The organism is Gemmatimonadaceae bacterium (genome assembly GCA_030647905.1).
Lineage (GTDB): Bacteria > Gemmatimonadota > Gemmatimonadetes > Gemmatimonadales > Gemmatimonadaceae > UBA4720.
The window spans coordinates 1-57,671 of record JAUSJA010000014.1 but is presented as its reverse complement, the minus strand read 5'-3'; the positions used below and the strand labels follow the sequence as shown (position 1 = coordinate 57,671).

Genomic DNA, 57,671 nt, shown 5'->3' with positions numbered 1-57,671 from the left:
ACCCTTCGGCGCTCTCCGAATGGATCCCACCGTAGTTCTCGGGAAGCGTATAGGAGAGAACCCATTTCTGTTCAGGGCTAAGTTTGGCTAGCTCCGCTGCAAGGGCGAGCGTGTGAATCTTCGTCAAGCATGTTATGTCGATTACCGTGAGATCCGCATGCTCTTGTGACAGCACATCACGCAAGAACGCCGCAAACTCCGCGAACGAATAGGCGTCAACCGGATGTTCGAAAGGTTCTACCGGGAACACGGCGCTCGCGTCACGGCGCAATCGGTCAAGGTTCTGTTGGCGATTCCGATCTCCGTCGGGGTCAAGGCCAAGATTCGTCTGGTAATCGAGAATGACTCCGCAAGATAGTCTGACTCGCTCGCGTATCATCGTTGCCATTGCGCCACAGCATCGCTCTTCGAAACTTGCTGCCCCGATCCAGAATGTCTTGCGAGCATCGGCCGCCAGCTTTCTCACGTCCGCGAGTGAAAAGCCGCGGACTCCTGAATCGAGCGACGTGATCATTCCTCGTTTCCCTTCGACGTTGACCACTTGCGATATCGCTGGCCAAACTGCCGAATAGCTGCTGGGACATCTTCAAGCCCCATTAGCGTGGCGATGTCCGTGCACCTCCGCAAGCTGTCGGCAACCCATGTTCCTGGTTGCGCGCCATGCTCTTCAATCAGGATAAGTTGCCGTTGGAGCTGCATCGCTCTGGGCATCGCTACGACTGCGCCGCAGACAAAATGTGCGATGCTGTCGTTAAGCGTTCCATCAAAACTGGCAACAACCAGCGTTGCTTGAGCGGCGCGCTCGATTAGGCGTTCTTCGCTTGTGCTGGTGTCGAAGCATTCTATGGAAAGACCTTCCCGGCCCGCCGCCGTTATCGACTGCTCAAGCGCGTGCTTGTTCCAATCCAATGATCGTAGCCACACTGCCAGTCCCGGGACGGGCTGCTTTGGCTTGTGTTGCCTGGGATCCGCAAGCTGGACCTGGATGCTATTCAGCAACGCCTGCATTTCATCGGCGCTGCCGAACGTCGCCGTTTGGGTCGCTGTGAGCCAGCGGGGCATCGTCTTCAACGCAGCATGATCGGCAACTACGGGAATGCGACTCTTCCCCAAGCCGTAGGCAAATCCTAACTCGAACATGACCTCGCAGGTTACGCCCGTAACATCACCCACTACCAGCTTTGAGCGGCGGATGCGATCGCGGACCGACTGTGCCCAGGGATCGCCGTGCGGTACTCTGCCGTCTTCGAGTACAACTCGGGAGAGTGTTCGATGATGTTCCATCGCGCTCGCCAATTCTCGGCGGAACTGCACGCTCTCGTTGATGCGAAAGCGATAGGCCACGAAGATGTGAGGCGGCTTCACTGCTCCGCCACCTGCACTTAGCGCCCGAGCCTCGGTATGGACTAGAACGATCGGCGCGGGCTGAAGCGAACTCCAAGGTGGATCGCCCTTTTCCCAAGTGAGTATCGGTGGTATTTCAATTAGTGAAGGGGTGACACCGGGCATCCATCTGGCCCCTTCAGGCATGGCAATGGCTCCAGTCCTAAGCGCCATCTCTACAAAACTGTTGAAGGCGCTGGGCGTTCCGAAGAGATCGCCCGGTGCCTGACTGTTTACTCTAAGGTAAACCGGGCCGTCGATTCGGCCGGGTCGTACCAGTGCTTCCTCACGCAACTGCCGAATCATTCCGCGAAAACTTGGATGAAACCGCTGAAGTGTGCTTTGTGCAGCATGCAGCGTATTCTCACGGTAGTCGTCCAGCGCGGCAACAAGCTGTTCTTTCGCCTCATCATGCGAAACACTGAGGTACCGGACAAAGATCTCAAGTGCGTTGCGAACAGAGTCTCTCGAGAGGGTGATGACTTCATCACGCACTTCGGACGGGATCGAGTGATACGCGGCGCCGAGTTGGGCTTCTACAGCTGAAGCCACAAACGCGCGCCACTCAGTTGACCGCGGATTAGTGCCAAGGTGCGCGATCGCGTAATGGTCACCGCCGGTCACGTCGTCCTGTCGGCTCATCGTGTAGCCGCCATGGCCCGGGCGGAGGGCGACGAGGACAACGTACTCGTTGGACTGATCTAGCAGTTCAAGGACCGGAATCAGTGCGGGCGTGGGCACCATGTCCGCCTTATCCAGCAACAGAAGCAGCGGTCCGTGCGACGTCTGTCCCAAGCTCGCTAACGCACTGACACTCTCTGGTAGTGCGCGCCTCAGATCGATGCCAATGAAATCTTGTACTGGGGCCTCGGCGAGTTTTTCTCTGAGATCACTTAGGGCCTGCGGTTCGATGAGACCAGCGGTGATCCGAAGGCTTCGGGGCAGGCAAGGATTGATGATTTCGGCGGCCACGCCTATTCCCTTGCGGGTCACCCGCTCAGCGATGCTCACGGCGAGTAACGAGGTAGCCTTGCTACTGATGAGTCCCTCCATCGCAGCCGAATAGTCGGAGGACAGCGGTCCATGGCCTGTCTGCTTTGTGATGCTCGCGAGTTCAGCTGCCAACGCCACACTCACGGCGATCCCGCGATGGGTTTGTTTGTGGTGACGAAGCAACACAGTCTTTCCGACCCCACGAGATCCGACTATCAACGAGCTTCGAACGAAGCTAGGTGGTGCTCCCGGTGGCGCCCGGAAGATGTTCTCCAGGCGGCCGTCAGGGATCTTTTCACCTTCAACCCAGACCTCGGGTGGGGAAGGAACGTTCTTGGGCATTGGCTAGGTCAGGACTGAATCGAAATTTGACGAGAGACTACAGAATCTATCTCCGTCTCCTCATAGACGGAGAGTCTTCACGACCATATTCAGCCACCACCCTTCCGCCACCCGCCTCATCGCGCTCTCTTCCTAGGTTCGTTCCCCCTGACAGGAGGCAGGATGGCACAGTCGGTGGAGGTCATCTCGCACTGGCACCAGTCCGTCGAGGGCTTGAGCACCTCGACCCTTGATTACTACGCGGCCGTCGAGAAGGCGCTTCGGGACAAGGAAGTGCCTGAGTTGCAAATCGAGCGGATCACTGCGAGCGAGTCCGGTATCCTGTCCGCCAAGCGCGAGTATCTGCGTGCCCGGTATGGACGTCTCAGCTTCGACATCTGCGGCGCCCCGTTCGGCAAGGACTTCTTCTTCTCGTGGTGGCTCGTCAAGCGAATACCTGGCTTCGCGGCCCTTTGGGGCTGCGCGAGTCTCGTCGGCCTCTCGTTCCTCACTCTCGTCTTCATTGGGGCGATGGGGTTTTTCAAGGGCATCCTCTTCGCTCTGGTCGCGGTCGGCGTCGGGACAGCCATTCTACGAGGCGCCTTCGCGGACGGGTGGAGTGCAATCGAAGACACAATCTTGGTCATGCCGATCATCGGGCTTCTCTACAAGAAGTTCGTGAATCCCGTCACGTACTACTCCGAAGACACTCGATTGATGTTTGAGGATACCGTTCATCGCGTGGTGGTCCAGGTGGTGGAGGGAATCCTCACCATCAACAAGCTCCCCGAGATACCGGCTGAGAAACTGAAGCCACAGTCTCGAAGCGCTCTCTCCTAGCATGCATCCGACCGACATCCTCCGCCTCTTTGATCAGTGGGAGGGGCGGACCCGTGGCGTGACCACGTCGTCACAACGTGTTCCGATCGAACCGGCGTACTCGCCACTCTTTCCAAAGGAGCGGACGCCGAAGCCCATTCTTGACGACGCGCGCAGGCCCGGACTGTTTGATCGCCCGCGCCCGACAATCCATGAGCCGGCGCCGAGCGGAGTAGCGGAATCCACGGAGACGCCCCGGTCCGCGATTCAGAGGGAGATTGTCGAGTTCGAGCTTCTTCTTTCGGCGGACTTCGCCGTGAAGCCGGGCGCGGCGAGAAGCTGGCTGGCATCTCTGCGGAGCCTCACCGAGCCCTTGAGTTTTGAAGTGCTTGGGCTGCCGGATAGAGTAGTGGTGCAGCTCGCCTGCGGCGTACTGGATTCCGCATCCATAATTGGCTCGATGCGCTCCTATTTCCCCGAAGCGAAAGCCCGAGAGAGAAGAGACTTCCTGCGGCAAGAATGGGAGCGAGATGAAGGATACGGCGTCATTCTCGGTTTCGGTCTCGAGGAACGCGTCTTCAGGGAGCTTCGGACCGAGGACAAGTTCGACGTCGATCCTCTCATCGGAATCATTGGAGAGTTGAACCGACTCTCGGAGGGAGAGCTTGGCCTTGTTCAGCTGATTGTAGAACCGGCGAAGGAACCGTGGGGAGAGGAGTTCGAGAACTTCGCATTAAGCATCGAAGATGCGGACAGCGTTCTTCCGCTTATTCGTTCCAAGTTCTCGGAGCCGCTTTTCGCCGCGGTTCTTCGGGTGGCAGCAATTGCACCCGAGAAAGATCGCGCCGTTGAAAGGGCGCGGAACTTGGCGTACGCGGTGTCCGGGGCTATGCGCTCTGAGGCAAACGAACTGGTTCTCGCTGACTCGGGCGAACACTCCTTTGAGACTGAGGTTGAAGACCTCCTGGACCGCGCCGCCCATCGGAGCGGCATGCTGCTCTCACTATCCGAAATCCTGACGCTGCTTCACCCGCCATCCACTTCCGTGCGTTCTGAGCGTCTGGTACGACAGGGCGCGCGCACGAAATCAGCTCCGGCATCCGCTGTCGGGCGCGGTCTTCTTCTCGGTGCGAATGAGCACGATGGAGAGACGCTCCAGGTGTCCCTCTCCACGGAAGAACGCCTGCGGCACACCTACGTCATCGGAGCGAGTGGCACGGGGAAAAGCACACTCCTTCTCTCGATGGCGATGCAAGACATCGCAGCCGGTAATGGCTTCGCTGTTCTTGACCCGCACGGCGACCTCATCGAGGACATCCTGGCACGTATTCCGGAGGAACGTGCGGGCGACGTTGTCGTCTTCGATCCTGCAGACGAAGCCTACCCCGTCGGTTTCAACATTCTTTCGGCGCATTCGGAACTCGAACGGACGCTTCTATCGTCCGACTTGGTAGCGGTCTTCAAACGTCTCTCTACGAGTTTCGGGGATCAGATGGTGGCGGTGCTCGGGAATGCGATCCTCGCATTCCTTGAAAGTACCGACGGCGGGACTCTTCTCGATCTCCGCCGATTTCTTATCGACAAGAGTTTCCGAGCGCGGTTCCTTGAAACCGTGCAGGACGAACACGTCGTCTCGTACTGGCAGGAAGAGTTCACGCTTCTGAAGGGGTTACCGCACGCTCCCATCCTGACCCGCCTCAATACTTTCCTCCGACCGAAGCTCATTCGGCACATGGTGGCGCAGAAGGAAGATCGCCTCGACATGCGAGCCATCATGGATGGGAAGAAGATTCTCGTCGCGAAGCTTTCCCAAGGTGGGATCGGCGAGGAGAACTCGCATCTCCTCGGGTCGCTCATCGTGGCGAAGATTGCCCAGGCGGCGATGAGTCGGCAGGACGAAGCGGCGGCGGCGCGAGTTCCATTCTTCCTTTATATCGACGAGTTCCAGAACTTCATTACGCCGTCGCTGGCGGCTATTCTCTCTGGCGCTCGCAAGTACGGACTCGGTCTCACTCTTGCGCATCAAGAGATGCGACAGCTCAAGAGTCGGAGCGAAGAGGTCGCGAGCGCAGCGCTCGGGAACGCATTTACCCGCATCGTCTTTCGCGTGGGAGATCAGGACGCGAAAACGCTCGCGGACGGATTCTCGTTCTTCGAAGCCAACGACTTGCAGAACCTTGGCATCGGCGAAGCAATCGCTCGAATCGAGCGTCCGGATTTCGACTTCAACCTTCGGACCTCTCCGCTCGCGCCAGTACCAGAAGACGTTGGCCGAAGTCGCCGGAATGCAGTTCTTTACGCGTCACGCACGAACTTCGCAACGCCGAAAGAGGAGGTTGAATCGGATCTCCGCGCACGGGGTGCAGCAGAACGAAGCGGAGAAGTCGAGGAGGTCCGAACTGCGAAAAGGCGTACATCACGACCAGAGACAACCTCGCCGACACCCGTCTCGACTCCACCCGCCGATCATCTTCCCGGCCGTGGCGGACCTCAGCACAAATATCTTCAGTCGCTAATACGCAAATTGGCCGAAGATCGCGGGTTCAAGGTGACCGTAGAAACGCGCGTGCTCGATGGTCACGGTCACATTGACGTCTATCTCGAACGGGAAGAACTCTCTATTGGCTGCGAAATTTCGGTGAGCACGCGCGCTGAGCACGAGACTCAGAATCTCTCGAAGTGCTTGTCCGCCGGATTCGGCTACGCGGTTCTCGTGAGTCCGGATGAGCGGACCCTCTCGGAAGCGCGAACGCTTTTCGGCGAAGTTGACGAGAAGCGTGTTCGATTCCTCTCGCCGGACGACTTCATCGGGTTCCTGGATGAATTCGAAAGTCCGAAGTTGCCGGTGGACGAGATGCACCCGATCAAGTCTCGGGGGGGCGGCCAAGGGCATAGCAAGGAGGCTCCCGAGACGCAGCGTATGCTCATTGCCGAAGATGCTGCCGCCTACCTCGGCCTCGCGACACAGACCCTCGCCAAGCTGCGATGGAGTGGCGACTCGCCGCCGTACTTCAAGGTGGGGCGGAGAGTCCTCTATGAGCGGGACGAGCTCGACGCCTGGCTCGCGACACGGAAGCGGCGTTCCACCTCGGACGTAGGCTCAGAATAGATCTCGGGCCGGCACGCCTGATAAGCGTGAGGTCGCTGGTTCAAATCCAGTCGCCCCGACTGAGCTCAACTTCCACCTCTGCAACGGCTTCCGCTGCAGACCTTTGCAGCCTACGGCGGGAACGGCGGCCCAGCAGTCTGCTGGGTACTGTGATGCGTCAGCAGTTGCCAGCGACCATTACGAAATGCGTACACCCGCGCGTAGCGAATGGTGTACTCGACTGTCGTGCCATCAGGCCCGAGCCGACGCACATGGATGCGGCCCGTCGTTAGCGGCACGTCCTCGTGGACTTCGACATCCAGCGAAAACCCATCGACGGCGAAGCACACCAAAACGGCGAGGGGAAGCAAAGATCCTTAAGCTTTCAGAGACGGCAAGTATCGAACGAGATCGGCAGTGAAAGGAGCGAATTAGGCTCAGCCCTGGATCCCGATAGTCTTCTGAATCATCTTTTCGTACTGCCTTCTGGACCTTCATCGGCGGCATCGGTAGAATTGCTGACCGAATCAAAACTAGGACGATGACGAGGCTTGCTTGGCCGAGCTCAAAATATTTCGCGCCTTCGATAGGGTCAGTGCACGTGGCCGACTGTACCATGGGGACGCGCTTGACCTCCTAGAGTCGCTGGATGACGGGTCGGCATCGATTGTCTTTCTTGATCCCCCTTTTAACCTGGGGAAAAAATACAACTCAAGGAAACGCACACAGGATAACCAGCCCGAGGCCGTTTATCAGGCCTGGATGGAAACCATCCTGAAACAGGCGATCCGGGTGTTGGCTCCGGGTGGAGCGCTCTACCTCTACCACATCCCGATTTGGGCCATGCGGCTTGGCGGCATCGTCGAACGGGATCTTGTTCTGCGCCACTGGATCGCCATCTCGATGAAGAACGGATTCGTTCGAGGCAAACGCCTATATCCAGCGCACTACTCGCTCCTGTACTTCACGAAAGGACCCCCGAAGAACTTCCGACGGCCGAAGGTCAAGCCCGTTGTTTGCCGCTACTGCAAGAAGACCGTCAAAGACTACGGGGGCTATCGAACGATCATCGAGAAGAAGGGCATCAACCTCAGCGATTTTTGGGACGACGTTAGCCCGGTTCGCCATGCGAGCACCAAGTTGCGAAAGCAGAATCAGCTTCCGCTGAGTGTCACTGATCGCGTGTTCCACATCAGCGGCACGAAGGGTGGCCTTGCAGTCGATCCGTTCGCAGGAAGTGGAAGTGCTCTTGTTTCGGCCGTGACACACGGGATGCGATTTGCGGCCTGCGACGCTGTGAAGGACAATTGTCGCGTCATCGAAAGGCGCCTAGACAGCCTCAAGGCCTCTACCCGGGAAAAGAAATGACTCTTCAAGCCGATGCGACACCGACGAAGCGCTTCTTCATCGATAACCTGACTCGGGATCTGACCCTCGAAGACGCGATTCTCGACCTCGTGGATAACTCGATCGATGCGTTCATCAGAACTCGGAATATCGACGTGTCACCTGCCTTGCTCCGAGGTGCCATTGACGGCGGCGGACTTCCCGCGAGTGCTCCGGCGGCGCCCCCGATCAAGATAACTGTCAACGCGAACGAAATTGTCATCGCAGACCGATGCGGTGGCATCGCCGTTGACAGGGCGGAAACTGAAGTGTTTAGGATTGGCAGGGTCGACTCAGAGATTGAGAGCGCCCTTGGCGTCTACGGCATCGGGCTGAAACGCGCAATCTTCAAGATCGGGCGAGACATCACGATCCAATCCCACACCGAAAATGATGGATTCCTGATGAGACTCGACGTGAATAAGTGGGCTGGGGAAGACAGCTGGATGATTCCCTTCGAAGTCGCTCCGAAGGCGAAATCAAAGGCGCAGGCGGGAACGACCATAACCATCCGTAAGCTCACGCCCGAGGTGCTACTGCGCATCAAGGATCCCGTCCTGATGAGGCGCCTCTTCGAGGGGCTTTCCAGCACCTACACGCTGTTCCTGGGACGATTCCTACACATCACCCTTAACGACAAGCCGGTGGCCGCGAAGCCCCTTCCGCTTGGCAGCTCCGCAGATCTGGAACCGGCTTTTCGCGAACTCACCTTCGGTGACGTGAAGGTTGAACTCTTTGCGGGGTTGGCCGGAAGAAAGGCCGGGGAGTGGAATATCGATCGCGCTGGTTGGTACGTCCTCTGTAATGGCCGAGTTGTTGTTCATGCCGACAAGACGGAGACAACCGGGTGGGGCCTCAACGGCCCGCAGTTCGTTAGCAAGTACCGCGGATTCGTCGGGATCGCGTTTTTCTTCTCGGAGAACCCAGCCTCTCTGCCCTGGACGACGACGAAGCGGGGTCTGAACCAAGAATCGGAAGCCTATCTCCGCACCCGCCTTGAGATGATGGCTACCGCGCGGCCCGTGCTGACCTTCCTGAACAATATGTATCCGAGCGAACCGGCTCCGGATGTCGCGGAGCGGACCATGGTGGACAAGCTGACGGTTGTCGATCTGCGCTCGATAACCGCGAAGCCGAACGCAGCCTTTACAGCGAAGGTCATTCGCCAGGCGAAGAAGAATGTGTCCGTTCAGTACAGCGCGCCCTTGGCGGATGTCGAGCAAATCAAGAAGAAGATCAACAAACCCTCAATGGGCGCCGGTGCGGTCGGTCTCCACACCTTCAAGTATTTCCTTCGCATGGAGTGCGCGGAGTGACAACAGCAACCGAGAGCTACAAGAAAGTTCCCTACGATCTGCGAACGGCGAAGCAGATCGAGCGACGCATGATCATTGATACCCTGATGATTCTCGCCGCAGCGGGCTTCCCGATCCGAGATTCCCAGTACACCGGATTTGGCTCGATCTTTTTTGTCGATTTCATTTTGGTCCACAAGCTCCTCGGCGTCCGCCGGATGCTCACGGTTGAGAAAGACAAAACGATCCGTAAGCGGATCAAGTTCAACAAGCCATTTTCGGCGGTCGGCATCGAGATGTCGAAAGCGGAGGATGTGATTCCAAAGCTGGACCGCGACCAGAAACACATTCTCTGGCTCGACTACGATTTTCGCATGAACAAGATCGCGGTGGACGACGCCGCGATGGCCTCGTTTGTCCTTTCGCCCGGTTCAATTCTATTGGTCACAGTCGATGTGAAACGGCCCGACGAAGGTGGGCCGACCGACTGGTTCGATTTCTACGAAGACGAGGTTGGCAAGTTTTTCGGGCCGGGATGGACCGCCGAAAACGAGTTCGCGCAAGAGTCGCTTCCGAATACAAACGCCCAAGTCTTGTTCAACGCCATCAACTCGGGGCTTTCGAGTCGCCCCAACGTGCATTTCATCCCCTTGTTCAATTTTCTCTACGAGGACGGGCATCCGATGCTCACGGTCGGTGGCATGATTGGCACGGACGCCGATGCGCGGGTCGTAGGCGGCTGCGATTTTTCGAGAGCTCCCTTCATCCGACAGAACGTCACACTCTCTCCGTACCACATTCGGGTGCCGATATTAACGCGGAAGGAGAGGACCGCGCTCGACCATCACATGCCGTGTGGTGACGATTGGAAGCCGAAGGAGTTCGAGATGGCCCCGGAAGACATCGCGTCGTACCGGGAGATTTACAGATACTTTCCAGTGTACGCCGAACTCTTGCTCTGACCCGAGGCTCGACATTTCCAGGAGAGTTCCGTCATGGCTACTTGGCTTCAGTGAGGGATACGATCCGCGGGCCAAGCTGAACGATGGCAACGCTCCTGCACAGATTGTTCGGCTGACACAGTACAGTGCTTGTCTCGGTCGCGCTCCGGGACGCGAGGCGAGTAACCGACAACCACTGATATCGCGTGTAAGAAGGGCGCTTTCTGCTGCGGTATCGTACTGCCGACGCAGCAACAATGCACGGGTGCCGCAAATCAACGAACGTCAGCCATTCGAATTTGATATGCGCTATGCGGAGTGGGCCTCCTCCGATTTGATGGACACCTCAATAGCTCTACCTGAAGTCTCTAGGCCGGGACGCTTCAGCTCTGCGTTTAGCCGCACCGCATCCTCCCATGCACGACCATGACATTCCCTGAAACGCTTCCTCGAACCGCAGAGACAGGAGCGATCGGCACTCGGTCAAGTTTTTTGCCGCTTGGGATATTAGGCCGTATTGGGGCCCTACCGAAATGTCGATTTCGTGTCACGGAGTGCTGTTTTTCTCTCATTCGGTGGATGGACAAAGCAGATCAAGGCTTGGGTGACGCCAGTGGAGCAACTTGAGATCGAAGACGGAGGACGATTGGCGTCTTCGACAAGTTCGTCTCCCTCCGGCGAAATAGCTCCAACGGCTTCCTATGTGCTTCCTACAAACAAAACGCCCCGTCAATCTCTGGCGGGGCGTTCATCATATCTCTACTAATAACAACTACTTACAATATCGGGACGGCGGGATTTGAACCCGCGGCCCCCTGAACCCCATTCAGGTGCGCTAGTCCGTCTGTGAGTGACACACTCCCGGCGAAAAACCCGCCTGGGAATTGCCCGGCGCGGTCTTTGGGTTACCATCAACTTCCAACGATCCAATACGTTGCCGAGTGACCCGGACGCGTCTCAAATCAGCGACCTAGACCTTGTGCTTCATCTGAAAGATGTGCGCGTTGCTTTTGTTTCGGACATCCGAATCGGGCGTATAAGGGAAAAGCGGAGACTTATTGGCCCCCGGTTTTGTTAGGATCGGCTGTGATACCCAGCACTTTGCGGACGGCTTGTGCGGGCTTTTTCGCCATACCCTTCCGGTCGTTTTCAAGCCGCTGAATCGTGCCTTCATCAACGCCGGCAGCTCTAGCCAACTGCTGCCGCGACCAACCGCGCGTATACCGCTCGCGTCTAATCGCTTGCCCACGCGTCTTGGGATCCTGCAACGGGTTATAGCCAAGGAACGCGAGGATGGCGGGATAGAACCTGATCTCTATCCGCAATTTCAGGTGTTCTTCCCAATGCTTCATCGTCCAAGCGTTGGTTCCGAGCTTTTGCGCCAACTCCTTCCGATTGAGTCCGAGATCAATCCGCCGCTTGCGGATATGATCGCCTAAGTGCTTGAGCTCACTGGGATAGCCCGGCCTTGGCTTTGACGCTGTGAGGCGCCACCCGTAGTAGGGCAACGCAAGGGTGTCCGTGCGGGCGCTTCGGCGATCCTTCCGGGCGATGTGTCTGTCCTGCGTCGGAAGTCGAGCGATACGGTCGCCGCATGTCAGGTCCGCTGGCTGACCGGATCGACATGCGGGTGACCGTCGGCCCCGTGGCTCTGCGCGACTTGAGCTCGCCGGCCGCCGGAGAAACGACCGCCGCCATCCGCGCCCGCGTAGGGGCTGCGCGGGGCCGGCAGCAGCGGAGGTTCGCGCGCTTGCATGGCGTTGGCTGCAACGCTCACGCGCCGGGGCGGTGGCTCGACGAGCACGGCGGCATCGCCCCGGCCGCGCGCGGATTGCTCCAGACGGCGGCAACCTCGCTGTCGCTTTCCGCGCGCGGGTACCATCGCGTCCTGAAGGTGGCGCGGACAATCGCCGACATGGATGACTCCCCCTCGGTGGCCGAGCTGCACATCGCAGAAGCTCTCCGGTACAGGCCGCCTGTCCCGGGAAGCTGATCCGGCAGGCGAAAAAAAGGATATCGGCCGAGGGCCCGTAACAGCCAACCGCGCGTGAGGGGATCGCTCGCTCTCGAACTGGCGTTCCGAAACGCGCCGCCCGCTGGCGCGTCAATGTGATGCGCGAGGGCCAACCGTCGCGCTCTCATGAGATCCCGAAGTCCTTCTCAACGCATGGGTCCACTTTGATCCTGGCTGGTTCTGTCCCGTCGAGGCAAAATCCGCTGCACCAGGAAACGCCTGCCGCCCAGGCGGCCGTGGTGCACGTGGCGTTGTCCGAAGTCCTCGCCGCGATGTCGCGCGCTCTCGACCTGACCGAAGGGCAGTCCGTCGGCCACACGGTCCGCACGTGCATCATAGGGATGCGGCTCGCGGAAGAGCTCGACCTGCCGGTATTCGATCGCGTCGCTCTCTACGGGGCGCTCTGGCTCAAGGACTCGGGCTCGGCGGGTGCGTCGCGTGTTGATGAAGTCGTGAGTGCCGACGAGCCGGCGCAGAAACAGCGCGTGAGTTTCGCCTCGATACAGCAGTGAACGCTGACGGCCCTGAAATCCGCCCGCTCGGCCGGAAGCAGTGTCGTTCGCGGCAGCGTCGGAACGATCCTCGGCCGATCGCACTCCCGCTCTGCTCCCTTGCGGCGTTCGCTCTCGCGGGCCGAGCGAGGCGAGAGCATGGCGCTGAGAATGGGCTTTTCGACAGCTACAGCCGAAGCCATTCGGTGTATTGACGAGCACTGGGACGGAACCGGCGCGCCGGAGGGAAGGATCGGGCACGAGATCCCCATATTCTCCCGGATAATCCTGCTGGCGCAGACTCTCGATGCATTTCACACGCAGCGCGGACTGTTTCGCGCTCTCCGCATGGCCCGCGAGCGGAGCGGGGAGTGGTTCGATCCGACGCTGGTCCGCATCGCCCGCAGCTGGCGCGAGGATACGGATTGGTGGGAGGCGCTTCTTTCTCCGGACGCGATGTCCATGGCCCTCGCACTCGAGCCGCAGCAGCACACGCGGTACGTGGACGACAAGGGCCTCGACGAAGTAGCCCGCGCTTTCGCCGAGATCATTGACGCGAAGTCGTCGTACACATATCAGCATTCGACCAATGTTGCGAAGTACGCCCGCGCTACGGCGTACGAGCTCGGCTTCGAGAGGCGCGAGGTATCGGTGATCAATCGCGCAGCTCTGCTGCACGATATCGGCAAGCTTGGAGTTGCGTCGGCGATACTCGACAAGGCGGGGCCGATGACGATGGACGAGCGGGCAGAGATGCAGCGGCACCCGCTGTTCACGTGGGAGATACTTCAGCGAGTCGGTGCGTTCTCGGGCTTCGCGCGCACCGCGGCGCTGCACCACGAGAAGCTGGACGGAACCGGCTATCCATGGGGCGTGAAAGGTGAGGAGCTGGACCTCCCGGCGAGGATTCTCTGTGTCGCCGACATCTACGAGGCGCTCACCGCGCACCGTCCGTATCGCGTCGGCTTCAGCCGCGAAGCGGCCCTGAAGATCGTTCGCGCCGGAAGCAGGACTCAGCTCTGCGCTCTGGCCACCGAAGCGCTCGCCGAAGCCACTCGTCATCTGCGCGTCGCGATCGGTTCCTGATCCGGTGTCGGCCGGAGCTTGCTACCAGCCGCCGTAAGCCACGAAGGACTTCGCGAGCCCGCCCAGCTTTTCGATATGAATCGTCGCGCTCGGAAAAAGCGCAGTGAATCGTTTCCGGGTGAGCAGCTGGATCGAATCCACCTCCGCCCGCGCCGCGGCAAGCTCGGGAATGCGCTTGTACCACCCCACGTCGAACCGGTTCACCATCCAGGCGCGAACCGTGGACGGCAGATACTGAAACCAGGGGACGAGAAAGTGCGGCTCCAGAGGGAAGCGCTTGTTCGGAGTCTGAACGAAGTAGTGCTTCCCGACGCGTTGCACTTCGTCCGCCATGCGGCGCTGATCCTGGTAGCTCCCCACGTGCTCGATCACCGAGTTGGAGAAGACGACGTCGAACGATCGGTCATCGAACTGGGGCATGGCTCGCGCGTCGCCGACCGCGCTGACGAACTTCGGCGACGTCACCTGCTGGCGTGCGATGTTGAGGAGCGTGACCCGGACGTCGCCGGGATCACCGCCGGTCATCAGGGTCCAGAACTCCTGCGTTCCGCCGATGTCGAGGACTTCGACGTGGCCTTCGAGCCTCGCCAGCAGCGACAGGAACAGCGCGAACCGCGCGCGTCGCATGCGGGTTGCGAGCGACGCCGCGTCGCTGTTGTCGGCAAGCGATTTTATCAGCGAACCGCCGGCGGCTGACGCGGCCGGCCGTCTGCCGGAAGTCACGCCGGCGCGAGTTCGAGGGGCTGCGGCTGTGGCGCCGGCTGCGCGGCGGGATCGCGCTGGGCGACGGTAACTATCACGCCGGCGAACCAGAAGTAGAGATATGACAGGACCAGCGCGTTGAAGACCACTCCGGTCGTGGCGTTGAGCATCACACCGATCGTCGTGAACAGGACCACGGTTCCGAGCAGTCGCCGGTTGAGCGTGCTCGCGCGCCGTGCGACCTGGAAAGACTTCATGAATATCCCGGCGAAGACGGCGAGGAGCGCGACGAGACCTTCGATGCCGAGCTCGACGGCGTACTTGAAGTAGCCGTTGTCGGCGGTGAGTGGCTCGAGTCCAAACCGCACCGCGGACTGGTCGGTTGTGCCGAGCCCCGCGCCCCACGGATGCTCGAAAAAGGCCTCGAAACCCTTGCTCCAGTCTTTCACGTGCGATGCGCTGCTGCCGGTCTGCCACGTCAGCGTATCCCAGATGAAGCCAGGCAGCCCCGGCACGAAAGCCATCCCTACGACTACCGAGAGGCAGCCGACCACCAGGCCGGCGACGGCCCACTCGGGCTTCCTCAGCATGAGGATGACGAGCACGAGCTGGATGGCGCAGACGAGGATCGTCATTCGCGTAATGCTCAGCAGCAGCCCTGTCCAGATGATCGCGTACTCGATCTTCATCGAGAGTGTCAGCCGCTTCGCCGCGCCAAACACGTACGCCGTGGCGGCCGGGAGAAGAATCAGGAACGGAACGGCGAATCCCTGGCTCGAGAGGTAAATGGATCCCGCGCGCTGCATCTCGACGTTGCCGATTCGCGTCCAGTAGTTCATCGGCAGGCCGTATTCGTTCCCGGCGGTGAACGCGGCAACGTTCAGGAAATCCTGGAAATAGGACGCGACGCCGAGCAGCACGAGCATGTCGGGCGTGACGAGAAACCATTCGACGATGGCGATCGCGCTCGAGAGAAGCGCGATGATATAGAGGCGGCGAAGGGTCTGCGGGTCGTCCGCTATCTCCGGGCTCGCTCTGCCGACGAAGTAAAGCAGCAGGAAGAACGCGATGTCGCGAATTCCGTAGAGCTCCGTCCCCGACGGAAGCTCGATCTGAAGAAGTGCCTTTCCGCCGATCAGGAACGCGAACGCGATCATCAGGAGCGAGCCGACGGCGAGATCCACCCACGACACGGCGACGCGCGGACCCTTGCCGGTCGCCGCGCGCAGTATGACCAGCACGACGAGGCCGATGACGGCTGCCTCTTTCCACGCTGCGAATCCGCGCACGGTGCCGGCGGCCATTCCCACGCCGCCGAAGAGCACGGCAACAACGAGGCTATGGAACGGCAGGCCCCACGAGAAGACCGGCAGCGCTACGCGATTGAAAAAGGTCTGGCGGGGAAGGGCGGCGTCGCTCATCTGTCGAAAAAACTAACCGGCGCAGCGCGGCTTCGCCCGCACCTCGCGTCGGTCACAACAACCGGGGCGAGCACCGCGTAAGCTGGTTATCCGCCCTCGAGGCGCTTCCCTGTCATCAATCGAGAACGATGAAGCTTCTGTCCCGGCTCGCGCTGCTCTGCGCCATGCTGCTCGTCCCCGTATCCCTTCGTGCCCAGGTGGGATCCACCACCGATATCATCATGGGCCGCGTGACTTCTCCCGAGGGCACTCCGGTCGCGGGGGCCAGGGTATCAGTGACGTCCACCGAAACGCAGATCACGCGCTCCAGGGCGACCGATGCGGACGGACGGTACACCATTCTCTTTCCTGATGGCGGCGGCACGTACAGAGTGCAGGTCACCTACATCGGATACGCGCCGCAGAATTTCAACCTCGCCCGGCAATCGGACGAGGACCGTCTTGTGCGCGATGTCGTGATGGGCCGCACCGCCACCGTGCTTCAGAGCGTGCAGGTCCGGGCCGCTCCCAACCGCCAGGGGCAGGGACAACGGCCCGAGGCCGGCTCGACCGAAAGGGGACTTCCGCCTGGTCTCGTCAACCGATTGCCAATAGAGGCCGGTGACCTGAACGCCCTCGCGACGCTGGCACCGGGCGTCATCGGCGTCGCCGCCACGGATTCGACCTCCGCCTCCTTCTCCGTCGGCGGTCAGCCGGCGAATCAGAACAGTCTCACGCTCGACGGACTCACGTTCGGTTCGGGAAGCGTGCCCCAGGAAGCCGTCCGCAACACGCGCGTCATCACCAGCACCTACGACGTCGCGCGCGGGCAGTTCACCGGCGGACAGGTCGCCAGCACGACGCGCGGCGGCACGAATGTATTCCAGGGAGCCGTGAACTACTCGCTTCGCGATCCGTCGCTTGAATTTGTGGACGATCCGGAGAACACGTTCTCGCAGAAGTACACACAGAACCAGATTAGCGGCGGGTTCGGCGGGCCGGTCATCAAGAACAAGCTGTTCACATTCGGCGCCGTTTCGTACACGCGGCGCACCGACCCGCTCCAGTCGCTTCTCGCCGCTGATCCGCTCGCGCTCGAGCGCATCGGTACCAACGGCGACTCGGTCGCGCGGTTCATCGGGCTGCTGGACAGGTTCGGCTTGCAGCCGACGTCGCCGATCATCCCCGAGGAGCGGCTCAACAACAATGCCTCGGCGCTCGTTCGCGTGGACTACAGCCTCGGGGAAGCGCACAGTCTCATGCTTCGCGGCGACTGGCGTGGATCCGTCCAGGACGCGAGCCGCATCTCGCCGTTTGCGGTGCCTCACAGCGGCGGCAACGCCAGAGGCTCGGGCGGCGGTGGCATGATTACGCTCACGTCTCACTGGGCTTCGCTGATCAACGAGCTGCGCGCCTATTCGTCAGTGGATTCGAGAAACACCGATCCGTATCTGCGCGTTCCCTCAGGCCGCGTGACGGTCGCGTCGAATCTTCCCGACGGGTCGCTCGGCGTCTCGACTCTGCAGTTCGGCGTCAATCCCTCGCTCCCGCAGGAGTCGCGCAGCCGACTCACCGAGTTGAGCGACGAGATCTCGCGGGTGTCGAAGAACGCCGCGCACCGCATCAAGCTCGGCGGACTCCTCAACGAGGAGAGAAGCGAGAACGGCTCGTTCACCAATGCGCTGGGGACGTTCACATTCAACTCGCTGGCCGACTTCGAGGCGGGCCGCCCGGCGATGTTCACCCGCACGCTTTCCAGTCGCGACAGGAATGCCCGCAGCATCAACGGCGCCGTTTACCTCGGCGACTCATGGCGCAAATCGCCGCGCCTTCAGTTCACCTACGGCGCCCGTCTGGAGACCTCGGCGTATCCTGACGCCCCGGAGCTGAATCCGGCCATTGACTCGCTGTTCGGCGCGCGCACGGACCGGTTCCCGACGGAAACACACCTGAGCCCGCGCGTCGGTTTCACCTATAACTATGGCGCGTCTCAGAACGGTCCCGCGCTCGGCAGCATTCGCGGCGGTTTCGGCGAGTTCCGGGGCAGGGCCCCCTCGCAGCTTTTCGCGTCCGCCGCCGACGCGAATGGACTGAGCAACGGGCAGTCGCAGATAGTGTGCGTGGGCTCGACCGTTCCCGCTTCGGAATGGCGGCTGTTCCTGGACGATCCCTTCGCCGTTCCATCGAGCTGCAACGGCTCGAGTCAGCAGTTCGGGAACCAGCGCCGCAATGTGACGGTATTCAGCGACGACTTCGGCGCGCCCCGCGCGTGGCGCGGCTCGCTTGGATTCAACCGGCGATTCGCCGAGCGATACAACTTCTCGGTGGATGCGTCGTTCGCGCGTGGAGTATCGCAGACGAGCGCGCGTGACATCAATCTCGACACGACGCCCAAATTCGCTCTCGCGAACGAAGGCAACCGGCCGGTCTACGCGCCGGTGACGTCCATCGTTCCCTCGACCGGAGCCGTCGCACTTACGGGATCCAGGTTGCAGCCCCAATTCGGAGTCGTCAGCCAGATCAACTCGGATCTCGAGTCGGGCACGCGTCAGCTCACGGCTAGCTTCAACGGAATCACAATGAAGGCGATGATCTTCAACGCCTCGTATACGTATACGCGCTCGAGGGACGAGGCGCAGGGCGTTTCGACGTTTGGCGGAGGCGGCAGAGGCGGCGGGTTCGGTGGGGGCTCTGGTGCCTCTACCGCGGGCAATCCGAATCTGGCCGAGCGTGCAACGAGCGATCAGGAGCGGCGTCACTCGATGATCGGAACGTTCACATGGCCGATCAAGCCGGCGGTGGAGCTTACCGCCATCGCGCGTGTGACATCGGGTGGATTCTTCACTCCCATCGTCGGCGCCGATGTCAACGGCGACGGCATCAGGAACGACCGGCCTTTCATCTTCGATCCGGCGTTATCCCCGGATACCGCTCTGGCCAACGGAATGTCGCGCCTTCTCGCCGCTGCTCCGGCGCGCGCGAGAGAGTGTCTCGCGGGCCAGATGGGGTCGGTCGCATCGCGCAACAGCTGCTCCGTTCCCTGGTCTTCATCATTCGACCTGCAGGCCAATTTTCGGCCGAGCGGCTTCGGACTGCAGAGAAAGCTGACCATCTCGGTCGTCGGCCTCAACACGCTTACCGGAATGGACCAGCTCCTGCACGGCAAAGACAATCTCCGCGGCTGGGGGCAGCCCGTTTTCCCCGATCGCACGCTTCTCTACGTCCGGGGCTTCGATCCCGCGTCAAGGCAATTCATCTATCAGGTGAACGAGCATTTCGGCGCGGCGAACGGGACGCGGAACGCTTTCCGGGTTCCATTCCAGCTGGCGGTGCAAGCGCGCCTCACGCTCGGCATGGATCCCGCGCGACAGCAGATGAATGCGGTGTTCGGACGCCGTGGCGGCGGACGGCCGAGCGTTGCCGACTTCCGCGAGCGCCTGGCGCGCGCGGTTCCGAATCCGTTCCAGCAGATACTCGATCTGAACGATTCGCTCAAGCTCGATCTCACGGCCGAGCAGACGACGAAGCTTCAGGTGATGGGCGATTCGCTTCAGGTGAAGGCTGACACTCTCGTGGGCGCATTGGCGCAGACACTCGGGGGATCGGATGCGCGCAACGCCGATCCGATGCAGCTCGGCATGCGGATGCGCGGGCGCATCCAGGAAGGGCGTACGATCGCGCAGAAGGCGATCAAGGAGGCGGAAGCCATTCTCACGCCGGAGCAGTGGGCGAAAGTTCCGAAGGAAGTGAAGGAACCGTTCCAGCGCCCGCGCGACGGAGAAGGCCAGGGCAGGTTGGGGCCGCCCGGAGGCTGACATCCGGCTCGGGGTTTGCCCAGGAGGATTGATCGGCGGCCTTTGTTTCGCGTCACCGATCAGGGATATTCCCTCACTCGCAAATCCCGACGGGTGGACCCAACATGTTCGGCTGTTTTCGCAGGCTTGGCTGTCTCGTAATTCTTGTCGTGCTGGGCGTCCTCGCTTGGTTCAACCGTGATCGCCTCGAGGCGATCTACCGGCGGTATGCCGGCGGTCCGCCAGCGGCGGACACTGCTTCGATGATTCGACTTCCCGGCGGGTGGGAGCCACTCACCGCTGACAAGGCGACGCGCGGCCAGCGCGGCGTCGAGTCTCTGTCCCGTCGGAGCGGCCCCGTTTTCGTCAATCTCACGGCGGGGGAAGCTGCGTCCTACATCTTCCTCGCGGTGGCGAAGCAGCTGCCGGCGTCGTCGCAGGACATTTCGTCGTCCGTCAAGGGCGATCGCCTTTACGTTCGCGCCAACGTCGCGCTCCGCGATTTCGGTGGCACAAGGGTGCTCGGTCCGCTGGGCGCATTGCTCGGCGAGCGCGATACTGTGCAGCTTGGGGGAACCATTAACGTTCTGCGTCCGGGAGTCGGCGAATTCCAGGTGAAGACTGTCAGGGTCGGGGCGTTCCCGGTGCCGTCGGCGATCATTCCGCGCCTCGTCAGAAGAATCAGGAAGGGACCGATGCCTGAAGGCCTCGCGGCCGATGCGCTGCCGATGAAGCTGCCCGCATACATCGGGGACGTGCGCATCGCGAACGGGCGCATAACAGTCTACAAGAACACGCAATGAACCGCCGCATTCTCGTCGTTGACGACGAGCGGGGAATCCGCGCAGCGCTCGGCCAGCTTCTCGAGTACGAGGGCTATGAAGTGCGCGCCGTTTCCAGTGCTGCGGAGGGAATCGCGGAATACCAGAAGTGGAAGCCGAACCTCGTCTTCATGGACGTGAAGATGGCGGGGATGGACGGCATGGAGGCGCTGAAGAAGATCCGGGAGATCGATCCCATTGCTACCGTGGTGATGATCAGCGGGCATGCGACCATCCGCACGGCAGTCGAGGCGACGCAGCTCGGCGCCTATGAGATCCTCGAAAAGCCGCTCGATACGGACCGTATCCTCGTGATGCTGCGCAACGTGTTCGATCACCTCAATCTGCGCGAGGAGAACTCGAGACTTCGCAACGTCACCGGCTCGCCATACGAGATAATCGGCGATTCAGCGGTGATGCGCGCATTGGTGGGGAAGATCGGGAAGGTCGGGGCGACGCCGGCGCGGGTGCTGATCACCGGCGAGAACGGAACGGGCAAGGAGCTGGTTGCGCGGGCGATTCATCGCCACTCGACGCGGGCGGACAAGCCGTTCGTCGAGGTCAACTGCGCGGCGATTCCCGGCGAGCTGATCGAGAGCGAGCTGTTTGGCCACATGAAAGGTTCCTTCACGGGAGCGATCGCGGATCGCCCGGGGAAGTTCGAGCAGGCCAATCGCGGGACGCTTTTTCTCGACGAGATCGGCGACATGAGCACGGCGGCGCAGGCGAAAGTGCTGCGCGTGCTGCAGGACAACGTGATCACACGGATCGGCGGCTCCAAGCCCATCTCCGTGGACGTGCGGGTCGTTGCCGCGACGAACAAGAATCTCGAGCAGGAGATCGCGGCCGGACGTTTCCGCGAGGATTTGTACTACCGTCTCAACGTCGTCCCGATTCATGTCCCGCCGCTGCGCGAGCATCGCGAGGACATTCCCGACCTCGTGGAGTATTTCGTTTCTGTTCTTTCCGAGCGCGAGGGAATCACGCCGCGCCGGGTCGGCGAGTCCGCGCTCGAGCGCCTGATGTCGCTCGACTGGCCGGGAAATGTGCGCGAGCTTCGCAACACGGTGGAAAGAATGCTCATCCTTGCGACGGGTCCGGAACTGACGGCGAAGGACGTGGACCGCCTGGCGGGAGCGCGAGTGGCCGACGACATGGGCCTCGGAAGTCTTACGGCGCTCAGAACATTCGAGGAGTTCAAGGAAGCCGCCGAGCGTGCTTATCTTCTGAGCAAGCTCCGCGAATTCGACTGGAACGTTTCCGAGACGGCGCGCGCGGTGGAGATGCCGCGGTCCAACCTTTACAAGAAGATCGAGCGTTACGCACTCACGCGTGAACACGCATAGACGCATATCCGACCAATGAAACAATTCAAGAACTTCATCGCCGGCTCCTGGGTGCCCCCCGATTCCGGTGAATACTTCGAGAACAGGAACCCCGCCGACCGCACCGACCTGATCGGGAAGTTCCCGCTGTCGGGAATAACCGACGTGTATCGCGCGGCAGAGAGCGCGAAGCGGGGTTTCGCCCAGTGGCGCGTGACCCCCGCACCGGCGCGCGGCGACGTACTCCGAGTCGTCGGCGATCTGCTCACGCGGCGCAAGGAAGAGATCGCGAACGCGATGACGCGCGAGATGGGGAAGCCACTGACGGAGACTCGCGGAGACGTCCAGGAGGGAATCGACACCGCCTATTACGCGGCGGGCGAAGGAAGGCGTCTGTTCGGCCACACGGTGCCGAGTGAGTTGCGCAACAAATGGGCAATGAGCTACAGGCGCCCGATCGGAATCGCCGGACTCATCTGCCCGTTCAACTTTCCGCTGGCGATCCCGACATGGAAGATGTTCCCGGCGCTCGTCTGCGGGAACTCGGTGATCTTCAAGCCGGCGCAAGATGTGCCGCACACCGGAACGCTGCTGGTCGAGATTCTCCTCGAGGCAGGGCTGCCTCCCGAAGTCGTTCAGCTCGTGCACGGCCGCGGGGAGGATTGCGGGCCGGCGATCGTCGGGCATCCCGATATTCCAGTCGTGTCGTTCACCGGCTCGACGGAGACGGGACGAATCGTGGGCGAGATCTGCGGCCGGATGCACAAGCGGCTGTCGCTGGAGATGGGCGGCAAGAACGCGCAGATCGTGATGGACGACGCGGACCTGGACGTCGCCCTCGAGGGTGCGCTCTGGGGCGCGTTCGGAACGACGGGGCAACGCTGCACCGCGACGAGCAGACTCATTCTTCAGAAGGGAATTCACGACCGGTTCCTTGGCATGCTCGTGGACAAGGCGCGAGCGCTCCGTCTTGGCGACGGACGGGAGGATGGTACCGACGTGGGCCCGATGATCAACGAAGCGGCGCTGGCGAAGGTCGAGCGGTATATAGATATCGGTCTGTCGGAGGGGAACGACCTGCTTTGCGGCGGCCGTCGCGCCAGCGGGAAAAGCCTCGACGATGGGAATTTCTTCGAGCCGACGATCTTCGCGCGCGTTGAAGCGGGACAGCGGCTGGAGCAGGAGGAGATTTTCGGTCCGGTACTGTCGGTGATTCGCGTCTCGACCACTGACGAAGCGTTCGCCGTGAACAATGACGTGAAGTACGGTCTGTCGTCTTCCATTTATACATCCAATGTGAACGTGGCATTCCGCGCGCTGAACGAGCTGGACAACGGCATCACGTACGTCAACGCGCCGACGATCGGCGCTGAGGCACACCTCCCGTTCGGTGGTGTAAAGCAGACCGGGAATGGGCACCGCGAAGGCGGATGGCAGGTGTACGAATTTTTCTCGGAGACCAAAGTCGGCTACGCCGATTTCTCCGGCACTTTACAGAGAGCGCAGATCGACAACTATCCTCGGACACCGGACTAGGCAGAGGAGAGAATCGGGCGGATGAAGTTCACTGAGAGACGGCGGGCGACCGCTCTCGTAAGGGCGAACCGGCGGCAGAGCGGGAGGATGGCATTCCTGTTGGAATGGCTGCGCTCGGTCACCATCGCGCTCGCCCTTTTCTTCGTGATTCGCTCCTTCTTCGTCGAGGCATTCAAGATTCCTACGGGCAGTATGGAAGGAACGCTCCTCGTCGGCGATTTCCTTCTCGTGAACAAGCTCGTGTACGGCGCCGAGGTGCCGTTCACCAAAGTGAAGCTTCCCGCGATCCGCACTCCGCAGCGCGGTGACGTCATCGTCTTTCAGTGGCCGGTGGATCGCACCAAGAATTTCGTGAAGCGCATTGTCGGCATGCCCGGTGACACGCTGGAGATGAAGGGCGGAGACCTGGTCCGGAACGGTTCGGCCCAGCGTGAGTCATACGCACTGCACACGGCACCGGGGTCCGACGTCTCCGACGAGGAGTTCAACTGGCAGCTGGCGTATCTTCTCGGCGCGGCGCATCCGTTGAAAGACGCGCCGCGATCTCCGATGACGGTCGCGACTCTCGAGGCGCGCCCCGGATATCATCCTTCCCGAAACAACTGGGGCCCGCTGGTCGTCCCAAGGGGGAACTACTTCGTTCTCGGCGACAACAGGGACAACTCGCTCGACAGCCGGTACTGGGGATTCGTGGCCGACTCACTTGTGCGCGGCCAACCTCTCGTTGTCTATTATAGCTACGATCCTGACGGCGCAGTGAAGCTCGACTGGCTCACTCGCGTGAGATGGAAGCGTTTCGGCGAGATGATTCAGTGAAGACAGTTGGCTCGCGCGTACCGGCGAAGCCAGGCATATTACCGTGGTCGTGGTAAGGAGCAGTATCCGGTATGGCGGTCTCGGTAACTCGAAAATCGCAGTACGACGAAGGCTCGCTGGATCAATACCTTCGTGACATCAGCGTCTATCCGCTGATAACGCGCGAGGAGGAGGTCACTCTCGCGCAGCGCATTCGCACCAACGATCAGGAAGCACTGGACAAGCTCGTCCGGTCGAACCTGCGCTTCGTCGTCTCTGTGGCGAAGAAGTACCAGAATCAGGGCGTGTCGCTGGCCGACCTGATCAACGAGGGCAACCTCGGGCTCATCCGCGCCGCCCACAAGTTCGACGAGACGAAGGGAATCAAGTTCATCTCGTACGCGGTGTGGTGGATCCGGCAGAGCATCCTCCAGGCCCTGGCCGAGCAGTCGAGGATCGTGCGCGTGCCGCTCAACCGAGCCGGCGCCCTGCATCGGATCGGCAAGCGGGCCAGCAGTCTGCTCCAGGAGCTGGGCCGGCAGCCGACGCACAGCGAGATCGCCGAAGGCCTCGACATCACCGAGGAAGAAGTCGCGAAGACGATGCTCATCTCGCAGGTGCATCTGTCTCTCGACGCGCCGATGACCCCTGGCGAAGACAACCGCCTCCTCGACTACCTCCCCGATACGACCAACCGCACTCCCGACGAGCAGACGTTCGAGAAAGCTCTGACGGAGGCGATCGAGGAGTCGCTCTCCGGATTGAAGGAGCGCGAGTCGAAGATATTGCGGCTTTACTTCGGGCTCGACGGCGAGGATCCGATGACGCTGGAGGACATCGGGACACTTCTTGGCATCACCCGCGAGCGGGTCCGGCAGATCAAGGAGAAGGCACTGCTGAAGCTGCGGCACAACTCGCGTCGGAGAGCTCTGGAGTCCTTCCTCGGGTAGTTCTAAGTTCCGTAGTGATGTAGTTCCGCCTTTCCGCCCCTCCTCCGTTAAATTGCCTTCATGGCAAGCCAATCCTCATTCGACGTCACCACCGGCGTGGACCTCCAGGAAGTTGATAACGCCGTCAACCAGGCGCAGAAGGAGATCGCTCAGCGGTACGACTTCAAGGGCTCGGTCGCCACGATCGAGTTCAAGCGCGCCGAGGGAACTCTCGACCTGACGGCGGAGAGCGAGTACCGCATGGACGCGCTGTTCGACGTTCTCCAGGCCAAGCTGATCAAGCGCGGTGTCCCCGTGAAGAACCTCGACATCGGCGACGTGAAGCCGGCGGGAGGCGACAAGGTCACTCGCCAGATCAAGCTCAAGATGTCGCTCGACGGCGACACGGCGAAGAAGGTCTCGGCCGCCATCAAGGACGCGAAGCTGAAGAAAGTCCAGGCCGCCATACAGGGTGATCAGGTGCGCGTGTCATCTCCGTCGAAAGACGACCTCCAGGAAGCGATGACGCTTCTTCGCGGCAAGGACTTCGGCGTCGAGCTCAAGTTCGGAAACTACCGGTAGCACGTGAAAGTCGGCTTCATCACTCTCGGCTGCGACAAGAACACCGTCGATACCGAGCGCTACCTCGCCGAGCTTTCGGACTACGGCGGTGAGTACACGCCGCAGCTCGCTGACGCCGATGTCATCATCGTCAACACCTGCGGATTCATAGACGCCGCAAAAAAGGAATCGATCGACGCGATGATCGAGGCCGCGCGCTACAAATCGGATGGCGCCTGCCAGGCGGTAGTCGGCGTCGGCTGCATGATCGAGCGGCACAAGGCGGAGCTCGCCGAAGCGCTTCCCGAGGTGGATCTCTTCCTCGGCGCGTCGGAGATGGGCCGGCTCGCCCAGGAGCTGGCGCAACGCGGCATCGTCGGCGGGGACCCCGTCGCCCTGCATCCAGGAGTACGCATATACACCGGCGATCTCCCGCACGTCCGGTATCTCAAGATCAGCGAAGGCTGCGATCACGGCTGCGCCTTCTGCGCCATTCCCCTCATGCGAGGGAAGCATCGCTCCTTCGCGCTCGGCGAAGTGGTTCGCGAAGCGCAGCTTCTCGAGCTGCAGGGTGCGCGCGAGATCAATCTCGTCGCTCAGGACCTGGCGCACTACGGGCGCGATATCAGGGACGGCATCCGCCTTCCCGAGCTCCTCGAATCTCTCGTCGCCGAGACGTCCATTCCGTGGATCCGGATGCTCTATCTCTACTCGACCGGGATCACGCCGCGGCTTCTCGATGTTCTGGCGAAGGAGGACCGCATCCTGCCCTACCTCGACATGCCGATGCAGCACGCGTCGGATGCGGTGCTCGCGCGGATGCGGAGGCCCGAGCGCAAGCGCACCATCCGCGACCGCGTCGCGCGCTTTCGCGAGGCAGTCCCTGGTGTCGCCATCCGCACCACCTGCATCGTCGGCTTTCCCGGGGAGACGGAGGAGGACTTCGACGAGCTGCTCGAGTTCCTCGGGGAGATTCAGTTCGACCGGGTCGGTGCGTTTACATATTCCCCGCAGGAAGGCACCCGGGCAGCCGACATGCACGACGACGTCCCCGATCCAGTCAAGCGCGAGCGGCTCGAGCAGCTGACCGAGCTCCAGCGGTCGATCACCGCCGAGCGCTATGAGTCGCGCGTCGGGAGTGTCGCGCGCGTTCTGGTGGATCGCACCGATGAATCGGGCAAGGCGATCGGCCGGCTGCCGTGGCAGGCCGACGACGTGGACGGAGTCACGTACCTCGACGAAAGCGTTGCGATCGGACAGTTCGCCGACGTCGCGGTCGAGGAAGTGGTGGACGACTACGACTTCCGGGCCACGGTCGTGCGCTGTATCGCCGCCGTCGCGCCGCGTGCGGTCGTTCGCTCCGCGCGATCCCTTCCGATGGTTGCCACTGTCGGGAGCTATGGCCGGTAGAGAAGTCGCCGGACCGGCGGCAAACTCGATTCAGTCGAGCCGCTGAACCGGCATGACTGGAATGCGACCGGCACCCCGTTCCGCTGAAATCCTGAAACGATCACGCGAAATGTTTCCCGGCGGCGTGAATTCGCCGGTGCGCGCATTCCATGGAGTTGGCGGAGATCCAGTCGTCGCCGCGAAGGGAGAGGGAGCGAGGATCCGCGATGCGGACGGAAATGAGTACATAGACTATGTCCTGTCGTGGGGACCTCTGGTGCTCGGCCACGCTCATCCGATGGTTCTCGATGCTCTGGACGCCGCGATGCGCGATGGGACAACGTTCGGGATGCCGACCGAGCTCGAGGTTTCGCTCGGTGAACTGATTCGCGCGCGCATGCCTCAGATGGAGATGCTGCGCTTCGTTTCGAGCGGAACGGAGGCGACGATGAGCGCCATCCGACTGGCACGCGCGTTCACTGGCCGCGAAGCAATCCTCAAGTTCGAAGGGTGCTACCACGGCCACGCCGACTCGTTCCTGGTGCGCGCGGGATCGGGGGTGGCCACGCTCGGACTGCCAGATTCGCCGGGCGTGCCGGCCGCGCTCGCCGCGCTTACCCTGACCGCTCCGTTCAACGATCTCGACGCAACACGCGCGCTCGTGCGCGGCTGCCATGAGGGAGTGGCCGCGATTATCGTCGAGCCGGTCGTTGGCAACTCCGGGTTCATTCCGCCGCTCCCAGGCTTCCTCGAAGGATTGCGGCAGATCGCTGACGACTCGGGGGCGCTGCTCGTCTTCGATGAGGTGATGACGGGTTTCAGAATTGCGCCAGCCGGGGCGCGCGAGCGATTCGGTGTGACCGCCGATCTCACGACGCTTGGCAAGGTGATCGGCGGCGGCCTTCCCGCGGCTGCATACGGCGGAAGGCGGGATATCATGGAGCGCGTCGCACCGACCGGACCGGTGTATCAGGCCGGCACGCTTTCGGGAAATCCGCTGGCGATGGCCGCCGGGTTCGCGACACTCACCGCGCTCACGACCGAGCTGCATGCGCGTATCGAAAAGCGCACGCAGCGTCTCGTGGCCGGTCTCACCGAGATCGCGTCACGACTGTCGGTTCCGTTCACTGCGGATTCGGCCGGATCGATGTGGGGCTTTTTCTTTCACCCTGGCCCGGTTCACGGTCTGCAGCATGCAAAGGAGTGCGACGTGGAAATGTTCAAGCGATTCTTTCACGCGGCGCTGGAGCGGGGGATCTATCTCGCGCCATCCCCGTTCGAGGCCGGGTTCATGTCGGCGTCGCACGGCGACGCCGAAGTGGATGAGACACTCGATCGTCTCGAGGACGCGATGAGGTACGCCCGTGCGTAAATTGCTCTTCATCGCCGTGGCCGGTGCCGCTGCCTGCGCTTCTGTGCTGCCTCGGCGCGCGGAAGACATATCCGTGGACGATGGCGACCAGCCGGTGAGAATCGCGCTGTCCACGTCCGCGCAGAGGCCAAGCGTTGGAGGTACCGGCTCGTGGCGCATCTACAGTCGCAACAGCACCAATCTCGTGACGCGTGGCAATCCCGGCAAAACGATGACGGTGCGGATGCGCGGCGGACAACTGGTGGCGCTGCGCGACAACGGCTCGGTGACGTCGAGACATTCGGGACCGTTCCTCGTTCGTGCCATTACGCCGGGATCCTACGTGACCTACGAAGGCAAACGCTATCGCGGCGAGCTGATGATCACCCCCGGCAACGGCGGACTCCTCGTCGTGAACCGTCTCGGGGTGGAGTCGTATCTCCGCGGCGTCGTTCCTCTCGAGATCGGCGACCGCAAGCCCGGCGAGGAAGCGGCGGTCGAAGCTCAGGCGGTAGCGGCGCGAAGCTACACGTACATCCACATGGCCGAGTCGGGTAGCCGCGGTTTCGACATGTTTGCGTCAGTACAGGACCAGGTCTATGGCGGAGTAGACGCCGAGAAGCCGATCAGCGACGCCGCCGTCGAGTCCACGCGTGGCATGGTGCTCCGCTACGGCGGCCGAATAATCAATACGCCGTATCACTCCACTTGTGGCGGAAGCACTGCCGAGGTGCAGGAAGTATGGTGGCGCCAGCCGAATCAGCCCTATCTGCGTCCGGTCAGCGACCGCATTCCGGGAACCGATTCGTACTATTGTGATCCGTCTCCGCGGTTCCGTTGGACGGCGACGTTCGAAGGCGATCAGCTCCAGAGCACTCTCGAGAAGTACCTGGGCTCGGTGACGGCTGGTTCGGAGCCATCGGTATCCGCGAACAGCAGTGCCGCCCGTCTCTCGCTCGGAAGGATCACGGGCCTTCGAATCCAGGGGAGGACCGCTTCCGACCGCATCGCCGCGGTTTCCATTCAGGCTGAGCGCGGCAACTACGTCGTGCGCGGAAACGACGTGCGGTTCATTCTGCGCACGCCGAGCGGCAGTCTTCTCAACAGCACATATTTCACGGCCGAAACGACCTCCGACGGGGCAGGCGCGATATCGCGGCTCGTCCTTCGCGGCGGTGGCTACGGACACGGCATCGGAATGTGTCAGTGGGGCGCAATCGGACGTGCTCGCGCGGGACAGGATTACAGGACGATCCTCACCACGTACTATCAGGGAACGACAGTGGGGCGCATCAGCGGATGATTCGGTGAGCTCGGACATCAGGATTGGCCTCGTCGGCGCGGGCGCGATAGCGCAGCTGGCTCACCTGCCGGTTCTGTCGCGCATTCGCGGCGCGCGGCTCGTGGCGATCTGCGACAACGACGGCCCGAAGGCGGGCGCGCTCGCGCAGCGGCTCGGCGTACCCGACATCTTCACCGACATTGATGAGCTGCTCGATTCGGATGAGCTCGATGCCGTCGTGATCTCGACGCCGAATCATCTCCACGAGCCGCACGTCCTTCGCGCTCTGAAGCAGAAGGTACACGTGATCTGCGAGCGCCCGTTGTCGCTCACGTCGGGGGGAGTGACTCGCATCCTCACCGCGGCGAAGGCCGCGGAGCGCAAGGTCGTCGTCGGCAACAACCATCGCTTCCGCAGCGATGTGCAGCAGCTGAGCCGGTTTCTCCAGGGCGGCGAGCTCGGCCGCGTCATCGGGATGCGCGCCGGCCAGTATCAGTTCCGGTCGGTGCAGGGCTGGCGATACAACAAGGCGGAGGCCGGCGGCGGCGCGTTCCTCGAGTACGGATACCCGCTCCTCGACCTCGCGCTGTGGCTCGCCGATTTTCCCGAGCCAACACGGGTCACGGCGCACATGGACAAGACGCGGCCCGGATCCGTCGAGGACATGATGCTCGTGCATCTCGAGTGCGCCAACGGCATGAGCTTGAGCATTGACGTGTCGTGGGCGTACGTTGGGCAGGACGAGCGGTGGTGGTTCGAGGTGATCTTGACTCGCGGCAGTGCGCGCCTGTCGCCGCTGCGTGTCGTGAAGGAGCTCAATGGCCGGCCGACCAACGTTTCCCCGACGGGAGCTGCAGCGAGAGAAAGCGTTTTCCTCCAGTCATACCGCGCCGAGCTCACGCACTTCGTTGCGGTCTTGCGAGGAGAAGCGGAGTATGAGCCGCCCGAGGATCAGCTGAAAGTGATGGCGGTGATGCAGGCGATCTACAAGTCAGCTGAAGAGGGCCGCGAGATCCGCTTGTGAAGCACGCCTTTCTGGCGGCCATCGCGATCTCCGCTCTTTCTCTCCGTGCTGGCGCGCAGCCCCCCTCTATGTCTGAAGGCAAGCCGGTCCCTGCGTCTGCCGCTGCGTCCGCGGCCAGGGCGCCCGGCTCGCAGCTGACGATCTATCTCCTGACCATGGGGCACGGCGATCAGGTGTGGGAGAAGTTCGGCCATAACGCGATCTGGATCCATGACGCTGCGAACGGCACCGACATCGCATATCACTGGGGCCTGTTCGACTTCGCAGACAAGGATTTCGTCCCGCGCTTCGTCCAGGGACGCATGCGTTACTCGATGGGAGCGTTCGACATGAGCGAGACCATAGAAGCGTATCGCCGAGCCAATCGCACCGTGTGGGTTCAGGAGCTGAATTTCAGGCCGGACCAGCGACAGCGCCTGGCAGAGTTCGTGGCGTGGAATGTCCGCCCCGAGAATCGCTACTACCACTACGACTATTTTCGCGACAACTGTTCGACCCGCGTCCGCGATGCGCTCGACGCCGCGCTGGGCGGCGCGATCAGGACGGCCTCCGAAAGAATCCCGACACACACCACGTATCGTTTTCATACGTCGCGACTGACGCAGGATGACTGGCCCATCTTCACAGGGACCATGATGGGACTGGGCGAGCCGGTGGATCGCCCGATCAGCGCGTGGAATGAGATGTTCCTGCCGGTAAGGATGATGGTTCAGTTCAGGTCCATAAGAATCGCTGGCGCGGCGGGTTCCGTACCGCTGGTTATCGGCGAGCGCGTGCTGGTGCAGGCGACGCGTCCTCCCGAGGACACACGCGTACGGCGAGGCATGGCTGGATATCTCGCGATCGCGGGCGCCATTCTCATTCTCGGATTCGGGATATGGCGGTTCGGTGCGCGCGATGGGCGCAGCGCCGGACTTCTTGCGCTCGCCGCGGCATGGAGCCTCGTCGCCGGACTTGGAGGAACGCTGCTCGCCGGCTTGTGGGCGTTCACCGACCACCTGTACAGCTACAGAAACGAGAATGTGCTACAGCTGAATTCGCTGTCGCTCGTGCTCGCGGTGCTGCTCGTCCGCCTGATATGGATCCGGAGAGGTATTGGCTCAGCCGATGCCACGAAGAAACTGCATTCCACGCTCCGCATGGCCCGGATCATCGCCGGCTTGTCGGTGCTCGGCTTCGTGCTCCAGATTCTGCCGTCGTTCTACCAGGTCAACGGGGACGTGATCGCGCTCGCGCTGCCATTGCATCTTGGCGTCGTCGCCGCGCTTCTCGCCGTGACCGCACGTCATGACTCCACGCCGGACGGCGCATGACGACGCATGCGCGCGCCCGTGTCGTACTCGCCGTCGCGGCCGCAATCCTCACGCTCGACGCCTGCGCCACCACCATGACACAACGAAACGATGTGACCCTCGCGATCGTCAACGCGCGCGTGTGGACAGCGAATCCTCGCCAGCCATGGGCTTCGGGTGTGGCCGTGAGCGGTGACCGCATCATCGCTGTTGGATCCAGCGCGGAGATCGCCAAGCTGGCCCGCTCCGCTCCTTCGGCGCGAGTGATAGACGCCAAGGGCGGATTCGTCACTCCAGGATTCATCGATTCGCACGTGCACTTCGTTGACGGCGGGTTCCGGCTTGCGTCGGTGCAGCTCCGTGACGCAAAGACGCCTGCCGAGTTCGTCGCCCGCATCAAGGCGTACGCCGCGACGATCACTCCCGGAACGTGGATCACCGGCGGGGACTGGGATCATCAGCAATGGGGTGGGGAGCTCCCGCGGCGCGACTGGATAGACTCGGTCACACCCAATAATCCCGTGTGGGTCTCGCGCCTTGACGGCCACATGGCGCTCGCCAACAGCGCCGCGCTCGCCGCCGCGAAGGTCACGCGTGCAATTCCTGACGTCGATGGCGGAACCATCGTGCGCGACGCAGCCGGCGAGCCGACCGGCATCTTCAAGGACAACGCCGAGTCGTACGTCGGCGCCGCCGAGCCGCCCCGCTCCGCCGACCTGAATGACCGTGCTTTGGCGGCGGCGATGCGGTACGTCGCGGAGCGCGGGGTGACGTCGGTGCAGAACATGGGGACCTTCGAGGATCTCGCGACTTTCGAGCGCGCGAACGCGGCGAAGTCTCTCATCACCCGCATCTACGCGGTGACGCCGATCGCGCAGTGGGAGCGTCTTCGTGATACGGTCTCGAAAAGAGGAAAGGGTGACGCGTGGGTCCGGATTGGAGGGTTGAAGGGATTCGTAGACGGCTCTCTTGGATCGCACACCGCCGCGATGTTCGCGCGGTTCACCGACACGCCGAAGGATTCCGGCTTTCTCGTGGAGACCGAGAAGGACCTTTACCGATGGACATCGGAAGGCGACAAGGCCGGTCTGCAGCTCATCGTGCACGCGATCGGAGATCGCGCGATCAGTACGCAGCTCGACATCTTCGAGCGCGTCATGAAGGAGAACGGGCCGCGCGACAGGCGCTTTCGCATCGAGCACGCGCAGCATCTCGCTCCGCGCGACATTCCGCGCTTCGCTGAGCTGGGGGTGATTCCCAGCATGCAGCCGTATCACGCGATCGACGATGGCCGGTGGGCGGAGAAGGTGATCGGTCACGAGCGCAGCCGGACGACGTACGCTTTCAGATCGCTGCGCGACGCCGGAGCGCGCCTTGCGTTCGGCAGCGACTGGTTCGTCGCGCCACCGACTCCACTCGAGGGGATCTACGCCGCGGTCACCAGGCGCACGCTCGACGACAGGAACCCCGATGGGTGGATCCCCCAGCAGAAGATCGGAGTGGAGGACGCGCTTCGCGCATATACGATCAATGGAGCGTTCGCTTCATTCGAGGACGCGATCAAGGGGTCACTCGAGCGCGGCAAGCTCGCCGACCTGGTTCTCATCGACGGGGACATCGCGCGGATACCAGGCCCGGCGATACGCGACGCCCGCGTCCTCATGACGGTAGTCGGGGGCAGGGTGGTCTACGAGGCCCCGTCGAGGTAAATCTAGGTGTGGCAACATCGGCCCCGGACCGGGTATTCAAGGCGTCGGACACAACCAGCCAACGGACAATCCCATGACTCATCGTCGTTTCACCACGGCTGCAATGGCAGCTTTGGCATTCACCGCTGCGATGCCCGCAATGCGGTCGGCCCTTGCCCAGGTCGCAGCCGCGTCGCGCGACATTCTGCCGTTCAAGGCAACGGAGCGGACGCTCCCCAACGGCCTCAAGGTCGTCATCGTTCCCACGGGATTCCCGAACATCGTCTCGCTCCAGATTCCGGTGCAGACGGGATCGCGCAACGAGTTCGAGCCGGGCAAATCGGGCTTCGCGCACTTCTTCGAGCACATCATGTTCCGCGGCACGAAGAACCAGACCCAGGAGGAGATGAGCCGCATCCTCACGAAGGCCGGCGCGCGCGAGAACGCGTACACCACCGACGACTTCACCAACTTCTACATCACCTTCGCCAGGGAAGACCTCGAGGCGATGCTGGCCCTTCAGGCCGACCGCTTCCAGAACCTCCAGTATCCCGAAGCTGAATTCAAGACGGAGGCCCGGGCCGTTCTCGGCGAGTACAACAAGAACTCGGCTAACCCGACATCGAAACTCTTCGAGGCCATCCGCGACAGCGCATTCACGACGCACACGTACAAGCACACCACGATGGGCTTCATCAGGGACATCGAGGACATGCCGAACCAGTTCCAGTACTCGAAGGAGTTTTTCAAGCGCTGGTACCGGCCGGAGTACACGACGATAATCGTCGCCGGAGACGTCACTCCCGGGCAGGTGATGCCGCTCGTCCAGAAGTACTGGGGCAAGTGGGAGCGCGGCAGCTACAAGGCGGCGATTCCGCAGGAGCCGGCGGGGAAGGGCCCGAAGTACGCGCACGTGAGCTGGTCGAGCCCGACACTTCCGTATCTCGCGGTGTCCTTCCACAATCCGGCGTTCTCGGAGGTCAGCAACGACAACGCGGCGCTCGATTTCGTGGCGAACCTGTGGTTCGGCCCGACGTCGGACATCTACAAGAAGCTCGTCCAGCGCGAGCAGAAGGTGGACGGGTTCAGCGCCAACAACTCCAGCAACGCCGATCCCGAGCTGTTCACGATCTTCGCCCGCGTGAAGAAGCCTGAGGACGTCGTCTATGTCCGCGACGAGATACTGAAGACCATCGCGCAAGCGAAGGCCTCGCTCGTATCGGCGTCGCAGCTGGCCGAAGCGAAGTCCAACGCGCGGTATTCGTTCGTGAGGTCGCTGGACAACACCGACCGCATCGCATCTACTCTCACGCGGTTCGTCCGCTACAGCCGGTCCTACAACACGATCAATCGCGCTTACGCACTGTATGACGCGCTGACGCCGCAGGACCTGCGCCGCGCTGCGCGCACGTACTTCGTGGACAACAACATTGTCGTCGCCACGGTGTCGAGCGCAACTCTCCCGGCCGCCATCAGCAGCATTCCGAAGATCTCGTCGTTCGCGATCGCCGCTGCGCCTGCCGGCTCGATGGCGACGTCCACGAAGACGATGACTCCGCCCGGCAAGCCCCGGGATACCGCGCCGTGGATGGTTGCCGGCGGAATCCAGGCCCGGTCGATCTCGATGGCGAAGGTCATCGTTCAGAAGACGCCGCTCCCGCAGCTCCGCATGAAGATGCTGTTCAACGTCGGCTCGGCCAGCGATCCCGCGGGGAAGGAAGGTCTCGCCGCGCTCTCCGCGCGCATGATATCCGGCGCCGGCTCCAAGCCGATGACGCTCGACGAGATCAACAAGGCACTCTACCCGGTGGCGGGCAGCTTCGGCGGCCAGGTGGACAAGGAGATGACGACATTCACCGGCGCGATCCACAGGGACAACTGGAACCGCTTCGTCACGGTTGCCCTCCCGATGCTGCTCGATCCGGGATTCCGCGAGGAGGATTTCAGGCGGAACAAGGACGGACTTCGGAATTCGCTCATTCAGGATCTCATCGCGAACAACGAGGAGGAGCTGGGCAAGGAGCGTCTTCAGACCAACATCTTTGCCGGCACTCCGTACGCTCATCCCGTCGTGGGTACCGTGTCGGGCATCGAGTCCATCACCCTCGACGACGTGAAGAGCTTCATCCGCGACCAGTACACGGATGGCAACCTGACGATGGCCGTGAACGGCGACATCTCCGACGCGCAGGTAAGTCAGCTCCGCGCGGCGCTGGCGACGCTCCCGTCAGGCACGCCCGCGCCGACGACGCACGCCGCGCTGGCCGGCACGCGGCCGAAGGGACTGGACGTCGAGATCATCGAGAAGGACACGCGCGCAACGGCTATCTCATTCGGTCTTCCGATCGCGGTCACCCGCACCCACCCCGACTTCGCGGCGCTGAACGTTGCGCGCGCGTGGCTGGGCGAGCACCGCATGTCCACCGGAAAGCTGTACGACCGCATTCGCGGCATCCGCGGCATCAACTACGGCGATTACGCCTACATCGAGGCGTTCCCCCGCGGAATGTTCCAGTTCTTCCCCGACGCCAACATCGCCCGCCACGGACAGATCTTCGAGATCTGGATCCGGCCGGTGGTGCCGGAGAACGCGCACATGTCTCTTCGCATCGGAATTGCCGAGCTGGACAGGATGATCAGCAACGGCCTGTCGGAGGAGGATTTCCAGGCGGCGCGACAGTACCTGATGAAGAACGTGTACGTAATGACGCAGACGCAGGACCAGCAGGCAGGTTACGCGCTCGACTCGAAGTGGTATGGCATGCCCGAGTACACGAGCTACATGAGATCGCAGCTCGAGAAGCTCACCCGCGAGGACGTGAATCGTGCGCTGAAGAAGCACCTCTCGTCCACCGATCTCTCGGTGGTGATAATCACGAAGGACGCCGAGGGGCTGAAGAAACAGCTTCTCGCGGACGCCTTCTCGCCGATCAAGTACGATGGAGAGAAACCGCAGGAGCTGCTCGACGAAGACAAGGTGATCGGTGCGCGGAAGCTGAACATCGCTCCCGACCGCATTCGCATCACGCCAGTTGCAGAGGTGTTCGCCAGGTAACTACGCAAGAACCACGAGATAGTTCATCCCGGCACATTCATCCCGGCACAGTGTTGAACACGGATGATAATGTCCCCCTGATTCGCGGATAGAAATGTCACCCTTCAAGATGTTCCCTCTGGCGAGGAGGGAGCTTGGAGAGGATGACATTGAGCGATCGGGATCTGGTAAAGGTGGGCGTGATCAGACGGGTTGTTGACCGCGAGCTGAAGACGCGTGAAGCTGGTGAACTCCTCTGCTTGAGCGGACGGCAGATAAAGAGGCTCACGAGGCGGTTCCGGCATGGTGGAGCGAAAGGACTGGTTCACGCCAGCTATGGGCGTCGGTCGAATCACACTCGCCCCACCGAGGAGCGGGAGAGAGTGATCGAGCTTGTACGCGAGCGTTATGGCGGCCGGGCTGAAGCCGGTCCAGGACAACGCTTTGGGCCGACGCTTTTGAGTGAGCATCTGGCCGAGGATGAAGGGATTGAGATCCCGATCTCGACGCTGACTGACTGGATGCGCACCGAGGGTTTGTGGTCACGGCGGAGAAAGAGGAAGCCTCACCGGAGGCGTCGTGATCGCAAGGCACACTTCGGAGAACTGGTCCAGCTCGACGGCAGCTTCCACGACTGGCTGGAGGGTCGTGGCCCGGCAGGGTGCATGATGACCATGACCGACGATGCGACGGGCACCATGCTGGCTCGACTCGGTGCTCAGGAAACCTTCTGGGATGCGGTGAGAGTGCTGAGAGCGTGGATATCCGAGTACGGAGTGCCGAGGGCGCTCTACACCGACTGGAAAACCCTCTACCACTCGCCGCGTCCCGAGCGGTCGATCGAATCGACCCAGTTCGGCCGTATCTGCTCGAGGCTTGGAATCGAACTGATCGCGGCATCATCGCCTCAGGCGAAAGGGCGGGTCGAGCGCAGTCACGGAACGAATCAGGACCGGCTGATCAAGAAGCTCAGGCTCAAGGGCATCTCGACGCACGAGGAAGTGAACGAATACCTCGAGACCACTTATCTGCCGGCGCACAATGCGCGATTTGCTCGCCGGCCGGAGAGTTCCACCGATTATCACCTGCCGCTTCTCAAGTCACTGGACACGGCCGACACCTGGTGCCTGGAAGAGAAGCGGCGAATGAGCCTGGACGGGGTGATCTCTTTCAGATCGAGGCTCTTCTCTCTTAAGCTCAGGCGCGACATGCCACAGAGAGCGTGGGTCTTCGTGCGAAGCGCAGAGGATGGAGCCGTGAGAGTGGTCTATCGGTCGAGAGCGGGAATCGAGTACGCACTCCCCTGGGAGGAGCACATCGCTGCCAAGCGAGTCGAGCTTCCCCGCGCACGGGCACCACGGAGCGAACCACAAAGACCCCGGGCAAATCATCCCTGGCGACTCCGCGCCGCGATGGAGATAGCAGAAGCACTGGCAAGACGGACACAAACTGAACCCTCACCAGGGTGACATTTCTATCCGTGTAAGAACGGGGACATTTCTATCCGTGCTGGACACATTCATCCCGGCACAGTTGAATCTCGGGCCTTTTCTGGTGATATTTCCAAGCTGCACCAAAGCCAATTACAGAGGGGCCAAAATGAAAGCTGACATCCATCCGGTGTACGCCACGGCGACCGTAAAGTGCGCCTGCGGCAACACCTATCAGACCCGCTCCACGCAGGCTGATATACATACTGACATCTGCGCGCAGTGCCACCCGTTCTTCACCGGCAAGCAGAAGCTGGTGGACACCGCTGGCCGCGTCGAGCGCTTCCGTCAGAAGTACGCCACCAAGACCCGCGACGCCGCACCGGCGACGCCTGAGACCTGAGTCTCCGGGATCGCCTCGCCGACGCGCTCAACCGCGCTGGCGAGGTCGAGCGGCAGCTCTCCGATCCCAGGACGGTAAAGGACGCCCAGCGCATGACAGCGCTGGGCCGGGAGCACCGCCATCTGGGCCCGCTCGTGGAAATGGCCAGGCTCCTTCAGAAATACGAGAACGAGCTCGCGGAAGTACGCGAGCTCGCTCTTGCTGACGACCCGGAAATGGCCGCCGAGGCGCGTGCCGAGGAGGCCCGCCTCAAGTTGTCCATCACCGAGCTCGAGGAGCGGATCAAGCCCGCCATCATCCCGCACGACCCGCTCGACGACCGGCCCGCCATAGTCGAGATACGCGCCGGCACGGGCGGCGACGAAGCCGCTATCTTTGCCGCGGATCTCTATCGCATGTACACCCGCTTCGCCGAGAAGCGCGGGTGGCGGATCGAGATGATCTCCTTCTCCGAGGGCACTCTGGGTGGCGTCAAGGAAGTGGTCTTCAAGGTCAAGGGCGATGGCGTATTCGGAACGATGCGCTGGGAGTCAGGCGTGCATCGTGTGCAGCGCGTACCCGTGACCGAGAATCAGGGCCGCATCCATACTTCCGCCGCGACAGTGGCGGTTCTCCCTGAAGCCGAGGAGATTGACCTCAGGATCGAGGACAAGGATCTGCGCATCGACGTGTTCCGCTCGTCCGGCCCCGGTGGGCAGAGCGTCAACACCACCGACTCAGCCGTCCGCATCACCCACATCCCGTCCGGCATCGTCGTCAGTCAGCAGGATCAGAAATCGCAGCTTCAGAACAAGCTCAAGGCGATGGAGGTTCTTCGCGCGCGACTGCTCGATGCGCGACTCGCCGAACAGGAAGCGGTGCGCTCGCGCATGCGCAAGACTCAGGTCGGCACAGGCGATCGTTCCGCCAAGATCCGCACGTACAACTTTCCGCAGAACCGTGTCACCGATCACCGCATCGGATTCACGATGCACGAGCTCACGAAGGTCCTCGACGGGGACATCGAGCCAGTGATCGAAGCGCTCCGCAGCGCGGACGTCGAGGACCGGCTCGGTGAATAGAGTCATGCAGCGCACTCAGCCGTTGTACCACGCCGATCCGACGATACTCACCGTGATCGAGGAGCTGACGGCAACTCTCCGGCTCGCCGGAATCACCGACCCGCGCAGGGTCGCCACCGACATCGTCGCCGCCTTGCTGGAGGTTCCGCGGTCGTGGCCGGTGATGAATCGTGAAGCCAGCATTGACCGCGAGCTCGCGACGACCGCGCAGGATGCAGCGCGAAAGCTCGCGGGCGGCGCGCCATTCGCCTATGCGGTAGGGTGCGCTTCCTTCCGCAAACTCAATCTCGGCGTTGACGAGCGCGTGCTGATTCCGAGGCCCGAGACCGAAGTTCTCGTCGGAGAGGTGCTCGAGCGCATGGAAGCGATGCAACCAGGGCCCGGCACATGGGGAACGGCAATCGACATCGGCACGGGCTCGGGCGCGATAGCGCTGTCGCTGGCGAGCGAGGGCCGGTTCGACCGCGTCATCGCTACCGACGTCTCGCTCGACGCGATCGAGGTTGCGCGCGCCAATGTCTCGCGAGCGGCTGGTGTGCTTCGCGCCGCGGTGGAGTTGCGTCATGGCTCGCTTCTCGCCCCGGTGCGGGGTGTGAAAGCGGCCGTCGTGGTATCGAACCCGCCGTACATCGCGTTCTCCGAGCTCGATGCGCTCCCGGCAAGCGTTCGCGATTGGGAGCCGCCCATCGCGCTCGCGAGTGGGCACGACGGAATGTCGGCGACGACGGTGATCGTTCGCGACGCCGCGCGCATTCTCGTCCGGGGCGGCATTCTGGCGCTCGAAGTCGATGAGCGGCGTGCGTCGCTCGTCGCCGAGACGATGATGAGGCACGGCAGTTATAAGGGTATCGGCGTGAGGCTTGACCTCACCGGGCGCGAGCGATTCGTGTTCGCGTCGCGCATCTGACGAGTCAATGAATAACGGAGAATTGATGCTGGAAGAAAAGGCACGCGATCTGGGACGCGTGATTGGACAGAGCCCCGAATACCAGGCGGTGAAGCGTTCGAGCGATGTGCTCAACAGCGATCGCGAGGCGGTGACGATTCTTCAGCAGATGGAGAAGATCCGCATGGACGCGCAGCAGCTCATCCAGCGCGGAGAGCATCCTGCGGCGGAGATGGAACAGCAGCTCGACGACCTGCTGTCGAAGGTACAGACAAACCCGGTTTATCAGCAGGCCATATCCGCGCAGGAGAACTTCGACAAGGTCATGTTCCAGGTGAACAACTGGATCATGGAAGGCATGAAAAAGGGCGCGACGAGCTCGATCATCACACTGTCCTGACGCCTCCGACCGTGCGCAACGGGCAGCTCATTGTATTCGAGGGCTCCGAAGGCGCCGGCAAGACGACGCAGCTGCGTCTCCTCGCCGGCCGTCTGCGCGCGGCCGGATTCGAGGTCCTCACGCTCCGCGAACCGGGGGGCACCGCGCTTGGCGACGCGATCCGGGCGATCCTGCTCGACCCGGTGCGGCGAATCTCGCCCGAAGCCGAGGCCCTGCTGTTCATGGCATCCCGGGCTGAGCTCGTCCGCGAAGAGATTGACCCTGCGCTCGCCCGTGGTGTAGTTGTACTCATGGACAGGTTCTTCCTTTCAACATATGCCTACCAGGTTGACGGGAGAGGGCTCGCGGAGAATGAGATCCGCCTCGCCAACTCGCTCGCGACCGGGGGGCTAGTGCCCGACCTGACGCTGGTTCTCGATGTACCGGCGACGGAGGGACTCGTGCGCGCTTCAGCCCGCGGAGGTCACGACAGGATCGAAGCCTCGGGAGCCGAGTTCCACGCGCGGGTGGAATCGGCGTTCTCCCGCTTTATCGGCGACGACTGGCAGAGAGAGCATCCGGAGTGCGGGCAGATTGTGCGCGTGAATGGAAGCGGCGCCCCTGAAGCCGTTCACGCCCGTGTCGTGGAATCGCTCGCGCGGAATTTGCCTGAGAGTCTTTCCATGCTGGCGAAAGAAAGCTGATGCTCGACATCAAGCCCGGATTACGGTCCCGCACAATCACCGCCGGAGCGCTCCTCCTCCTGTCCCTCGTGACCGGCGGCTGGCTCCTCCAGCACGGTACACGCGCCGGCGCGTTCACGACGCGAGCCGAGGCTGCGCGGCTGTTCGACGAGGTGTTCACCCAGATCTACCGGAATTACGTGGACTCCATCGGCGCACCGTCCATGTACAGGATGGCCGTGGATGGAATGCTGTATGAGCTCGAGGATCCGTATACATCGCTCCTTGCGCCGGAGAAGCTCGGACGCCTGAACGAGACGACGACGGGCAACTACGCGGGGGTCGGCGTCCAGGTGGACGTGCGCGATGGGTGGATCGTCGTCGTTGCGCCGACATCCGGCAGTCCGGCCGAGCGCGCGGGCATTCAGCCGGGCGATCGCGTTGTCGAGGTGGACGGGCGCACAACCCATGGATGGACGCTCGAAGAGGCAATGAAGTCGTTCCGCGGAAAGCCTGAAACGTCGGTCGCCATGCGCATTGAGCGGCCGGGCGTTGTCGCGCTAATTCCGCTTACGCTGCTCCGGAAGCCGCTGCACCAGAGCGCAGTGAGGCGCGTGGCGATGCTGCCGAACGGTGTCGGTTACATCGACCTGAAGGCGTTCAGCGACTCTTCCGACAGGGAGATGACGCGCAGTGTCAACGCCCTCCTTTCGCGCGGCGCGAAGTCGCTCATCCTGGACCTCCGATCGAACCCGGGCGGTCTGCTCGAGCAGGGCACCAGCGTCGCCGATCTCTTCCTCGGCAGAGGGCAGAAGATCGTGATTCTGAAGGGGCGTACGCCGGAGGCCAATCGCGTCTACACCGACAGCACCAGCCAGCGTTGGCCGAAGCTGCCGCTCACGGTTCTCGTGGACGAGAAGAGCGCCAGCGCCGCCGAGATCGTCGCCGGCGCGCTGCAGGACCATGACCGTGCGGTGATCGTCGGAGAATCCACGTACGGGAAGGGAAGCGCGCAGTCCATCATCCTGCTGGGCGAGGAAGGTGGTCTCAAGATCACGACCGCGAGATGGTATACGCCGTCGGGCAGGTCCATAAGCAAGCGCCTCGTGCGGGACGATTCCGACACGCCGCCTGCCGGAGAGGACCGCAGGCGCTACCGCACCGCGTCGGGTCGCATTGTGTACGACGGTGGAGGCATCACTCCGGACGTGATCGAGAGCGACAGCGTATATTCCGATGCTGTTCGCCAGCTGCAGTCGGTGCTCGGCCGAAAGGTCGGGCAGTTCCGGGACGCGCTCACTGATTACGCGCTCAATCTCAAGGCCAGGCACGGAGTCGCGTCGCCGCAATTCACGGTGACGCAGCAAATGCTCGACGAAGTCTGGAAGAGGATGGTCGCGCGCGGAGTGGTGATGGATCGCGGCATTTACGACGAGTCGGCGCCGGTTGTACGCCAGCTACTGAGCTACGACATTGCGCGTTACGTATTCGGTCCCGAGGCGGAGTTCAAGCAGCGGGTTGCGCATGACCGCGCGATCGCGACGGCCCTCGAGCTGACGATGGGCGCCACATCGCAGCAGGTGCTGCTTCAGCGCGCGCTGTCCCGGCAGCAGCAGCAGCGACAGCAGCGCGCGCCGGTCGGCGAGTGACCGAGCGGGTCCTGATCATCGGGGCCGGTCAGGTAGGGCGCGGGTTGTTCCGCGCCTTTCGCGCCTCCGGGGTGGACGTGCTCGGCCTGCATGGCAGGCGGCCTTCCGGATGGACGACGTCGAGTGGCGCGCTTCCGCCGTCTATCGCCAACGCCAACACAGTCATCGTCGCCGTACGCGACGACCAGATAGACGCCGCTCTGTCGGAGCTGATTGCCGAGCGCGGCGCGGCTGGCCGCGGCAGGATCGCGTCTGGGACAGTGATCCTGCACACATCCGGCGGCGCAGAGCCGGAGCTGATCCCCCGGCTGCAGGAGATCGGCCTGAGTGGCGGGACTTTTCATCCGCTCGTTCCATTCGCCAATCCTGAGAGGGCGCTGGAGCTGCTGAAGCGTGCATGGATCGGAATAGACGGCGACGATCAGGCGAGAGCGACGTCGCGCCGCCTGGCCGGCCATGTCGGGGCGCGCACTCTCGAGATCCCGGCAGGTGGAAAGAGCGTGTATCACGCCGCCGCTGTGATGAGCTCCAATTTTCCGGTGGTGCTCGCTTCACTTGCCGGTGATCTCCTGCGGGGCCTTGGCATCCCGGAGCGCAGCGCGCAGCAGGCCGTGCACAGTCTGATGGAGGGGGCCGTTTCGAACATCGCCGACACCGCGCCTTTCGATGCGCTCACGGGCCCGGTAGTGCGCGGAGACGCCGACACTGTGATGCGCCATCTCGCGGCGCTCCGCGGCGACCCCGAGGCGCGCGCCGTCTACAAGCGGCTATCGCTCGCCGCGCTGGAAATGGCCGCTCGCCGAGGCACGGACCGGGGCCAGGTCGAGGAGATGAGGAAGCTGCTGTTGCTCCGATAGTCCTTTGCGCGCGTGCGCTGAGGCTCCTACATGCCTGAAAGCGCCGACGAATCCAGCACTCGCGCATTCTTCGGCGGAGTGAAGCTGAACTCGCCGCGGCCGATCGGTGCGTTCGGTTGAAGCTTCGTGATCGTCACCATTCGCGTGAGCCCGTTGGCGTCCACCACCTCGAACTGGCGGATCGTATCGTCCGTGACGTCCACCCAGACTTTGGCGCGGCTGAACGCGTTGTTCGATTTGCGCGGCACGAGTAACACGATGTTTGCCTTCCGGCCCGAGATCGTCGCCGTTCCCCCAGTGCTCATGGTGTAGCGGCTCGACGGAGACGAGAGGAACACTCCGGCGGGATCGACCATCGCCAGTGAGTTGTTGCCGCTGGCCGGCATCCGTAACACCTGTCCGGGCGCGCTGCTCGGCAGATACACCCACACCGACTTTCCGTCGGCCACGAGCCGATCGCCTCTGGGGTCTGTGAAGTTGATGGACAGGAGGTTCGGCGCCTTGCGGAGCATCACGCCGCGCGACGTAGACGTCGTTCCGGTGAGCGGATTGGTGATCGTCTGCCTGAACTCGGCGCGAACGCTGCTCATTTCCGAGTATGCCTTCACCGCGCGGTCCATCACCGCGTCGGGTGACTGCGCCTGAACGCCACCGGCGGCCACGATAGCGATGATCGCTGCGATGCATGTCTTCATCTCAATGCGTACCCGCTGCTGCCCTCTCGGTTCCGGTTGTGGATGGATCCGGAGCGGCGTCACGCCGGGAGTCTACTACCGGAGTGATGCGGCGCCCGATCGCGGCTGCGACGGCGCGAAGCTCCTTGATCAGCGTGACGAGCTGGTCGGGATAGAGCGATTGCGCTCCGTCCGAGAGAGCGTTGTCGGGATGCGGATGCATCTCGACGAGAATGCCGTCAGCGCCTGCGGCGAGTGCCGCGCGCGCCATCGGGGTAACCTTGTCGCGAATACCCGTTCCGTGACTCGGATCGCCGACGATTGGAAGGTGCGAGAGCTTGTGCACCGTCGGAATCGCCGTGATATCGAACATGTTGCGGGCTGACGGATCAAAGGTGCGTACTCCGCGCTCGCAGAGAATCACCTGCGGGTTGCCCTCGGAGAGGATGTACTCCGCGCTCAGCAAAAGATCGGTGATCGTCGCCGCCATGCCGCGCTTCAGCAGCACGGGCTTGCCGATTCTGCCCACCGTCTTGAGCAGCGAATAATTCTGCATGTTGCGCGCACCGATCTGGATGCAGTCGGCGACTTCGGCAACGAGGTGCGCGCCCTCGTTGTCCATCGCTTCCGTCACGATCGCCAGGCCGGTCTCGCGGCGGGCGAGATTGAGCAGCTCGAGTCCCTTCTTGCCGAGTCCCTGGAAGGAATACGGCGAGCTCCGCGGCTTGAATGCTCCGCCGCGAAGCGCTGTCGCCCCCGCTGCGCGGACGGCGCGCGCCGACTCCAGAATCTGCTCCTCCGATTCCACCGAGCATGGTCCCGCGATGATGGGAATGTCATTCCCTCCGAACGAGACGCCGGGGGCGATGGTCACGACAGTGCTCTCGGGCCGCCACTCGCGCGAGACCTGCTTGTAGGGCTGAGTGACGTGGATGATCTCCTGCACGCCCGGTAGCGCTGCGAGACGTGATGCGTTCACTCGCCCATCGTTGCCGACGACCCCGATGGCGGTTCGCTGGGCGCCCGGCATCGGACGGGCTTCGTAGCCCATCTCACCGATAACTTCGACGACGCGGTTGACCTCGGAGGAGCCCGCGCCGTGCTGCATCACGACGAGCATGTCAGGCGCTCAGCGCCGCAACCGGCTCGGTTGCGCGAAGATTGCCGGCGATCGCTTCGTCAACGGCGGCTCCGCGCATGTGGACGCTCACGAGCGACGAGACGCCCGGCTCCTGCATCGTCACGCCGTAGACCGCGTCTGCGGCTTCGGTCGTGGTCCGTGGGTTGTGAGTGATGACGATGAACTGCGTGTTGCTCTTGAATTCGTTCAGCATCCGGACGAACCGGCCGATGTTCGCGTCGTCGAGCGGCGCATCCACTTCGTCGAGGAGGCAGAACGGGCTCGGCTTCGTGAGGAAGATGCCGAAGAGGAGCGACAGCGCGACAAGCGCCCTCTCTCCACTCGAGAGCAGGTGAATCCGCTGCGTCTTCTTGCCGCGCGGTGCCGCGTGGATTTCGATATCGCCCTCGAGCGGTGATTCCGCGTTCTCCAGACGGAGGTCGCACTCGCCCCCGTCGAACAGTGTCATGAAGATCTTCTTGAAATTCTCGCGGACCTGTACGAACATCGCGAGGAACAGCTCGCGCGCAGTCGTATCTATCTCACGCATGGCCTGCTGCAACGACAGCCTTGCCTGGGCAAGGTCGGTACGCTGCGACGTCAGAAGCTCGAGGCGCTTCTGCTCCTCCTCGTGCTCCTCGATGGCGAGCGGATTCACCGGGCCGAGCGTGTCCAGCTGCTCGCGCAGCTGCACTGCCTCTGCCCGCAGCGCGTCGTCGTCCAGCTCGATCTGCGGCGACTCGTCCAGCAGCTCCTCGAGCGGCTTCCGCCATTCGGTCTCGAGCCGCCCTCGAATCGCGGCGCGACGACCCGACAGCTCGGTGAACCGCAGCTCCGATGCATGCAGGTCGTCGCTCAGGCCGGTCGCGCGATGCCTGATCTCTGTCAGTGCATGCCCCGCCGACTCGAGATTCTCGTCGGCCGTCTTCACCGCCAGCTCGGTGTTTGCGAGTCGCGTCTCCGAACCCTCGAGCGTCGCCTGGCGGCCCTCCAGGTCAAGCTGCCAGCTCGCCAGCTGCTGCGCGAGCTGGCCGTCCGCCGCCGACAGAGTGCTAAGCTCTGACTGAAGCGACTCGAGACGGGCATTGGCGGTCGAGTATTCCTCGTGCAGGTGCCGCTCCCTGTCGCCCGCAACCTGGAGTCGCGCCTGCGCCTGCGCGCTCGCCACCTGGCTCGCAGTGCGACGGTCCCGCGCTTCGTCCTGCCGCGTCTCCGTCTCGGCGAGACGGCGGCGCGCTTCTGCGACCGCGGAATCGAGCCGGGCCACTCCCGATTCCTTTTCGGAAATTGACTGTGCGACGCGCGCGATGTTCTCCGTGAGCGAGAGCTCGCGTGCGGCAAGTCGCTCGAGCAGCGCTACCGCATCGCCGGCTTCCTTCAGCGCGCGGTGATGCCTGCGTGTGACGGCCGTGAAATGGTCCTCGCGCTCGGCGGCCTCGCGCGAAGCGACGTGTGCCGCATCCTGTGCCTGAGCGGCGTTCTGTTCGGCGGCGTGCAGCTGGGCGCGAATCGTGTCCGCCGCCGCCGCGGCGCCGGCGAGAGCATTCCTCGCGTCCACGAGGGCGCGGCGCGATTCACCGATCTCGGCGCGTCGCCTCAGCGGACCCGGCCCCGCGACATTCGCGGGAAGCCAGATCGCGCCGCGGGCATCCACGAATCCGGTGCCGTTGTCGATCGCCTTCACGCGGCCGAGCAGTGTACGGACCCAGTGGGCGGCGGGGGACTCGGAGCGAACGAGACGCGACAGATCGTCGTCGCCGTCTCCGTCATCGCTATTCGACGACAACGAGTCGGCCGGAAGCAGCAGCAGCGGTCCAGGATTCGTCGCGGCGTGCCACACACGGATCTCTTCGGCCGCATTGCGATCGCGCACCAGCACGGCGTGCACGGTGGCGCCAAGGAATCTTTCCACGAGCGACGCGGCTTCTGTTTCGGTGCTTATGAAATCGCTGAGCGGGCCAATGACGCTTCCTTCCCCGAAGCGATCGCGCTCGCGGAGGAGCTTCGCGGCCGCGGGCGCCAGCCCGACCCTCTCGCGCTCCAGTCCTTCGAGCGCGTTCAGCTTGCTCTCCAGCGCGGTCTGCGCCTCTTCTGCGCGAAGCAACGACGAGCGCGCGCCGGAGTCGGTGTCGCGCGCCGCGCGCACCGCGGCGAGTGCCGATGCAAGCTCGGCGTTGAGGAGCGCATTCCGGTCGCGCGCCACACTGAGCGCCTCCTCGACCTCGGCGAGCTCCCGACGTACGGCTGCTTCAGTGTCGGAGAGCTGCGCTTGCTCGTCCACCAGCGCGGCGCGGCGAGTCGCGAGCTCGCTGAGCTCCCGCTCCGTCGTCTGCCGATCGAGAGCATGACGATGTGCCAGCTCGCGCATCTCTCGCGCGGCGCGCTCGGCGGTTTCCACCGCGGCACGCGCGGCGGCAAGAGCAGTCCGCACCGCTTCTTCCTCTACCACGTGTCCCGCGAGCGAACTGTTCGCGAGCGCGAGCTCCGTCTCGAGCTGCTGGCGGTGCGCGACCGCGCGCTCGAAATCCTCACTGACGCGCTCGACCGTCGAATCTCCATCGCGTCGCTCCTGCTCGGCGCGCTCTCGTCGCGCCACAGCGTTGCGCTGCCTTTCCTCGGCGACGGCGATCTCAGCCCGGAGCTGCTGCGTGCTCTCGCGCTGCTCCGCTGCAAGCCGCGCGAGCTCACTGCGGCGCGCCTCGGCCGCAGCGCGCGTGCCGTGGGCGCCGTCGCGCGCAGCTTCGGCCGCCGCTACACTCTCTTCCGCCGCTGGCGCTTCCTGGCGCAACTGCGCTACACGAGTCTCGAGGTGTTCCAGCTCTCCGCGCCACGCATCCATCTCGCGCGCGGCGAGCGCCACTTCCACGGTAAAGCGGCGCTTCATCAGCTCGACGTGCTTTTCCGCGCGTCGTCTCTGTCTGGCGAGCGAGCGCACCTGCGTCTGCACTTCGGAAATGAGATCGTCGAGGCGGCCGAGGTCCACGGCCGTCTCCTCGAGCCGCCTTTCGGTGCTGCGCTTGCGGTCGCGATACAGGCCGACTCCGGCCGCTTCCTCGAACAGCTCGCGTCGCTCGTCGGGGCGGTCGGAGAGAAGCGCGTCAATCATCCTGCTCTCGATGACGACGCCCGAGTCCGCGCCGAGCCCGGTTCCACGCACCATGTCGTGAATGTCGCGCAGGCGGCACGGCGAATTATTGAGCAGGTAGTCGCTCTCCCCGGAACGGCTGAGCCGGCGGGTGATCACAACTTCGCGGAACGGTACGGCGAGCGCTCCGTCATCGTTATCGAAGTGAAGCGAGACTTCTGCGATGTTTACCGGGCGACGGCCGGACGATCCTTGGAAGATCACCTCTTCCATCTTCGCGCCGCGAAGCGCGCGCGCGCGCTGTTCGCCGAGCACCCATCTCACGGCATCGGATACGTTCGACTTCCCGCATCCGTTCGGCCCGACGATAGCCGTCACGCCGGGCTCGAAGAGGAGCTCGGTGTCATCAGCGAACGACTTGAATCCCTGAAGCTCGAGCTTCGTCAGACGCACTACGGGAGTCTCCCTGTTCTGTATTCGAGGACCGGCGTGAGGCCCGCGACCCGAAGTGCCGTTGCGGCGAGCGAAGACTGCTGGGGCGACTCGAACGCGCCAGCATATATCCTCGCACTGCCGTCGGACTGGACGAGACCGTACGCCTGCACACCCTTCGCTGCGAATGCCTGAACTCTTTCACGCACTCGCGACGTCATCCCGGCCTGAGACGGAATGCTGTCAACGAGAAGGGCGAGCGGCACACGGACCACCGTTCCGGCCGAATCAGGCACGGTTCGGCGGCGGCGGAGCGTTGTGAGCAGGCGTTCGGCCTGCGCGCTGTCAGCGAAAGCTCCAGCGAAAACCTTGTACCATGTAGCTTCGGTGTCTCCGATCGGGACGAGTGAAATGGTCGCCGCCGGCATTACGGAGCCATGGCGCTTGATCTCAAAGTTAGCACCCTCCGATGTGTTTGAGGCGAGAATTTCGATCGAGAAAGGCGTCGCATCCGCGGAATCCTGAGGATTCGCCGGAAGCGCGGCCGGAGGCGCCGTCGGGACCGAGTCAGTGGCCGACGAATCAGCCGAAACCGTGGGAGCGGCGACAGTCGGAGGCGATTCGCCGAACGAGCGACTCTTCAGCAGAGCCCCGCTCAGGATGCCGAGCGCCAGAAGGCCGGCTGCGGCAAGCCCGACTTTCGGGAGAGACCACTGCACCCGCGGCGGCGCGATGTCTATGCGCGGAGGAGGAATGATCGTCGGATGCGGAATCCTTGCAAGGACGTTGGCGTCGGGGGCGGAGTCCAGGCGCTGCAGGCCAACCAGCACGGCGCCATCCACTCGCGATGCGAGCGTGGCGAGGCCGGGAGCGTCGCACTTCACGACTATCAGCAGCAGCTCATCGGCGTTGGCGAACTCCGATGCAAAAGTCGCCCACCGCTCGCTTCCGATGATCCGCTCGATCGCGGCGGACTCGGTTCCGCTCGGCATCACGAAGAAGTTCTTCGCGCCGGCAACCTCGCGCGCGATGCGCATGAAGGAAGTTCCGAACTCGAAGCTGTCGTAAATGCCGTGCGAATCCTCGTCACGGACGAGCGTCTGCAAGGGAGGCGCCTCTCCCGCGAGATCGGCGATCATAACGAGCCGGTGGACGCTCTCGGCGAGAGCGATGCCGATCGCCGCGTGCGCCGCCGCGACGGCATCGTCGGAAGTGACGATCACCGACGAATATCCGCGCACCGCCAGTGCAGCCTGGCGTCCCGCGCCTTCGTACGCGCCTCCGGGAGGACGCGACACGGCGACCGTCACTTCGATTCCTCGTACACCCAGTACTGTCTCCTCGATTCCCGGCCCATGCGCTCAGCTTCGTCGCGAGTGACGTAAGGTCCAAGCACCACCCGATAAATAGTAGTCGTTCCCGATGGAACTGCAGCCACTCGCGGCTTCACTCCGGTCACCGTGATGCCTGCGGCGATCTCATTCGCTTTCTGTTCGTTGAGGACTGCGGCGAACGATACGATGTAGCGCGCGGGGCGGGGGGCAACCGCAGCCGGTGGCTCGACCATCGTCGGCGTGGCATCGCGCAGCGGCGGCGAGGGGGTGCTGTCGCGCGCAGGCTGCGGCACGGCAGTCGAATCGGCTGGAGGAGCGGAGGCGGCCGACTCGAACGTCACGGGCCGGTCAAGACCGGCCGATCTTGGACGAAATCCGTTCCACACGAAGAAATACCAGTAATCCTTCGCTCCTCCGGCGATCGTTTGTGTGACGGCAAGAGTCTGCGCGTCCACGAGCGCGACATCTCCGCCGCGCGTTGCGGCGATGTGTCCGCCCGGCGCGAACGCCGGCAGATCATTCCTCCATTCGCCACGGATCACCCCTTTGACTCGGTCTGTCCCGACGGCGACAACCCACGCAGAATCTCCGCCGCCCGCGGGCCTGACGAGAATGTTCTGGCCGAGCGGGTCCATCCTCAGATCTGATGCAGCCGAAGGAAGATCCACCTTCTCCGTCACGGACTCCGTGTACCTGTCAACGACGGACAGACCATTCACACCCTTCAGCGCGACGTACAGCCGGTCTCCGCTCGGTGTGGGCACGACCGCCTGAATCGGCTCGCGGAAGCGGATGCTCCTGACGGGTGACAGGTCGCGAGTCTTCACACCGATGAGGCCGGTGTCCACGGCGAAATAGATCCGGTCTCCCACCTGCGTTCGCGCGGCGCGCGAGACCAGGGGCAGCGTGGCCGACTCGATGATTTCCTCGTCGGTGGGACGGATCAACCAGAGATGCGTATGGCTTCCCTGGTCGCCGGCGATCACGACCGACCCGTTCGGCTGCGGAAAAACCCATCGCGCCGGGGAAGGGGGCTCGAAGCTCCAGTCTCCGCTCGGCGTCATCCTCGCGACAGCGCCCTTTTCGGTGACACCGTAGATGTCCGAGCCGTTGATGGACGTAACCGCCGAGAGCCTCGCCTTCGATGCGAATCGGACCTCGCTGGCGCGGAGATCGAGCCTGCGGGGCTGCCCCTTGTCGTCGAGAAGCGCAGCGGCGCCATCGTCCGGGTCGAACCCAAGCACCCGCGCCACCGGCGGCGCACCAGCGGCGGCCCAGACCGCGGAATCGAGGCGCGGATAGACGTATGCGCGCGCCGTTCCGCCCGCGGCGGGCATTCGGAGGACAATCTGATCCGGTTCGCGCGGTGAGGACGCCGCGCGCGCGCCCGCCGACGCCTGCCGGTCGCCCTTGCAGGCGACGACGGCGAGCGTCAGCGCTAACAGCCGGGTCGAAACTCTAGAAACTCGGTCCCAGCGAGAAGGTCCAGTTCGGCTTGCGTCCAGGTTGGTCGAGCGGTTTCGCGTAATCCCACTTGAGAATCGCTAGGTTGAACAGATTCACGCGCAGTCCCACTCCATAGCTCCGAAGTGGATAACGCTGGAACTCGAAATCATAATTGGCCGGCTTGGTCAGCGAAACCGTCTGGCCCTTACTCCACGCCAGTCCGGCGTCGTAGAAAACGAGGCCCTCGATCGGGGGGAGACCCACCGGCAGGTTGCCGAGATCGAACCGGCGAATGATCGGGAAGCGTATTTCCGCGTTGGCCACCATCACCCGGCTGCCGACCAGTTGAGCCGTGTTGCATGACGCCCCGCCACCGATGTACGCGGTGCACTCGTAGCCGCTGAAGTTCGCGCCGTCGTAGCCGCGCACGTATTCGGGGCGGCCGACGTACTTGGGGAACGCCGTCTCGTCCCGGCCCACAGACGCGCTCCCGAGGAACCGGGTGGCGATCGTGATCGTGTTGAAGATGATCGGATCGTACCGGCGATAGTCGGCGAGATATTCGACCCAGCGGAGGTTACCCACCGAGGGTGAGATCTGAAAGCGATAGCGGCGTCCGATGACCGGTGCCGTGTAGCCGAAGAGCGTGTTGTCGGACACGTACGCCACCGACGGCGACAGGAAGTTGTATGCCGGCGCGTTGGCGACGTCGTTGATCTCCGGAGCGGTGCAGCCGTTGAAGTAGCAATCCTGCGACAGCGATATCAGCGACCGGCCGATGCTGTTGAACTGCACGCCAGTCTCGAACCGCGTGAAGCGGTTGAGCGGATACTGGGTCGTGAGGAACGCGTTTCTGAGAACGTAGCGCGTGTAGAGCGTGGAGTACCGGTCGCGGTCGGGGAGCCGCTCGATCGTTCCGCCGGACTGGGGCAGGAAGACGGGTTGCTGGTAACCGCCCACGGTGTACTGCCAGCGATGGCTGAGATTGGCGTAGGCGGCGAAGACGCTCGCGTCGCGAAGCTGGCCATAAACTGAAGCTGAGAGAGCGATCTGGTGGTTGCCAATGAGATCGCTCAACACGATTGTCGTTCCTCCGTTGAAGCCGCTGAGGCCGTACTGATTCCCCGTTCCGTACCCCACTTCCGGCTGCGCGATGTAGTCGGGCTTGAATCCCACCGAATACGCGTAGTCGCGGAAACGTGTCGTGTCGGGCAGCGCGAAGTCGGGATTGGCGTTGAGCACGGCGACCGTCGTGGCTTCGACTTCTCCCGCCTGCGCTTCTCCCGTTGACAGCACGGCTGAAGCTCGTGAGCCGCCGGGCGCGCGGTACACCGACGCCTGATTGACAGCGTCAGCCGCGCGGCGCGCCGAATCAACCGGCGTGGCTGCGACGAGTGTCGGCGCCGGCAGCGACGGCACCGTCATCACGAGGCCTGTCGGCGTCGGCGCATGCTGCCTGAACGCGACGGTCTTGAGCTTTCGCGGGTTGTCCATCGCCCACACGGTGTAGTCGCCTTTCTCGTAGTACGTAAAGGCCATCCGGTCAGCGCCACGCGCCCACGTCAGGGCAGGGCTGTACTCGGTGATGGCGGTCACACCGCCCAGCACGTTGGTGAGCTGGTACTGCTGCCTGTCCTGCACATCGTACAGGAAGACGTTGGCGACCCCTGTGCGGTCGGAGATGTAGGCGATCGAATTTCCGTCGGGCGCCCACGCCGGGTTCAGATTGTGGCCCGCCTGACCCGGCAGCACGTCTATCGCGCCCGTCCCGGGATCGATCAGCGCCACCTGCCACTTGGCGAAACGAAGTCGCGACAGGTCAGTCGGCGCGCCGCGATCCGTCGCGAAGGCGATACGCTTGCCATCGGGGGACCAGCTTGGCTGAAGATCGCCGTAGATGTCGTTTGTGAGACGCCTGAGGTTCCTGCCGTCCACGTCCACTACGTAGAGGTCGGTGATCCCGCCCTCGGTTCCGCTGAACACTATCCGCCGGTCGTCCGGCGAGAACGAGGGCGCCGTGACCGCGTCAAGCGGAAGATCGACGCGCTTCTTCACCTTCCGGCTGGGCACGTCGAGCAGATACAGAACGTCCTTGCCGCTCCGCTGCGCCGTGAACGCGAGCGTTCTGCCATCGTTCGAGAATGCGCTCTGTGAATAGAGCAGTCGCAATTCCTCGAAATCGGGATTGAGCGTGCTCTTGACCAGGCGCTTGACGCGTTCGCCCGTGCGGGCGTTGCCGAGCCACAGATCTATGAACAGCTCGCCGCGCTTCTGATTGCCGTTTGAAAGGAACGCGATGTAGTTGCCGTCGCTCGAGAGCACCGGAGCGAGGAAGATCTCGCCTCCGGAACGCTTCCGGGTGAGCAGCGGCTGGGCGAACGTCTGCGGCCGCTGGTAATTGGAAGCCGCGGGCAGGTATTGGGACTGAACCGCCTCGCGCCACGCGGCACCCACGTCGGTAAGCGACATGCCCAGCTGGCGCAGGAACGACCGCTCCACGCCCACTGCGGGGGTGTTGCGAAGAACCTCGCCGATTGCGGCGTCGCCCCACCGGTCACCGACGTACTGCCAGAACGATTCGCCGAAGCGGTACGGGAAATACTTGTCGGGACGATCCGTCATCTGCTTGATCGTCGGGATGTTGCCCGAAACCGCCGCATCCCTGAGCCACCCTGCGGTCAGCGGGTGATTGGGGCCGATCGAGAGATACTCGGCCATTCCTTCCATGAACCAGAGCGGGGGGTTGATCCGCTCGAGAGTCTGCTGGTTGGCACCGGCCCGCCCCCGCGAGAAGACGTCATACTGGAACTCGTGCACCATTTCGTGCGCGAGCACCTGCTCGAAGCTTCCGAGGTCACCGGTGAAGGGAAGAATCAGCCGGTGCCGGGCGGACTCCGTCACGCCACCCACGCCTTCGCCAAGGTCACCGGTGACGTTGTTCTGTCCGAAATCGGCTCGCGACGAGAAGAGGATGATCGGCTTCTTCTCCCGGAACTGGTGGCCGAGAATGCGCGAGAGTCGCGCATAGGACCGCTCGGCCATGCGCGCCGCTGCGGTCACCGCCGGCTTCTCCTCCGGATAGTAGTGCACCAGGAAGTGCTCCGTCTCGAGCACACGCCACTTGAAGTGCTTGTACTGAACCTGGTTCTGGCCGAAATACTGCTGCGCTTCAAGACGCGACGCGCAGAGGAGCACAATGCTCATGGCAAACGCTCGCACCACTCTCATTTTTCCGGCTCCGCTATACGGTTGGCACTACTTCGGCATCGCTCCACAGCCGCTCGATCTGATAGAAGGAACGGAGCGTGGGGTGAAAGATGTGAACGACGAAATCCACGAAGTCGAGCAATACCCATCTGCCCTGCTGAACACCTTCGACGTGATGTACCCTTACGCCCTCCTTCTTCAGCTCGGCGATTATGTGCTCCCCGATCGACCGGACGTGCGTGTCTGAAGTTCCGCTCGCGATAACGAAGTAATCCGTCATGTCGGTAACGCCCTTCAGATTCAGAAGCACGACGTCATTGGCTTTCATGTCGTGGCAGAGGCCGGCTGCGCGCACTGCTGGCGAGGCGGACTCGCGGGCGGGTGATGCGGGAGAGAGGGACGTGGCCATTCGGCTCCGTTGAAGTTTTTCTTCGGCGCCATCGGGGGCGCCCCCTACAATATCATGGAGGCGGCCAGAAGGTTCCGTTAACGTGGAATCAATGCATTTCAAGGGCCGCTACCCGTTGCCCGTTGCCCGTTGCCCGTTGCTGACGGCAGGCAGCTGAGAGCATCGGGTAACGGGTAACGGGTAGCGGGTAACGGTTAACGGGTTACTGTTTTATGACCCAGACCTTGATCTCGGGATGTACGTCGGCGTGCAGCCGGATCGGGACGCGATAGACGCCAAGCGCCTTGATCGGCTCCTTGAGCTCGATCTGCCGCTTCTCAACCTCGTAGCCCTGCTCGGCGAGCTGCTGGGCGATATCGGCCGACGTCACCGATCCGAAGAGCTTGCCCTCTTCGCCAACGCGCGCCGAGAAGGTGAGCGAGACCTGCTCGAGCTTGCCAGCGTATTCCTGCGCCGAACCGCGGCGGCCCTCTTCAGCCGCCTCGAGACGCTGACGCTCCTGGTCGATGCGCTTCTTGTTGCCCGGCGTCGCCTCGTACGCGAATCCACGGGGAAGCAGAAAATTGCGGGCGTATCCCGGCGAGACTTTAACGATGTCTCCGGGGTGGCCGAGCTTCTCCACTGTCTGTCGAAGTATGACTTCCATGATGCCTGTTCCAGTTGAAAGGTAAATCGCGGCCCCGGCCGGACGGACGCGTTGAAATCTATGCGTTTCCTACAGCGGTTTGGCCTTTGCGCGGGTACGCAGGTCGAGCCATGTGTCTCCGAGCCCGATCCCGAACGCCAGCGCCATTATGAGCGGCCAGGCGAAGATCGCCAGAGCAATGAGCATGAAGGTCAGCGCACGCGTGCGCGACATCCACGCCAGAATCCCAATCCCCCGCAGCACGTACAGAACGCCGAAGAACACGAGCAGGTTCAGTCCCGCGTTCCTGGCGTCCGCAAATGCCGGCAGGAGAAAGATCGACGCCCCCACCGCAACTCCCCACACCAGCTGATCGTTGAATCTGAAATCGCGCAGCCTGCCCATCGCCGGCCCGAGAGAAACGGGGCTCATCCGGTGATACAGCGCCCATCCCAATCCCAGCGCGGCCAACGACTCGAGCGCCAGCAGTGCCGGAAGCAGCAGCGCCGACCACTTCGGAATCGCGGCCAGCTGCGCCTCGCTTTCCTCCGTCAGCCGCTGCAGCGACGGCGAGCCTGAAACGATTTCCTTCCATCCCGGCTGCGTGCTGACTTCGCGCAGCGAAGCGATCGACTGATCGTTCCGCCGGTTGTACTCGGCAGCCATCGTGTTGCCGACGCGCACCGGGCCTCCCGGCGACACGAGCACCAGAGCGAACCCGAGCGACGCTGCGACGGCGAGCGCCGACAATGCCCTCGCGAAGAATGCCTCGGTCGCCACGATGACGCTCACGAGTCCGAAGCTCGCCGCGAGGAGCAGCGTCCACCCCCGGGCGAGCCAGTTGTAAGCGCTGTCAGGAGGTCCGACGGTAGATGAAAGCAGCAGCGCCGCGATCGCGACCCAGACGATCGCGAGCGACAGACGGCCGCCGTTTTTCCAGCCGATCACCGCGCACGCCGCCACTACCGCAACGAGCAGCAGTGGTGTCTGCTCGATAGGCAGGATGGCGCGCATTGCGGGCACGAACGGAGCGAGAAGAAACGCGCCCAGTCCGATCGTGAGACGCCGCCACGATCCCCGGACCGGAGCCGGCGCGGCGGGTCCGGTCATTCTAGTACCTACTTCCATAAATAAGCGATAGGTTGTACATTGTCGTCCATGGGTTGGAGACTCCAATTGGAGGCATCACCATGGGAGCCACTGCAATCGAGTTGACGGACGATGAGCGCCGGACGCTGGAGGGTTGGACAC

The 57,671-nt window shown here is 62.8% G+C and carries 45 protein-coding genes and 1 pseudogene (1 of these 46 running past the window's edge); 31 read left to right on the top strand and 15 right to left on the bottom strand.

What is annotated here, in order from left to right:
* On the bottom strand, window positions 1–514 hold the 5' portion of the coding sequence (locus Q7S20_02825) for a hypothetical protein (GenBank protein MDO8500754.1). 500 nt of this gene lie to the left of the window's left edge; the window shows 514 of its 1,014 coding nt (coding positions 1–514); its start codon is at window positions 512–514; the stop codon falls past the left edge of the window.
* Complete coding sequence (locus Q7S20_02820; protein MDO8500753.1) at window positions 511–2,508, bottom strand: hypothetical protein; 1,998 nt, start codon at window positions 2,506–2,508, stop codon at window positions 511–513. Before Q7S20_02820 ends, Q7S20_02825 begins: the two co-directional genes overlap by 4 nt.
* Window positions 2,509–2,880: 372 nt before the next feature.
* Between Q7S20_02820 and Q7S20_02815 the strand changes: the two genes are divergently transcribed.
* Together Q7S20_02815 and Q7S20_02810 are read left to right on the top strand one after the other, a co-directional pair.
* The gene (locus Q7S20_02815; protein MDO8500752.1) at window positions 2,881–3,537 is read left to right on the top strand and encodes a hypothetical protein; all 657 of its coding nucleotides are present in this window, start codon (window positions 2,881–2,883) and stop codon (window positions 3,535–3,537) included.
* A 1-nt stretch (window position 3,538) separates the two neighbouring features.
* On the top strand, window positions 3,539–6,625 hold the full coding sequence (locus Q7S20_02810; protein MDO8500751.1) for a type IV secretion system DNA-binding domain-containing protein: 3,087 nt from the start codon (window positions 3,539–3,541) through the stop codon (window positions 6,623–6,625).
* Window positions 6,626–6,735: 110 nt separating this feature from the next.
* Here Q7S20_02810 and Q7S20_02805 read toward each other — a convergent pair whose 3' ends face one another.
* On the bottom strand, window positions 6,736–6,975 hold the full coding sequence (locus Q7S20_02805) for a hypothetical protein (GenBank protein ID MDO8500750.1): 240 nt from the start codon (window positions 6,973–6,975) through the stop codon (window positions 6,736–6,738).
* Between the two features lie 184 nt (window positions 6,976–7,159).
* Between Q7S20_02805 and Q7S20_02800 the strand changes: the two genes are divergently transcribed.
* The 3 genes from Q7S20_02800 to Q7S20_02790 are packed head-to-tail and all read left to right on the top strand — an operon-like array spanning window position 7,160 to window position 10,247.
* On the top strand, window positions 7,160–7,972 hold the full coding sequence (locus Q7S20_02800; GenBank protein MDO8500749.1) for a site-specific DNA-methyltransferase: 813 nt from the start codon (window positions 7,160–7,162) through the stop codon (window positions 7,970–7,972).
* Complete coding sequence (locus Q7S20_02795; protein MDO8500748.1) at window positions 7,969–9,306, top strand: ATP-binding protein; 1,338 nt, start codon at window positions 7,969–7,971, stop codon at window positions 9,304–9,306. Before Q7S20_02800 ends, Q7S20_02795 begins: the two co-directional genes overlap by 4 nt.
* Window positions 9,303–10,247: a hypothetical protein gene (locus tag Q7S20_02790; GenBank protein MDO8500747.1), complete on the top strand. Its 945-nt coding sequence runs from the start codon at window positions 9,303–9,305 to the stop codon at window positions 10,245–10,247. The genes Q7S20_02795 and Q7S20_02790 overlap by 4 nt, the downstream gene beginning before the upstream one ends.
* Window positions 10,248–11,281: 1,034 nt before the next feature.
* Here Q7S20_02790 and Q7S20_02785 read toward each other — a convergent pair.
* Window positions 11,282–11,611 carry a helix-turn-helix transcriptional regulator gene (locus tag Q7S20_02785; GenBank protein ID MDO8500746.1) on the bottom strand — a complete coding sequence of 110 codons (330 nt, stop codon included), beginning with the start codon at window positions 11,609–11,611 and terminating at the stop codon, window positions 11,282–11,284.
* A gap of 131 nt (window positions 11,612–11,742) precedes the next feature.
* Between Q7S20_02785 and Q7S20_02780 the strand changes: the two are divergent.
* The 4 genes and pseudogenes from Q7S20_02780 to Q7S20_02765 all read left to right on the top strand — a co-directional run bounded on the left by Q7S20_02780 (window position 11,743) and on the right by Q7S20_02765 (window position 13,817).
* Window positions 11,743–11,862: pseudogene (locus Q7S20_02780) on the top strand (ATP-binding protein).
* Window positions 11,851–12,219: a hypothetical protein gene (locus Q7S20_02775; protein MDO8500745.1), complete on the top strand. Its 369-nt coding sequence runs from the start codon at window positions 11,851–11,853 to the stop codon at window positions 12,217–12,219. The pseudogene Q7S20_02780 and the gene Q7S20_02775 overlap by 12 nt, the downstream one beginning before the upstream one ends.
* 185 nt (window positions 12,220–12,404) lie before the next feature.
* Window positions 12,405–12,752 (top strand): hypothetical protein, encoded by a 348-nt coding sequence (locus tag Q7S20_02770; protein MDO8500744.1) that lies wholly within the window; start codon window positions 12,405–12,407, stop codon window positions 12,750–12,752.
* Window positions 12,753–12,890: 138 nt separating this feature from the next.
* On the top strand, window positions 12,891–13,817 hold the full coding sequence (locus tag Q7S20_02765) for an HD domain-containing phosphohydrolase (protein MDO8500743.1): 927 nt from the start codon (window positions 12,891–12,893) through the stop codon (window positions 13,815–13,817).
* A 21-nt stretch (window positions 13,818–13,838) separates the two neighbouring features.
* Here the strand turns inward: Q7S20_02765 and Q7S20_02760 are convergent, their stop codons facing one another.
* Entirely contained in the window at window positions 13,839–14,540 is a 702-nt protein-coding gene (locus tag Q7S20_02760) for a class I SAM-dependent methyltransferase (GenBank protein MDO8500742.1), read from the bottom strand.
* Window positions 14,537–15,940: an O-antigen ligase family protein gene (locus tag Q7S20_02755; protein MDO8500741.1), complete on the bottom strand. Its 1,404-nt coding sequence runs from the start codon at window positions 15,938–15,940 to the stop codon at window positions 14,537–14,539. The genes Q7S20_02760 and Q7S20_02755 overlap by 4 nt, the downstream gene beginning before the upstream one ends.
* Before the next feature lie 128 nt (window positions 15,941–16,068).
* On the opposite strand from Q7S20_02755, the gene Q7S20_02750 reads away from it, so the two are divergent.
* The 22 genes from Q7S20_02750 to Q7S20_02645 all read left to right on the top strand — a co-directional run bounded on the left by Q7S20_02750 (window position 16,069) and on the right by Q7S20_02645 (window position 44,088).
* On the top strand, window positions 16,069–19,734 hold the full coding sequence (locus Q7S20_02750; protein MDO8500740.1) for a carboxypeptidase regulatory-like domain-containing protein: 3,666 nt from the start codon (window positions 16,069–16,071) through the stop codon (window positions 19,732–19,734).
* 104 nt (window positions 19,735–19,838) lie between these two features.
* Window positions 19,839–20,516: a hypothetical protein gene (locus tag Q7S20_02745; protein ID MDO8500739.1), complete on the top strand. Its 678-nt coding sequence runs from the start codon at window positions 19,839–19,841 to the stop codon at window positions 20,514–20,516.
* The gene (locus Q7S20_02740; protein MDO8500738.1) at window positions 20,513–21,880 is read left to right on the top strand and encodes a sigma-54 dependent transcriptional regulator; all 1,368 of its coding nucleotides are present in this window, start codon (window positions 20,513–20,515) and stop codon (window positions 21,878–21,880) included. The genes Q7S20_02745 and Q7S20_02740 overlap by 4 nt, the downstream gene beginning before the upstream one ends.
* 15 nt (window positions 21,881–21,895) lie before the next feature.
* On the top strand, window positions 21,896–23,395 hold the full coding sequence (locus Q7S20_02735) for an aldehyde dehydrogenase family protein (protein ID MDO8500737.1): 1,500 nt from the start codon (window positions 21,896–21,898) through the stop codon (window positions 23,393–23,395).
* Window positions 23,396–23,416: 21 nt separating this feature from the next.
* Entirely contained in the window at window positions 23,417–24,211 is a 795-nt protein-coding gene (gene lepB / locus Q7S20_02730) for a signal peptidase I (protein ID MDO8500736.1), read from the top strand.
* A 71-nt stretch (window positions 24,212–24,282) separates the two neighbouring features.
* Window positions 24,283–25,140 carry an RNA polymerase sigma factor RpoD/SigA gene (locus Q7S20_02725; GenBank protein ID MDO8500735.1) on the top strand — a complete coding sequence of 286 codons (858 nt, stop codon included), beginning with the start codon at window positions 24,283–24,285 and terminating at the stop codon, window positions 25,138–25,140.
* Between the two features lie 60 nt (window positions 25,141–25,200).
* The gene (locus tag Q7S20_02720) at window positions 25,201–25,701 is read left to right on the top strand and encodes a YajQ family cyclic di-GMP-binding protein (protein ID MDO8500734.1); all 501 of its coding nucleotides are present in this window, start codon (window positions 25,201–25,203) and stop codon (window positions 25,699–25,701) included.
* A gap of 3 nt (window positions 25,702–25,704) precedes the next feature.
* Entirely contained in the window at window positions 25,705–27,090 is a 1,386-nt protein-coding gene (rimO, locus tag Q7S20_02715; GenBank protein MDO8500733.1) for a 30S ribosomal protein S12 methylthiotransferase RimO, read from the top strand.
* Window positions 27,091–27,142: 52 nt separating this feature from the next.
* Complete coding sequence (gene hemL / locus Q7S20_02710; GenBank protein MDO8500732.1) at window positions 27,143–28,441, top strand: glutamate-1-semialdehyde 2,1-aminomutase; 1,299 nt, start codon at window positions 27,143–27,145, stop codon at window positions 28,439–28,441.
* On the top strand, window positions 28,434–29,723 hold the full coding sequence (locus Q7S20_02705; GenBank protein ID MDO8500731.1) for a SpoIID/LytB domain-containing protein: 1,290 nt from the start codon (window positions 28,434–28,436) through the stop codon (window positions 29,721–29,723). The genes hemL and Q7S20_02705 overlap by 8 nt, the downstream gene beginning before the upstream one ends.
* Before the next feature lie 4 nt (window positions 29,724–29,727).
* Window positions 29,728–30,726: a Gfo/Idh/MocA family oxidoreductase gene (locus Q7S20_02700; GenBank protein ID MDO8500730.1), complete on the top strand. Its 999-nt coding sequence runs from the start codon at window positions 29,728–29,730 to the stop codon at window positions 30,724–30,726.
* Window positions 30,727–30,794: 68 nt separating this feature from the next.
* On the top strand, window positions 30,795–32,039 hold the full coding sequence (locus tag Q7S20_02695; protein MDO8500729.1) for a DUF4105 domain-containing protein: 1,245 nt from the start codon (window positions 30,795–30,797) through the stop codon (window positions 32,037–32,039).
* Window positions 32,036–33,727 (top strand): amidohydrolase, encoded by a 1,692-nt coding sequence (locus Q7S20_02690; GenBank protein MDO8500728.1) that lies wholly within the window; start codon window positions 32,036–32,038, stop codon window positions 33,725–33,727. Before Q7S20_02695 ends, Q7S20_02690 begins: the two co-directional genes overlap by 4 nt.
* Window positions 33,728–33,800: 73 nt before the next feature.
* Window positions 33,801–36,761, top strand: coding sequence for a pitrilysin family protein (locus Q7S20_02685; GenBank protein MDO8500727.1), 2,961 nt, complete (start codon window positions 33,801–33,803; stop codon window positions 36,759–36,761).
* 149 nt (window positions 36,762–36,910) lie between these two features.
* Window positions 36,911–38,209, top strand: a complete 1,299-nt coding sequence (locus Q7S20_02680) for an ISNCY family transposase (protein MDO8500726.1) — start codon at window positions 36,911–36,913, stop codon at window positions 38,207–38,209.
* Window positions 38,210–38,339: 130 nt separating this feature from the next.
* Window positions 38,340–38,573, top strand: coding sequence for a 50S ribosomal protein L31 (gene rpmE, locus Q7S20_02675; protein MDO8500725.1), 234 nt, complete (start codon window positions 38,340–38,342; stop codon window positions 38,571–38,573).
* Complete coding sequence (gene prfA, locus Q7S20_02670) at window positions 38,570–39,634, top strand: peptide chain release factor 1 (GenBank protein MDO8500724.1); 1,065 nt, start codon at window positions 38,570–38,572, stop codon at window positions 39,632–39,634. The genes rpmE and prfA overlap by 4 nt, the downstream gene beginning before the upstream one ends.
* A 4-nt stretch (window positions 39,635–39,638) precedes the next feature.
* A complete protein-coding gene (gene prmC, locus Q7S20_02665; GenBank protein MDO8500723.1) occupies window positions 39,639–40,541 on the top strand; it encodes a peptide chain release factor N(5)-glutamine methyltransferase in 903 nt (300 codons plus the stop codon).
* A 25-nt stretch (window positions 40,542–40,566) separates the two neighbouring features.
* Window positions 40,567–40,920, top strand: coding sequence for a YlbF family regulator (locus Q7S20_02660; protein MDO8500722.1), 354 nt, complete (start codon window positions 40,567–40,569; stop codon window positions 40,918–40,920).
* 11 nt (window positions 40,921–40,931) lie between these two features.
* Complete coding sequence (tmk, locus tag Q7S20_02655; protein ID MDO8500721.1) at window positions 40,932–41,603, top strand: dTMP kinase; 672 nt, start codon at window positions 40,932–40,934, stop codon at window positions 41,601–41,603.
* The gene (locus tag Q7S20_02650; protein MDO8500720.1) at window positions 41,603–43,231 is read left to right on the top strand and encodes a S41 family peptidase; all 1,629 of its coding nucleotides are present in this window, start codon (window positions 41,603–41,605) and stop codon (window positions 43,229–43,231) included. The genes tmk and Q7S20_02650 overlap by 1 nt, the downstream gene beginning before the upstream one ends.
* Window positions 43,228–44,088 (top strand): DUF2520 domain-containing protein, encoded by an 861-nt coding sequence (locus tag Q7S20_02645; GenBank protein MDO8500719.1) that lies wholly within the window; start codon window positions 43,228–43,230, stop codon window positions 44,086–44,088. The genes Q7S20_02650 and Q7S20_02645 overlap by 4 nt, the downstream gene beginning before the upstream one ends.
* 26 nt (window positions 44,089–44,114) lie before the next feature.
* On the opposite strand, the gene lolA is transcribed toward Q7S20_02645, so the two are convergent.
* From lolA to Q7S20_02600, 9 genes are all read right to left on the bottom strand, one after another.
* Window positions 44,115–44,783, bottom strand: a complete 669-nt coding sequence (gene lolA / locus Q7S20_02640; protein ID MDO8500718.1) for an outer membrane lipoprotein chaperone LolA — start codon at window positions 44,781–44,783, stop codon at window positions 44,115–44,117.
* A 1-nt stretch (window position 44,784) separates the two neighbouring features.
* Window positions 44,785–45,882, bottom strand: coding sequence for a 3-deoxy-7-phosphoheptulonate synthase (aroF, locus tag Q7S20_02635; GenBank protein ID MDO8500717.1), 1,098 nt, complete (start codon window positions 45,880–45,882; stop codon window positions 44,785–44,787).
* Between the two features lies 1 nt (window position 45,883).
* The gene (gene smc / locus Q7S20_02630) at window positions 45,884–49,420 is read right to left on the bottom strand and encodes a chromosome segregation protein SMC (protein ID MDO8500716.1); all 3,537 of its coding nucleotides are present in this window, start codon (window positions 49,418–49,420) and stop codon (window positions 45,884–45,886) included.
* Window positions 49,420–50,709 carry an SPOR domain-containing protein gene (locus Q7S20_02625; GenBank protein ID MDO8500715.1) on the bottom strand — a complete coding sequence of 430 codons (1,290 nt, stop codon included), beginning with the start codon at window positions 50,707–50,709 and terminating at the stop codon, window positions 49,420–49,422. The genes smc and Q7S20_02625 overlap by 1 nt, the downstream gene beginning before the upstream one ends.
* Window positions 50,706–52,070: an SPOR domain-containing protein gene (locus Q7S20_02620; GenBank protein ID MDO8500714.1), complete on the bottom strand. Its 1,365-nt coding sequence runs from the start codon at window positions 52,068–52,070 to the stop codon at window positions 50,706–50,708. Before Q7S20_02620 ends, Q7S20_02625 begins: the two co-directional genes overlap by 4 nt.
* Window positions 52,071–52,191: 121 nt before the next feature.
* Entirely contained in the window at window positions 52,192–55,383 is a 3,192-nt protein-coding gene (locus Q7S20_02615) for a hypothetical protein (protein ID MDO8500713.1), read from the bottom strand.
* 37 nt (window positions 55,384–55,420) lie between these two features.
* A complete protein-coding gene (gene rsfS / locus Q7S20_02610) occupies window positions 55,421–55,795 on the bottom strand; it encodes a ribosome silencing factor (GenBank protein MDO8500712.1) in 375 nt (124 codons plus the stop codon).
* 202 nt (window positions 55,796–55,997) lie between these two features.
* Window positions 55,998–56,441, bottom strand: a complete 444-nt coding sequence (rplI, locus tag Q7S20_02605) for a 50S ribosomal protein L9 (GenBank protein MDO8500711.1) — start codon at window positions 56,439–56,441, stop codon at window positions 55,998–56,000.
* A gap of 69 nt (window positions 56,442–56,510) precedes the next feature.
* Window positions 56,511–57,530 carry a DUF2232 domain-containing protein gene (locus Q7S20_02600; protein MDO8500710.1) on the bottom strand — a complete coding sequence of 340 codons (1,020 nt, stop codon included), beginning with the start codon at window positions 57,528–57,530 and terminating at the stop codon, window positions 56,511–56,513.
* Between the last annotated feature and the right edge of the window lie 141 nt (window positions 57,531–57,671).

What these genes read in the sequence shown, in the direction of transcription:
- Q7S20_02815 (MDO8500752.1), top strand. Translation starts at nt 2,881, where the DNA reads ATGGCACAGTCGGTGGAGGTCATCTCGCACTGGCACCAGTCCGTCGAG.
- Q7S20_02810 (MDO8500751.1), top strand. Translation starts at nt 3,539, where the DNA reads ATGCATCCGACCGACATCCTCCGCCTCTTTGATCAGTGGGAGGGGCGG.
- Q7S20_02795 (MDO8500748.1), top strand. Translation starts at nt 7,969, where the DNA reads ATGACTCTTCAAGCCGATGCGACACCGACGAAGCGCTTCTTCATCGAT.
- Q7S20_02775 (MDO8500745.1), top strand. Translation starts at nt 11,851, where the DNA reads ATGCGGGTGACCGTCGGCCCCGTGGCTCTGCGCGACTTGAGCTCGCCG.
- Q7S20_02765 (MDO8500743.1), top strand. Translation starts at nt 12,891, where the DNA reads ATGGCGCTGAGAATGGGCTTTTCGACAGCTACAGCCGAAGCCATTCGG.
- Q7S20_02755 (MDO8500741.1), bottom strand. Translation starts at nt 15,940, where the DNA reads ATGAGCGACGCCGCCCTTCCCCGCCAGACCTTTTTCAATCGCGTAGCG.
- Q7S20_02750 (MDO8500740.1), top strand. Translation starts at nt 16,069, where the DNA reads ATGAAGCTTCTGTCCCGGCTCGCGCTGCTCTGCGCCATGCTGCTCGTC.
- Q7S20_02745 (MDO8500739.1), top strand. Translation starts at nt 19,839, where the DNA reads ATGTTCGGCTGTTTTCGCAGGCTTGGCTGTCTCGTAATTCTTGTCGTG.
- Q7S20_02740 (MDO8500738.1), top strand. Translation starts at nt 20,513, where the DNA reads ATGAACCGCCGCATTCTCGTCGTTGACGACGAGCGGGGAATCCGCGCA.
- Q7S20_02735 (MDO8500737.1), top strand. Translation starts at nt 21,896, where the DNA reads ATGAAACAATTCAAGAACTTCATCGCCGGCTCCTGGGTGCCCCCCGAT.
- lepB (MDO8500736.1), top strand. Translation starts at nt 23,417, where the DNA reads ATGAAGTTCACTGAGAGACGGCGGGCGACCGCTCTCGTAAGGGCGAAC.
- Q7S20_02725 (MDO8500735.1), top strand. Translation starts at nt 24,283, where the DNA reads ATGGCGGTCTCGGTAACTCGAAAATCGCAGTACGACGAAGGCTCGCTG.
- Q7S20_02720 (MDO8500734.1), top strand. Translation starts at nt 25,201, where the DNA reads ATGGCAAGCCAATCCTCATTCGACGTCACCACCGGCGTGGACCTCCAG.
- hemL (MDO8500732.1), top strand. Translation starts at nt 27,143, where the DNA reads ATGACTGGAATGCGACCGGCACCCCGTTCCGCTGAAATCCTGAAACGA.
- Q7S20_02695 (MDO8500729.1), top strand. Translation starts at nt 30,795, where the DNA reads ATGTCTGAAGGCAAGCCGGTCCCTGCGTCTGCCGCTGCGTCCGCGGCC.
- Q7S20_02690 (MDO8500728.1), top strand. Translation starts at nt 32,036, where the DNA reads ATGACGACGCATGCGCGCGCCCGTGTCGTACTCGCCGTCGCGGCCGCA.
- Q7S20_02685 (MDO8500727.1), top strand. Translation starts at nt 33,801, where the DNA reads ATGACTCATCGTCGTTTCACCACGGCTGCAATGGCAGCTTTGGCATTC.
- rpmE (MDO8500725.1), top strand. Translation starts at nt 38,340, where the DNA reads ATGAAAGCTGACATCCATCCGGTGTACGCCACGGCGACCGTAAAGTGC.
- prmC (MDO8500723.1), top strand. Translation starts at nt 39,639, where the DNA reads ATGCAGCGCACTCAGCCGTTGTACCACGCCGATCCGACGATACTCACC.
- Q7S20_02660 (MDO8500722.1), top strand. Translation starts at nt 40,567, where the DNA reads ATGCTGGAAGAAAAGGCACGCGATCTGGGACGCGTGATTGGACAGAGC.
- Q7S20_02650 (MDO8500720.1), top strand. Translation starts at nt 41,603, where the DNA reads ATGCTCGACATCAAGCCCGGATTACGGTCCCGCACAATCACCGCCGGA.
- lolA (MDO8500718.1), bottom strand. Translation starts at nt 44,783, where the DNA reads ATGAAGACATGCATCGCAGCGATCATCGCTATCGTGGCCGCCGGTGGC.
- aroF (MDO8500717.1), bottom strand. Translation starts at nt 45,882, where the DNA reads ATGCTCGTCGTGATGCAGCACGGCGCGGGCTCCTCCGAGGTCAACCGC.
- Q7S20_02620 (MDO8500714.1), bottom strand. Translation starts at nt 52,070, where the DNA reads ATGCCCGCCGCGGGCGGAACGGCGCGCGCATACGTCTATCCGCGCCTC.
- Q7S20_02615 (MDO8500713.1), bottom strand. Translation starts at nt 55,383, where the DNA reads ATGAGCATTGTGCTCCTCTGCGCGTCGCGTCTTGAAGCGCAGCAGTAT.
- rsfS (MDO8500712.1), bottom strand. Translation starts at nt 55,795, where the DNA reads ATGGCCACGTCCCTCTCTCCCGCATCACCCGCCCGCGAGTCCGCCTCG.
- rplI (MDO8500711.1), bottom strand. Translation starts at nt 56,441, where the DNA reads ATGGAAGTCATACTTCGACAGACAGTGGAGAAGCTCGGCCACCCCGGA.
- Q7S20_02600 (MDO8500710.1), bottom strand. Translation starts at nt 57,530, where the DNA reads ATGACCGGACCCGCCGCGCCGGCTCCGGTCCGGGGATCGTGGCGGCGT.